Origin of the sequence: Aeromonas sp. L_1B5_3, from assembly GCF_963866575.1 — a bacterium.
Lineage (GTDB): Bacteria > Pseudomonadota > Gammaproteobacteria > Enterobacterales > Aeromonadaceae > Aeromonas > Aeromonas jandaei.
Genome location: NZ_CAWMDN010000146.1, coordinates 55545 through 113215, shown reverse-complemented (window position 1 = coordinate 113215; position 57671 = coordinate 55545). Strand labels below are relative to the sequence as shown.

Here is a 57671-nt window from a genome sequence, read left to right as displayed (position 1 = left end):
GCTCGGCTCTGCGCAGCAACTGCAAATCCTGATTACCCTTGTCTTTGGCTCTGGTGTAGTCGTAACTCAGACGATGATGCACGGGCCCGGTATCGATACCGATTTCCGTTTCCACCCCTTTGATATCCGCCGTGGTATTTTTGGGATTGCATGTGTAGCTCATGCTGGTCAGGCAATAAATCAGATTATCGATGCGGTTGCGATACAGATTTACAGACCAGTCCCAGGCCGAATAGCGACCTGACAGACCCAGCTCCAGGTTTTTGCTCTCTTCCGGCTTGAGTGTCGGATTCTCAGACCCTGGATAATAGAGCTGGTTGAAGGTGGGCGCTTTGAAGCCAGTACCGTAGCTCAGCCGGACATTATGGTTTTCATCGATATCCAGCCCGCTGGCCGCAGACCAGGTGTTGTGACGGCCATATTGCTGGTTGTCATCGGTACGACCTGACAACTCCCACAGCAGCGCCTGCCAACGGTAGCTCCCCACGGCAAACAGACCGGTATTGTCGCGATCAGGTGCGCTGAAGGTTTTGCCATAGCTGCGGGAGTCTGATTTCATCTCCTCACGCTGCCAATCTGCGCCACCGGTCAGATTCATCCCTTCGATGCCGCTCCAACTGTTAATCCAGGAGAAGCGGGTTAAACCTGTATGAATAGGCTCACCGCTAGCCTCTCCTTTAGCCTCCTGCCAAGTCTTCAGCTTGTTCTCACCGTAACTGGCTTCAAGTCGACTGCTCAGATCCTTACCCTGGAACTTGAGACCACCATCATATTGGAAAGCCTGTACCCGACTCTGGTCCGTGCTGCCATCTGTGTCGGTGAGATTGTCATAGCCCTGAGCATTGAAGTCCGCACTCCAAGCATCATTAAAAGCGTGGTTCAAACCAATTTGGCCATTACGGCTGGCAAAACCATCCCGATCCGGCTGTTTGGTATTGGCTACGACATCAAAACCATCGGTACGCTCGTAGCCGATCAGCATGTTCATATCGGTTTTTTGACCCAATGACTGAACCGTTCTGAGCTCGCCTTGGCCATAACCATTGCTGCCAGCACCGCCCTTCAGGTGTGTCTCGCTGCCATTCTTGGCGGATGTTATGGTGATGAGGTTGATAACGCCGCCAATGGCATCGGAACCATACACAGCCGCACGTGGGCCACGGATATACTCGATGCGCTCGATATTGCCGAGCGGGATTTGGCTGAGATCAGGCGTACCCGCCACCATGGCTGCAATCGGACGACCATTCATCAAAACCAGCGAGTGGTTGGAGTTGGTTCCACGGATAAACAGGCTGCTGATGTGACCCCGGCCTCCCAGTGTCGCTATCTGCACACCAGGCAGGGTTTTCAGCAGTTCGGGCAAACTCTGAACCTGACGAGATTCGATCTCGGCGCGATCGATCACCACAACGGGCGCCAGCACCGAGCTGACCGGTTGTTCCACGCGGTTGGCCGTAATGACCAGAGTTGGATTGATGGGGATGGTGGTTTGGGCAAACGCCGCCGTCGGCAACAGGGCAGCCGCCAGAAACTTCTTCGACATGAGAGATCCTTAAGTTCGCGTAAGTATCTACTTCGTGGCCGGTTTCTCTCGGCCCGAAATACGAACTCTGGCAGGTCTTCGGGCTCGGGGGCTGATGGCCTACGGCGACGGCTTCCCGCCTGACGGCAGTGCCCTGATGTCGCTTCGTTCCCCCTTACCGCTGCGCGCCAGCTCCGGATTCTCACCGGATTCCCTATTAAGCATGATGCGCCAAAGCGGGAGGATTATAGGCAGAGCAAAGTTGGATGTATAGCCATCCAGATTTCTATTTATTGCCAGCCAGCACCGCCAGCCGCTGTTGGGCCCCCTCCATCACCGCCTGTACCCCGGGATGAGAGAGATGGCGCCCTGCCGAGACCAGATAGTAAGAGAGGGTGACGTCGGTGAGGGTCGCAATCCGCTCCACTCCGTAGAGGCGGCCAATCTCGTCGGCCATCGCCAGCGGCGCCGGGAAGATCCCCATCCCCGCCTTGCCGAACGACTTCATCAGGGTGGAGTCATCAAACTGCCCCACCAGATGGGGATGAATGCCCTGCTGACGATACCACTCCAGCAGCCGATCGTGGGTGGCAGACTTCTCTCCGGGGATCAGCAACGGCAGCCCCTCCAGCGAGGCGGGAAAGCCGTCCCGCGCCCGCGCCGCCAGCTCCGGGCTGGCAAACAGCGCCAGCGGGCTACGCCCCAGCTCGTGGTTATAGCCACGCACGCCGCTGTCGGGAGGGAGCGGGCGATCAATCAGCACCATATCCAGCTTGTGACGGGCCAGCTCGCTGAACAACTGCTCGGCCCGCTCCTCGTGACACACCAGCCGCAGCGGGGTCGCCAGCGCCATGGCGGGAGCCAGCAGCTCGAACGCCAGGGTGCGAGGTACCGAATCGGCGATCCCCACCTGCATGGTCAGCTCCTGACTGGCGTGGCGCAGGGTGTGCTCCAGTTCGGCGCCGAGCGAGAAAATCGCCCCCGCCTGCTCCTGCGCCTGCCGACCCGCAGCGGTCAGCACCAGACGCCGCCCCACCCGGTTGAACAGCGCCACCCCGAGGGACTGCTCCAGCTCGGCGACCTGACCGCTGATGGTCTGCGGCGTGAGATGCAGCTGTTCGGCGGCTTGCGTCACGCTGCCGCAGCGCGCCACATGCCAGAAGTAGTAGAGCTGTTTGTAGTTGAGCATGCTATTCCCTATCAGTTTTTACCGAACAACCATCAGCGAGAATCTGATTTTATCGAAACATTGCGGGCTCTAGCATGCAACCATTATCTGAACTGCCCTGCGAGCCATCATGCTGGACGTCGTTGTTCTCTTCTTTCTGTTTGGTCTGCTGGCCGGTCTGGTACGCTCCGAGCTCAAGCTGCCGCCCGCCCTCTACGACACCCTCTCCCTCTTTCTTCTTCTGGCCATCGGCCTCAAGGGCGGCGTTGGTCTGGCCCAGCAATCCCTGCAGCCTCTGCTGCCGCAACTGGCGCTGGTGATCCTGCTGGGCGTGGTGCAGACCCTGCTCGGCTTTGCCGTGCTGCGCCTCAAGATGAACCGGGTGGATGCCGCCGCCACTGCCACCCACTACGGCTCGGTCAGCGTCGCCACCTTTGCGGTCGGGGTGAACTGGCTCACCGAACGGGGCATCAGCTTTGAATCCCAGCTCTCCATCTTCCTCGCGGTGATGGAGATCCCGGCCATTCTGGTGGGCATAGTGCTCGCCCGCGGCATCAGTCGCGAGACCCGCTGGCGCATGCTGGCGCACGAGACCTTCCTCGGCAAAGGGGTCACCCTGCTGCTGGGCGGCATGGCCATCGGCTATCTGGCCGGGCCGGACGGGATTGCCCCGCTCAAACCGCTGTTTGTCGACCTGTTCAAGGGTGCGCTGGCGCTGTTCCTGCTGGAAATGGGCCTCATCGTCGCTCGCCAGTGTCAGGATCTGCGCCGCCATGGCCTGTTCCTGCTCGGCTTCGCCCTGTTGATGCCGCTCGCCTCGGCGGGACTGGGATTGGCTGCTGGCCAGCTGATGGGGCTCTCCCTCGGCGGCCTGACCCTGCTGGCCACCCTGGCGGCCAGCGCCTCCTATATTGCCGTGCCGGCCACCATGCGCATCGCCGTGCCTCAGGCCAACCCGGGGCTCTCTCTCAGCGCCGTGCTGGGGGTCACCTTCCCGTTCAACATCATGCTGGGGATCCCGCTCTACCACAGCTGGGCCCGCCACTTCACGGAGTAGCCACATGCAGACCGAGACCCGCACCCTGCTGACCGTCATCACGGAAGCCAATCTGGAGCCTACCCTGCTGCGCACCCTCACCCGCGAGGGGCTGCGCGGCTACACCATCACAGATGCCCGCGGCAGGGGGGATCATGGCGAGCGCAACGCCAGCTGGAGCGAGAGCGGCAACATCCGGCTGGAGGCCATCTGCAGCCGGGAGCAGGCGGAGCGGCTGCTGGCCCACCTGCAGAGCCGCTACTACCCCGATTACGCCATGATCGCCTTTCTGCAACCGGTCGAAATCGTGCGACCCGAGAAATTCTGAGCCGGCTTGCCGGCTCTTTTGTTCACCAAAAGCAAACGTTTAACAACAAGGATTCAGAGAAAATGAACACCCCTCCCCTGATCGGCCTGGTAATGGGCTCCGACTCCGACTGGCCCGTGCTGCAGGCTGCCGCCCGCATCCTCAAGGAGCACGGCGTGCCCTACGAGGCGCAGGTGGTCTCGGCCCATCGCACCCCGGATCTGCTGTTCGAGTATGCCGCCACCGCCCGCGAGCGCGGCCTGCGCGCCATCATCGCCGGAGCCGGTGGCGCCGCCCACCTGCCGGGTATGGTCGCCGCCAAGACCACGTTGCCGGTACTGGGGGTGCCCATCCCCTCCCGCCATCTCAAGGGGATGGACTCCCTGCTCTCCATCGTGCAGATGCCCAAAGGGCTACCGGTCGCCACCTTCGCCATCGGCGAGGCGGGGGCTGCCAACGCAGCCCTGTTTGCGGTCTCTCTGCTCTCCGTTGCACAAGACGGCGACGCCCCCCGCTACCGGCAGCAGCTCGACGACTTCCGCACCCACGAGCGAGATCGGGTGCTGACGCTGCAACTGGAGGAGCCGACATGATCCTGCCACCCGCCACCCTCGGCATGCTGGGGGGCGGCCAGCTTGGCCGCTACTTCGTGATGGCCGCCCACCGCCTCGGCTACAAGGTGGTGGTGCTGGATCCCGACCCGGCCAGCATCGCCGGTGCCGCCGCCGATCACTATATTGTCGCCCCCTATGACGACCAGACCGCCCTGCTCGAGCTGGCCAGCCGCTGCGAGGCAATCAGCTGCGAGTTCGAGAACGTGCCCGCCGCCACCCTCGCCCTGCTCGAAAAACAAAAGCCGGTACGCCCGGCCGCCTGCGCGGTGCGCATCTGTCAGGATCGCCGCGAGGAGAAAGCCCTTCTGCGTGGAGCCAACATCCCGATCGCCCCCTGTCTGGCACTCCTGCCGGAAGAGCCCATCCCCGCACAGGCCAGCGAACTCCTCCCCGCAATTCTCAAGACGGCCCGCGAGGGGTACGACGGCAAGGGGCAGTGGCAGGTGAGCAATCTGGATGAGCTGGCGACGGCGCTGGCAGCCAGTGCTGTGCCCTGCGTGCTGGAGAAACGGCTGGCGCTGGAGGGGGAGTTTGCCCTGACCCTGGCCCGCAGCCCGAGCGGCGCCATCAGCTCCCTGCCACTGGTGCAGAACTGGCACAGCGGCGGCATTCTCGACCAGACTTGCTCCCCGGCCAATGTGCCGGCGCTGGAGAGCGAAGCCAAAGGGATCGCCGAGCAGCTGATTGCCGCCCTCGATTATGTCGGGGTGCTGACGGTGGAGTTCTTTCTGGTAGAAGGCAGATTGCTGGTCAACGAGCTGGCGCCCCGTCCCCACAACTCGGGCCACCCTAGCCTCGACAATGCTGCATGCAGCCAGTTCGAGTTGCAGGTGCGGGCCCTGTGCGATCTGCCGCTGCCAGAGCAGATCGCCGTGCGTCCCGCCCTGTTAATCAACCTGCTGGGGGATCTCTGGCAAAACGGCCCCCCCGACTGGGCCACCCTGCTGGCACTGCCCGGCCTGCAGCTGCACCTCTACGGCAAGGGCGAACCCCGCCCCGGCCGCAAGATGGGCCATATCACGGTGACCGGTGACGACTGGCCAATGGTGGAGAAGACCTGCAGTCAGGCCCGCCAGCTGCTGGGGCTGGCGCCACGCTGATCGAGCATCGGAAATGCAAAGACCCGGGCATGGCCCGGGTCTTTGCTGTTGCTTGCTGCGGCTGGGAGCCTTGTCAGGCCCGTTCGGTGGTCAGCGCCACGGGAGCCGGCAGGCGAATGGTGAGGGAGAGCACCAGCGCCACCACCAGCAACACCAGGATCAGGTGGAAGGTCGCCATAAAGCCGCCAAACAGGGAAGCCACGATGGAGCCGATGATGCTGCCCAGACCAAAGCCCAGATAGATGACGCCGTAGTTCTTGGTCAGGTTGTTGAGACCGAAGAAGTCGCTCACCAGCGAGGGGTAGACGGTGATGGTGCCGCCGAAGCTGAAGGCCACACAGGCGACCGCCACGAAGAACAGATTGGCATTGAGCGGCACGAACAGCAGCAGCGCCATGCCCGCTAGGGTAATCAGCTGAGCGATGGTGATAACCCGGATGCGGGACATCTTGTCGGAGAGGATACCCAGCACCAGACGGCCACCCAGGTTGGCCATGGCGATGATGGCGACGGCGTTGGCGGCGACCACTGCTGGCAGACCCACCATCTTCTCGCCAATATCCTTGGCCACGCCGATGACGTAGAGGCCGCTCATGCAGGCAGTGAGGAACATCAGCGCCAGCATCCAGTACTGCGGCTTGCGCATCGCCTCGGCCAGGGTGAAGTCACGGCTCTCGCTCTGCTGCACGGAGGCGGCCTGCTTGGGCGCATCCTTCATCAGCATGCCGCCCACCAGCACCATGGACATGGCGATCAACCCCCACAGCTGGAAGGTGGTCTCAAGGCCGGAGCTGGAGAGCAGCAGCAGGTTGATGTATTTGAAACCGAGACTGCCGAGACCATAGGCACCGATGGAGCAGGCGGAGATCAGCCCCTTGCGCTCCGGGAACCACTTCACGCAGTTGGAGAGGGTCATCAGGTAACCGGTACCGTCGGCAAAACCGACCAGAATGCCCGCGCAGAGGTAGAGCATCGCCAGATTGCTGGCGTGGGCGGTGAGGAAGAAGCCGATGCCGAGCAGCACACCGGCGCCCAAGGTCACGTTGCGCACCCCGAATCGCTCCTGCAGCTTGCCCGCCATGGAGGAGGCGACCGCCAGCGAGAGGCTGAGCAGGCCGAAGGCGAAAGCGACCTGACTCACCGGCTCGTCCAGCTTGTCGGAGAGCTGGGCGTTGAACAGGCTCCAGGTGTAGACAGAACCCAGTGCAAACTGGGTGATGATGGTACCGATCAGTGTCAGGTACCGGGTGCGATTCATCTCTTTGGTCATGATGCGTCTCGGTCGATGGCCTTAAGGAAATTGAGGCCACTATAGGCAAGACGCAGCTCGCGCCGATCGATTAAGGCATGAAATGCAGATCGGCGGGAATGAATGACAATCAGAGCCGCATCAGCTGACGGAACGCCTTGATGTTGCTGCGACTGACCGGCACCTCGAACGGCAGATCATGGAGCCGGATGAGATAGGTGCTGTTAAACCAGGGGACGATTTCGCGGATTTTGTTGATGTTGACGCAGTAGGAGCGGTGGCAGCGGAAGAAGCCCTCGGCAGGCAGCCGGCTGACAAACTCGCTGATGGTCATGGTCATCACGTAGCGATCATCGCGGGTGTAGACATAGGTGAGCTTCTCGTCGGCTTCCGCGTAGTAGATCTGCTCGCAGGGGGTGACGATGATGCGCTCCCCCTTCACCAGATTGACGGTGCGATTCTGCGCTGCCCCCGGCTCGCTCCCCTGCCCCGCCTGCGACTTGCCCGCCTGCTCCAGCTTTTGCAGCAGGCTGATGAGGCGCGGCTCGTTGTAGGGCTTGAGGATGTAATCGAATGCCTCCAGCTCGAACGCCTCCACCGCAAACTCCTTGTAGGCGGTGACGAAGACGATGTGGGGCGGGTGACTCGACTTGTGCAGGTTCTTGGCCAGCAGCAGACCGTCGATGGAGGGGATCTGGATATCCAGAAACACCACGTCCACCTCGTGATCCTGCAGATATTTGAACGCCTCCAGCCCATCCTCGAAGCTCGCCACTATCTCGATCTGGCTGTGCTGATTCACCAGATAGATGAGCTCCTCGCGAGCCAGATACTCGTCTTCCACTATGATCGCTTTCAACATGACATTGCCCCCTGAAGAAGCACAGGAGAGGCAAGCTCCTCACGAATCAAACATTCGTCTTCCATAATGATCGCTTTCAGCATGACAACACCTCTCGCGGCACACACTTATCCTCAACCATGATGGCACTCAGCATGGCATCGACTCCTGATCCGGCAGATAGAAACTCACTTCGGTACCCGGTTCCAGCCGTTTGAGGTGCAGGCCGTCGCCATAGAGCAGCTTGACCCGCTGATGCACGTTCATCAGGCCGATGCTGCGGCTCTCCACCCGACCGGCGGCCACCCCGTCGATCACCTCCTGACTGATGCCGTAGCCGGTGTCCAGCACCGCTACCCGGATGCCGCCCGCCAGCTGCTTCACCTCGATGGTGACCCGACCCGGCGCACTGCGGGGCTGGATGCCGTGCAGGATGGCGTTTTCCACCAATGGCTGCAACAGCAGGCTCGGCACCTCGATATGCACGTCATCCACATCGAACACCACCTCCAGCTTGTCGCCAAAGCGGGCCTGCTCGATGGCCACGTAGTCGCGCACCTGCTGCAACTCCTCCTTGATGTCGATGAGGGTGTCACCCTTGTTGAGGTTGTAGCGCAGGTAATCCGCCAGATTGGCAATAAGCTGGCGCGCCTGCTGGGGCCGGATGCGGATCAGCGACGAGATGGCGTTGAGGGCATTGAACAGGAAGTGCGGGTTGATCTTGCTCTGCAGCGCGGTGAACTCCGCCTTGCGGGTCATCTCTTTCAACTGCTCGATGCGCGACACCTCCATCTGGGTGGAGATGAGCTGGGAGAGGCCAACCGCCATCTCCCGCAGCGAACTGGTGATGCTGTGGGTGCGGCGGTAGTAGATCTTGAGGGTGCCGCTGACGGCGCCGTTCTCCCGCAGCGGAATAATGATGACCGAGTGGAAGTCGGCCAGATGGTACTGGCGCAGATCGTTGTTGATGATGATCTGGTCGAGCAGCACCGCCTGCTGGGTCATGCCGCTGATGGCGTGGTGCTCCTCCAGCTCGTAGTAATCCTTGCCCACCCCGACATAAGCCAGCACGTCACGGGTGTCGGTAATGGCCACCGCGTCGGCACTGATCTCGCTGCGAATGATGGCGCAGACCTGGCTCAGGGAGTGGCGGTCGATGTTCTGGAAGAAGGGCAGCGTCTTATTGGCGATATCGAGCGCCAGCTTGGCCTGCTTGGCGGCAATCAGCTCCTTCTCGTCATCCAGATCCTGTACCAGCTTGATGATGAGACCGATGCAGAGCGCCCCGGCAATCATCGGGTAAGCGATATGGCTGACGATCTCGACGCCCACCTCGTGCGGCTCGGTCAGCAGCCAGATCAGCAGCATGGTGAGCCCTTCACAGAGCATTCCCGCCAGAATGCCGTAGAGCCAGAGCCGCGACTTGCGGCAGCGCAGGTGCAGCCAGGTGGCGAGCAGGCCGGCGATGATGCTGGCGATGAGGCACGGGATCGAGGTGTGGCCATCCATGTCGATGAGATAGCGGTGCAGACCGGAGATAACCCCGGCCGGAATGCCGACCCAGGGGCCAAACAGAATGCCGCCAGAGATAATGGCGATGATCCGCACGTTGACCAGCGCCCCCTCCACCGGAATGCCGGTGTAGGTACTGAACACCGCAAACAGACAGAAGATGGTGGCAACCAGCACCCGCTCCGCCGGGGTGTGATCCTGTTTCTGGAACAGCCGCTGGAACGGCCGGGTGCGGGTCAGGAAGAAGAGGGTCATCAGCATCAGCGCCGCCCGTTCGAACACCGCCAACAACATCATCTGATTTTCGAGCAAAACAGGGATTCCGTATCTATGACTAAAAGGAGGACAAGACGCGGGATCATATCCCGTGTCAGCTCATTCCGAATAGTGGGTTCCAGATTAAGCTTTGCTGCTGGTGGGTCGATAAATGAGTGACCCCGGCAGCGGGGTAACCTCGATATCCAGGAGATAATCATATGTCTCAGAAAGGAGTTTTGGTGGCACTACTGGCTAGTTGTTGCGCGATGGCGGCTCAGGCCGACACGCAGACCTATCAGCTCAATTGGCACGCCACCGCCAGCAAGAGCACCGGGATGGAAATCTCGCTCACCCACCCGGGCCAACAACCGGTCAATTCCCCTTTCACATCCAGCCCGGTCCAGACCGAGGCCATCAACCTCAGCAATCCGGATTTCAACACCACCTACCAATTGAAGGCTCGCACCCTGTATGCCAGTTTGCCCGAACAGGCCGGCACCGACTTCAAGCTGGCCCTCAACGGCCAGCCACTGCCGCAACACCATGCTCTGCCTCTGACCCAGGCCACCCGCTACTTCCTCAGCTATCTGGCCCCTGCAGCCAAACCGGACCAGACCGGCGAAGCGGCTTATGAACTTCTAATCTACTGGCACGGTTGACCATCAATGAAGGCATGCCCGACATGCCTTCATTTTTATTCCGGTTCGGTCTGCAATTGCATGATAGCCTGTCTGACGATCCCGTAGACATGCTGCAACTGCGGCAATGCCCTCGGCAATCTCTGCGGCGTGAGCCTGGCAGATTCTGTCTCGCTGCACACGGCAACCAGTTTCATCGCTCCCATGAGCCTGGCCCCGCCCTTCAAACGGTGCACACAGTCGAGAAAACGGGCCAGTTCACCGCCCTCTGCGGCTTGCTGCAGGCTCAGCAGATCATCGTCGCTGGCCCGCACAAACTCATGCAGCAACGGCAGCATCAGCGCCGGCTGATTGCCGGTCAATGATCCGAGACACTGCTTGATCTCCTGCACGCAGCGCTCGATTTCCCTCTGTTCCTCATGCTGCATGTGGCGACACAGACAACGCTCCAGCTCCTCCAGCCCGACCGGTTTGAACAGGCAGTCATCCATGCCGGCGGCCAGACCCTCGCTCACCTGCTCCTGGCGGGCATCCGCCGTCAACCCCAGGATGAGGCAACGATGCGTACCTCGGCTCAGCTCCAGAGCACGATACTGGCGGGTCAGTTCAAAGCCGCTCATGCCAGGCATGTTGAAGTCGGTGATCATCACATCAAAGGGTGTGTTGGCAAACAGTTCCAGCGCCTCGCTCCCCGACTCGGCAGCCGTGGCATCATGCCCAAGGTATGCCAGTTGCTGGCTGACCAGCAGCCGGTTGGTGGGGTGATCGTCCACTATCATGACCCGCAGCCGCCGGTTATGCCCTGTCATCGTGCCCAAAGCCACAGGCGTGACTGATTCGACGGGGCTCGCCAACGGCAATTTCATCTCTATGCTGATGCATGTGCCGTGTCCGGGCTCGCTCTCCAGCAGCAGCGATCCCCCCATCGACTCGCACAGAGAGCGGGAGATCATCAGTCCCAGTCCGGTACCGGAGCGCTGGATGTACTCGGGCTGTCTGGCTTGACCAAAAGGCTGAAACAGTCTGGCTTGCTCCGCAGGCGCAATCCCTATACCCGTATCCCGGATCACCAGTTGCAAGGTGCACCAGCCATCGCTGGGTTTTGATTTTAATTCGACCCGCACCGATCCCTGCTCCGTGTACTTGATGGCATTACTGATGAGATTGGAGAGGATCTGCTTGTAGCAGATACCATCGATCTGTATCCAGCGTGGCTCGACGGCGGCGAGTTCCAGTTGCAGGTTCTTTTGTCTGGCCAGCGCAGTGAATACAGTGACCACCGAGGCCGTAAGCCCTGTGATTTCATGGGGTTCCGGCCTCAGTTCAAGCCGACCGGACTCGATCTTGGAAATGTCCAGAATATCGCCAATCAGGCTCAGCAAGTCCTTGGCCGAACCATGGGCGATGGAGAGTGAGGTCTTATCCTCCTCATGCAGCCGATCACGGCGCAGGGTCAGTTCCAGCAAACCAATGATGGCATTCATGGGCGTGCGGATCTCATGGCTCATGGTCGCCAGAAAGGTCGACTTGGCACGATTGGCCTCTTGGGCATCTTGGCTGGCCAGAGCCAGTTCTTCAAGCAGGCGCAGCCGCTCGCTCACGTCGATCCAGCCACCGATTACTCCTTGCACATTCCCCTCAAGATCAAAGTAAGGCTGAACCCAGTGATAAACATCGACAGTGCCAGTTGTCATTGACAACCTATGATCACTCTGTCTTACACAACGAACAGTACGTGCGGTGCTCAAATCCTCTAACAACGGGGCAAGGAAAGGCCAGCGCTGAACATCGTCCGCCATAGTGGTACCCAGCAGATAGCTCTTCTCCTCATTAAAGAAGCCGGCATATGTGCTGTTACAGAGTACCAACCGGTCTTCCTTATCACGGGCATAGATGGGGTGGGGTGTGCCGTCCACCAGATCTTCGATAAATTTAAGCTGGGAGCTCAAGGCCACCTCGGCAGCCCGACGCTGGCGCACCTGTTTGTGCAGTGAAAGCCCCCATAGACCGATCCAGATGGTCAGCAGCATTATTAAGGCGATAATACCGCCAAATTCTCGTACCAGTTCCTGCCAGGTAATTGCCTCCTGCTGGGTACTGACGCGCCAGCGATTGGAGAGCCCCTCCAGTTCATCCGGTGGAATCATGGCTATTACTTGATCTAGGATGTCCCTTAAAATTTGACGGTCTGGGGACACCGCAAAAGCCGCGCTTATAGGAATTGATTCAAACAGCTCACCCGTAATGAGTAGACTGTCCTGAAACTTGCTATTTATGTAGTACTTGGCAACGCGTAGCGGTAAGACAGTTACATCACAGAACCTAGTCGCAACGCAGCGCAATGCATCTTCGATCCGCTCGAACTTTCTGGTGGTCAGCTTGCCATACTCTTCTTCAATCGCCTGTTCGGAGATGAAATCTTTAATCATGGCGACTGTACCAGTTTTCAGTAGAGTCTCAGGCACTGTTGCCTCATGGTGTACCTCAACGACATAAGCCAAAGGATCCAACACAAAAGCTCGGCTGAATAAATAATGGTTTCGACGTGTCTCCGTTGGGCTTAATACGGCGACATCCACCTGGCGCTCCTCAAGCAGCTGTAGCATCTGTGCAGTTGTCTTAACGGGAACAATCTCTATTTCAACCCCAAGTTTCGCCCGCAATACCTGCAGCAAGTCAGCAACAACACCATGCAAGGTGCCATTGATATCCCGAAAACTCAGAGGTGGAATTGTATTGTTAACACCAACCCTAATTTTTCTCTGCTTACCTAGCCAATGCCATTGCTCACTGGTAAGTTCAACTTTGCTCGCACTGATAGAAAGTCCGCCACCATTCCAACGCTTTGCTATTTCTGCACGTTTTCCATCAAGTATTTCCTCTAGGGCTACATTGATTATTTTTTTTAGCCGTTGATTTTTCTTGTCTAAGGAAAATGAAAAGCCATGTGTATCTCGATATAATGGTTTTAGTAGCTGAATGCTATCTTGATAAAATTTATTAACAATAAAATTCCCTGAAATCATATCTAACATCACAGCATCTACTTGCCCATAAGCAACTGCAGACAGTGCACTGTACCGAGATGGATACATTTTTATCTTTAAATCAGGTAGATATCGCTTAACATCAATTGTTGGAAGATAATAATCAGGAACAGCAATCGTCTTTATATCACGCTCCTCTACATGTATATTTTTATATATGGCAGGATCATCCGGCATATATTTATCTGTCAATAATAGCTGTTGTTGTTCTTCATAGGCATTAGACGTACTTAAAAAATCTATTTCTCCCCGTTTGAGGGCCTCAATAGCTTCAGCTCGAGACGGTATATTTTTCACAACGATCTCAATACGCAATAAATGACTAAGCATGCCAACAATATCAGCGGTGACTCCTTCATATGCGTTTGCTCGCAGTGTTATATCCATAGGGGGATTGTCCGGCATTGGAACGCCGAGCACCAAGCGCCCTCTATTTCTCAGCCAAAGCCAGTCCTCCGCATTTAGCGGTAAAAACTGCTTGTCAATATACTCACTGTCATTACGCGCATATACATGTAGGAAAGGTGTCTCAAGATGATGAGCAGAAGCGCAAATAGTGAATAGGAGGGCTAATAGAGCGGTGTATGATGCTTTCATGTTTACAGTAACTCTTGACGCTTAGCAAGGCTAATCAAATCAACCATATTGGTCACATTAAGTTTCTGCATCAATCGAGTTTTATACGTACTGACGGTTTTTTCACTGAGCAACATGCTCTCTGCAATCTGCTTGTTGGTATGTCCGTGACATATTTGCATTAATACACTCATCTCTCTGTTAGATAGGGCTGATAGGAGATCTTTCTTATCTACATCATGAGCATTTTTGGCGCCGTAAATAACCTCGTGAGGGAAGTGAAGTTGACCTTTTCTAATTTTAATTAGTGCTATTTTTAGCAAAGAAAGATCTTCCATCTTTGATATAAAACCGTTCGCTCCAGCTTGGAGGCAGCGCACCATGATATGATGTGTAGCTTGTGCTGATAAAATTATTATGTTGATTTTTGAATCGATTTCTTTGATTCTTTTGATTACCTCAATACCATCCAGCCTAGGAATTCCAATATCCAGAATGACGATGTCTGGATGATGTTTACGTGCCATTGAAACTGCATCAACACCATTGTCAACTTCGGCAATAATATGATGTTCATCCTGCTGAAGCAGGATGCTTACAGCCATTCTTATGGCGGGGTGATCATCTACTATCAATATTTTTGCCATATACGTTCCTATCATAACACCACTTGATATTGCTTATGTTAACTATAAAAACATCACGCGTACCATATGGCGTTTTAATATTAACAACATGTTACATAGTTTAGGTGGAAACTCATGTCCTCGCACCTAATCGATAGTTATCTAATATTTTTATATTCACTCATCAATGACTTACATAGCAATACACTCTTTTGAGTCTCTATTTTTCATTTACTAATTCCCGCATGGCAACCACTCTCATCCACCACCATCAGAGGAACGCGCCATCTAGATAAGAAAACACTAAAGTTCTTGAAAATCAAAATCATAAGGAAAATGAAAAAAACTGATAAACGAATAAAAATGCTTCGTTTTAAGTTGCCAACTAAAGCTACCTTTTAAGACTTTTCCTACACAACATTCAATCGATCCAAACTGGTCTGACCGCTATCTTTGCTGGCGAAAAGATGAGCTGGCTGATGAAGCATTGCGCTTCGGCAACCGGCACGGTTGCTTGGACAAACCTGTCCGGCAAGGTGGAAAGGGAATGCACCCTGGGTGCGTGAAATCAAACGGGTGGCAAATGCCCCCATCAGGAAATGTGTAGGAAATATCAAGATGAAAAAGACTCTGATTGCGCTGACTGTTGCTGGACTGGGCTTCGCTGCCGCCGCTCAGGCCGCTGTAGAGGCAAAATCCGTTGCCACCTGGAAGGCAACCGCCAAAAAGGACACCGAGTCGGCGCTGGTTGTCACGCCGCTCGACAGCCTATCTTTCCAATACGCGGAAGGGATCAAGGGTTTCAACACCGTGAACGGTCTGTTCGACGTTGCCATCAAGGGTGATGCCAGCGCCACCGACTTCACGCTGAAGGCCAAGAAGCTGAGTGGCACCCTGAACCACCTGAGCGGCGGCTCCACCGTCGACGTCGGTGTACTGTGGCAAGGTGCTCCCGTCAGCACCACCGCCTATACCACACTGATCGATACCGCAGCCGGCATCACGGGCGGCAACCTCTCTCCGCTGGCCAGCAGCTTCAAGGATGACACCCAGCGCAGCACCGCCCAGGGCTCGTTCACCTTCAACATCGAGAGCGCGACCGTCAACGGCACAGAAGCGGCTTTCGAGACCCTGCCGGATGGCCTGTGGAGTGGGGAAGTCAACGTCGAGTTCGTTGCCAACTGGTCCTAATTGCCGCGACGAATAGTATTCGGGGCCCTGCGGGGCCCTTTGCAATCACAGGAGTTCCCATGAACCTGAAAATGCTGATGGCATGGATGCTGTTTATTCCCGGGGTCAGCCAGGCCATCAACGTTGGTTCCGTCACCACCTTCATCGATGCGGGCAGCCAGGATGTTGCCAAGGAGATCGAGAATGGCAGTGATCAAGCCAGACTGGTCACCATCTCCGTCAACCGCATCTCTTCACCCGAAGAGGGTGGCCAAGAGATCCCGATGGAGGTGGCCGGCGAGCTGATGCTCTCGCCCAGCCGACTGATGCTGCCAGCCCATGCCAAGAACAACGTGCGTTTCTTTTACAAGGGACCGCAGGACAGCAAGGAGCGCTACTACCGCATCCGCTGGCTGGACACCGCCCTGTCGATGGACGACCAGAGCAACAATCGCCGCCAGGCGGTTGCCACCACCTCTGCCCAGATAGGCACCATTCTGGTGGTCGCGCCACGCCAGCAGCTCTTCGCCTACAACCTGCAAAACGGAATGTTGAGCAATCAGGGGAATGCCTCTTACCGCACCGTGGCCTACGGCCCCTGTCTGGACCGCAAGGCACAGGCGCAGTGCAAAGAGACCTACTACGACCTGCCCGGCAAGCAGCGCCGCTTCAAGAAAGTCGATATGCAGGATCCGCAAAGTCATCTTGGCCTCTGGCTGGGTCAGGAATTCGTCGTCGTCAAATAACCCGTTTGTGCTGGTACTGCCTTCACCACCCGGTCGAGTGGCGGTGTTGTTTTGCCGAAATCTGAAACCATGGTGCGTGATATGTTGAAGAAAACCTGCTTGTTGCCGCTCTCATTGCTGATGGTGGTCTCCGCCTCGGCCAACAGCGCGGCGCCACTCAAGATCGCCAACGTCATCATTCCGGCCAGTTTTGCCCAGGCTCTGGCAGAAGGGCTGGCTGTTCCCGTACGTCTGCAGTACACGGATGAAAAATACCGGCTCGACACCCTGACCGATAACCCGATCGGCAATGCCACCCTGCTGCTGCAGGACGGCAAGCTGCATCTGCTGCACATCGATTTTGGTGCTGGCCAGCAGCAAGGTCTGCTCAACGACCAGCTGACCACCATGCTCGCCAGCAAAGAGAAGCGCACGTTTTCTGCCGAGGGCAGCTTGCAGATAGCTGCCAACACCAGCATGCAGCTTGACCTGGTGGCCATGTTGCTGACGATTCGAGTTTCACGCGATGCATTCGGCCGGGCCAGGCAACCGGACAACCGGGTGACCTTGACTCCGACCGTTGACGCCCTGACCGGGGTGCATCGCTACAATCTGGGCTACTCCTTCAACAGCAATCGGCAAAACGGTCACAGCGACTCCAACTTCCTGCAACTGGACAGTACCGTCGGGATGGGCGCCCATCACATGGCGCTGGACGCCTCCCTCTACAACCTTGGGGAGCCAGAACAGAGCGGTGACATCTATCGTGCCATGTACGAACGGGATCTTGACGATCGCCGCATCGCGGCCGGCATGGTCTCGACCTGGGATCTGCAGACGCTGGGGGTGGTGACCGGCCTGAGTACTGGCCGCATTTATGGGGCATCGTATGGCAACCAGGCCCAGTCACGTAAACAGAAAGCCGACACATCCACCACCCCGGTACAAGTCTTCATGCCTGCCAATGGCGAGGTCAGGGTGTACCGTGAGGATCGCCTGATCAGTCTGCAGAACCTGGCTATCGGCAACCAGAATATCGACACCTCGGCGTTTCCCAGTGGCGTCTACAACGTCACGGTCGAAGTCTATGTCGATGGACGGCTGACCAGCACAACGACCCAGCGTGTCACCAAGTTGGGCGGTAGCCTGGGCTTTACTCAGGAGTGGGGATGGCAATGGTGGGGAGGCATGATGGAAGGCGCCCAGAACAACGGCGATTCACCGCTGCTGGGAGTATCGCTGGCACGTTCGCTGGATACTCTGGAACTTGCCACCACAACCTATGCCTTTAAGGATGCAGCGGTAGGTGAAGCCCGTGCAAACTGGCAGGCAACCGATCGTATCAGCGCCCAGTTGCAAAGCATGCTGGCCTCCGACCAATCGTGGCGATTCGCATCCAGCCTCGCCCTGCAGGCCCATGACAATGCCTCCCTGTGGCTCAGCCAGGAGAAACTCGAGACTGGCAGCGCCCTGACGGTGAGCAGCGCCGAACTCTACTCCGCCGGTATCACGCTCAATCTGGGTGGCTGGGTCAGCGGTCTCGGCCAGCTCACCTTCAACACCCTGCACGACCGCCAGATGAACAGCGATCGCAGTTATGCCGATTACTACCAGCACCTTTATGCTGGCAAATACGGCAACCTGTCACTGCGCGCCAGCCTGCAAAGCGACAGCGGTACGCTCAACGGATTCAACAACAAGAGCATCACGCTGGATTACTCGATCCCGTTCGACAACCTGTTCAGCTTTGGCATGAGCAGCAACGAGCAGGGCCAGACCACGGCCAACCTCAACTACCAGAAACGCATGGACAGCGTCATCAATCTAGCCTCGTTCAATGCCTCGCGCATAATGCACGGCAGTGATGAACACAATATGGCGCTCTCCGGCACACTCGGGTTCGAGAACAGGGTCATCGGCGGCACCATGACGCTAGGCCGCGGCCATGGTGGCGACATGAATGGCAACCTGATTGCGCGCGGTGCCCTGGTCACCACCGAGGATGCACTGGTCGCCTCTAGCCGCAACTCCTCGGGGTCCGGCTTGATCATCAATACCGGGATCGATCGCCAAGGACAGATGCTCGCCAAGGTCAACGGACAGGATTACCCCCTGCAGGGCGAGCAGACCTTCCTCGCCCTCCCCCCTTACGGGGAATACGAGATAGAGCTGCTCAACAGCAAGCGGGGCAAGGACAGCTACGACATCAATACCGGCAAGCAGCGCTACACCCTGTTTCCCGGCAACGTGGCCAGCCTGGATGCGAGCGGCACGATCAAGGAGATGGTGACTGTCTTCGGCATACTCAGGGCAGAAGACGGTTCCTTACTGGCCAATGCCCGCATCGACAACCATATCGGCACCACGGTGACCAACGAAGCTGGCGAGTTCTCGCTGGATGTAGATAAAGCCAACCCCATGCTGACCTTCCGCCAGGGGAATGACTTCTGTGAAGCCGAACTCGATCTTGAAACACACACCGGCGCCGCCTGGGTAGGCATCATTACCTGCCAGGGGCTGCCCACCTATGCCATGGTGAGAGAGTACTGATGATGAATCCCACATATAAATGGCTGTTGGCGATGGTAATTGCCACCAACTGGACCTCGCAGGCCAGTGCCGCAGTATCCAAAACTGTCTGGCCAAATGCTCCGCTACGAAACTTTCTGTTTATTGAAAACCAAGAAGACAACAACCTATTTGTGGCACCTACCGACGGATTAGATCCACGTTTGACCGGTGCAAATGCTTGGACCTCCCTTAAAGGGAATGGGCAAGTGAGCCTGGCGTATGTTGATAATGGATACAACACCGATATTAACAATTGGAACGTCGACATGTGGGAAAACGGCCCGATCCGTCGTCCTTATGTCAACCAGCGCTGCATCATGACATATACCCGCTGTGATCCCGACACGGCAGAAGCGGTCAACAAACCCGCCGTGGTTGATGACCTTGGCTTTTTCGGTCTCATTGGCGCATCCGCGGGATGGGGGCACGGCAAGCTCAGCGCGAGTTTTTTTGACTATCTGCGCACCATGCCAGTTGGAGCCATTTTGAACAGAGAAATGAACTTGTGCATGACCACGCTCAAATACGACGCGGCGGCTGGAGAGCGCTGTATCAATCAGAACAGTGGCTACTGGTACGTGAGAAACATGCAGCACAAGAAGGCTGGTCATCTGCGCTTCGTACAAACCAATGCGATTAGCGAAGTCATTGTTGACAGCAATGGCATACCTTATGTCTTGCCTGGCTCTCAAGGCTGTGAAAACTATCGTCTAGGCAATCAAGACGGCATTTTATGTCGGTTCCTTGACTACAAATTCAATGACGACGGCAGCCAAAATTATATCGAACCGTATATGTATACCAATGTCAGAAATAGCTCATTGAATAGCGCCATTGGCGTCACCGATTTGCAAATGAGTGCGGATCTCAAGAATTGGGCATACAAGGGTTATCGCCATAATATCAGCAACCTCAGGGGGCAATCCTCTGTATATCTGTTCCTATCAAGCAATTTCTTCAAACAAGTGGTGAGGTTGGGCCTGCAGGAACAACTTACTCGTAGCCTGATCAACTTCAATATGAAAAATGGATATGCACCTGAGAGTGGATACTATGAGTTCAGTGGCACAACCGAGATACATATCAAGCCACGGGACTTCAGCGTATCGATTCTGTCATCCGATGGTATAACCACACCTTACAGGGAAGGCAGCGTTGGAAAAGATATTCTGACTTTTCCCTACAATATTTCTGATAGTGGCCCAATTAGTGCCGATCTGCTCGAAATATCTATTTCGCAAGACCAAGGCGCTCCTTATCAAGGGCATTGCACTTTTTACCCTGCCGGGAAGGTATCATCCGAGCAGGCCGTGCCAATCCCGACAAGGCTGGTGTTTGATTCAGGGACTCATGGTGCCGCTTCCCAGCATGCCATTGAATGTGGCGGACACTCGGTAGATATCCGAGCCTTGGGCATAAAAGACAACCAACCACCACAAGAGTGGAACGATCCCGTCAACGGTAAAGGCATTACCCGATTCTACAAGCTGGCGCTGGAATTTGATCTGACTGATCCCATGGTGCAACGAACCATTGGCAACGACCTGTGGGAAGGGGAAGTACAGCAAAGCGGTACCATTACCATCAAAGGGACCTGGCGCTGATCATGAAGAACGACACGCATCGCATTTTCTGGCTCTTGCTGGCCAGCACGCTGAGCTCACAGGCCATGGCCATCGACATCGGCGCCATGACGATTGCCATGGCACCGAACGAAGAGTTCATCGCCCGGACCGTCACCAACAACAGTGGCTCGCCCAAGGTCTACGAAGTGCAGATGGAAAAAATCAGCAATCCCACTGCCACGGGGACAAGCGTCCCGACGGTGCCTGGCGAGCTGCTGTTCGCCCCCAAGCGCTTCACGCTGCACGCCAAGCGCATGCAGAACGTCAAGCTCTACTACAAAGGGCCGGCGGATGGTCAGGAGCGTTACTATCGCATCACTTTCACCGAGTCACCGGCGGCCCAGCTTGATGAAAGTGGCCAGGCCAGGCGCCGTGGTGCGTTGGAGATGAAACTCGCGCTGCAATCGACCCTGGTGGTACGCCCGCGCCAGGTGCGTTTTCAATACCAGCTGGCCCCGGCAAGGAGCAGCATTACCAATACCGGCAACACCTACTTCGAATTCATGGTGAAACGGGGGTGTCAGCAGGCGGACAGCGAGGCAGACAGCAAATACCTGTTGCCCGGCGAGACCTACCAGAACCCGAGGATCGGCCAAGCAGGCAACCAGAAGCTGATCGTCTACCAATCCCGGTTCATTCCGGTCGGCAAGGATTGCTGGCCTGACTAGCCGCTCACGACCAAGCTCCCGGGATTGAACAATGCCCTGACCATCGGACAACAGTGTCGCCAGCCGCGCAGCGATCAGGCACTGGCGGCACATGATGTGAGAACAAAACTTCTATATTAATTTTCCCCCGTCCAACACAAACTCCGCTCAACAAAACTGTCCGGCCACCCAGCCGGAGGACCAGGCCCACTGGAAGTTGTAGCCACCGAGCCAGCCGGTCACATCCACCACCTCGCCGATGAAGTAGAGGCCGGGCACCTTGCGCGCCTCCATGGTCTTGGAGGAGAGCTCGTTGGTATCGACGCCGCCCAGGGTCACTTCGGCGGTGCGATACCCCTCGGTGCCGTTGGGCAGGATCTGCCAGTCACCCAGCAGGTTGGCGATCGCCTCAAGTTCCCGCTCGTTGTACTGGCGCATCGGCTTGCTGGCCAGCTGACCCAGCTCCACCAGCTTGTCGACGAAGCGCTTGGGCAGCTCGCGCCCCAGCACGGTTTTCAGCTCCTGCGCCGGATGCACCAGCGCCCATTCGCGCAAGGCAGCCGGAATATCCAGCTCCGGCAGCAGGTTGATGTGGATCTTCTCACCCGCGTGCCAGTAGGAGGAGATCTGCAGGATGACGGGGCCGGAGAGGCCGCGGTGGGTGAACAGCATCGCCTCCTTGAAGCGGGTGCCATCCTCGGCGGTCACCGCCACCGGCAGGCTGATGCCCGCCAGATCGGCAAACGCCTCTTTCTCGGCCTGATGGAGAGTAAAGGGCACCAGCCCTGCGCGGGTCGGCAGCACCTTGAGGCCGAACTGCTCCGCCAGCTTGAAGCCATACGGGGTCGCGCCCAGCTTGGGCATGGAGAGACCGCCGGTCGCCACCACCAGCGAGTGACAGCCGATCTCACCCTTGCTGGTCGTCAACACAAAGCCCTCGTCCTGTTTGCTGACGGTGAGGATCTCGGTCTGGAACTGCAGGGTCACCCCGGCCCAGTCGCACTCGGTTAGCAGCACATCGACGATATCCTTGGCACTCTCGAGACAGAACAGCTGCCCCAGGGTGCGCTCGTGATAGTTAACCCCGTGGCGATCCACCAGATCGATAAAGTCCTGCTGGGTGTAGCGGGCCAGCGCCGACTTGCTGAAGTGGGGATTTTCCGACAGGTAGGCGTGAGCGCCAGCCTGATGGTTGGTGAAGTTGCAGCGGCCACCGCCACTGATGAGGATCTTGCGGCCCGGCTTCTTGGCGTTATCGAGCACCAGCACCGAGCGGCCCCGGTAGCCCGCCTGCGCCGCACACATCAATCCGGCCGCACCGGCCCCGATCACCACCACATCGACCTGCTTCATCATCACTCACTTATCAAAATAGAAACGGCACCTGGCCAGAACCGAGATTGCCTCTGGCGGAACACAACCATAGTGGCTGCCCACCAGAATAAACAACGGCCCTTAAAAGGGCCGTTATTGTACTGGCTGAACACTAAGTGTCCACGACTATCAGGCGTTGCTGTCCATGATGCTGGCCGGAGCGCCTTTGGCCAGTTCGGCCAGCTCCTTGTCGATGAAGTAGAGGCCTTTGCCATCTTCACCCACCAGACCGAGACGGTCGACGATGCTCTTGAACAGCTTCTCCTCTTCATGCTGCTCGGCCACATACCACTGCAGAAAGTTGAAAGTGGAGTAGTCCTGAGTAGTGAAGGCTACGTGGGCCAGACCATTGATGCACTTGGTGATGTGGTACTCGTGCTCCAGGGTGGTACGGAACACGTCGCCCAGCGACTTGAACTCATGGGGAGGGGCATCGATGGCGCCCAGCTTGGGCATGGCGCCGGTCTCGCTCACGTAGGTGAACAGACGCTCCATATGCTGGCGCTCCTCGACGGCGTGCTGGCGCAGGAAGGTGGCAGCCCCCTCGAAACCCTTGTCTTCACACCAGGCGCTCATCTGCAGATAGAGATTGGAGGAGTAGAACTCCAGGTTAATCTGCTCGTTCAACTTCTCGATCATGGCTTTGGCCAACATCTTGTTTCTCCTCAGTGATTTGGTATCGATTGTCGCCACACTCCGGCCATGAATCAACCCGCCAGAGAGAGGGGGATCCCGTTCCTGCCAACTCAGGGTGTCAGCTCGCCAAGGGAGGCGACGTCCACCGGCGCACCGTAATCGACGCCCGGCAACTCGAAGCCGTTGAGCTGCATGAAATCCTGCCGCAACCCGGCAAAATCCCCCAGCCCGTGGAAATTGTCCGGCGTCACCTTGGGCCAGAGCGCCGAAACGGCGGCCTGAATGGCCGGGTCAAGCTCGTGGTCATCTATCCGGATCAGTCGGTTGCCATCAGCCACCACCCCATTAGGCCCATACATCTTGGCGGCGAACAGTCGCTGCATCTGCTCGATACAACCTTCGTGTACACCGCGCTCCTTCATCACCCCCATCAGCAGGCCGAGATAAACCGGCAGCACCGGAATATAGGCGCTCGCCTTGGTCACCAGCGCCTTGCAAACCGACACCCAGGCGTGGCCACCGATCTCGGCCAGCTGCAGGTTGATGGTCTCGGCGGTGGCGTGCAGATGTTCCTTGGCATAACCGATGGTGCCATCCCGATAGAGGGGATAGGTGGATTCCGGGCCAATGTAGGAGTAGGCCACGGTTTGCGCGCCGGGCGCGAGACAATCCGCCTGCTGCAACGCCTGCATCCAGAGCTGCCAATCCTCGCCCCCCATCACGGTGACGGTATCGCGGATCTCCTCCGGCGTGGCGGGCGCCAGCGACTGCTGCACCAGCGTATCGCGCTCCAGATCCAGCCCCCAGCCGCTGAACGGCTGGCCGGTAGTCTTGAGCACCGAGCGCACCTGCGTGCCGTCGGGCAGCACCCGAATGCCGCTCGCGAGCGAATAGATCACCAGATCCACCTGCCCCAGCTGCTGGCGGATGGTGTCGATGGCCTGCTGGCGCATGCCGTCGGAGAAGGCATCACCGATCAGGTTGATGGCGATGCGACCCTCCTGCTCCGCCTCCTTGCGAAACCAGATGTTGTTGTACCAACCGGCACTGCCCAGCCCCTTGTCGGAGGGGCCACGCTCGAACGAGATGCCAATGGTGTCGGCACCGGCACCGAAGGCGAGCGCAATGCGCGACGCCAGCCCGAACCCGGAGGAGGCCCCCAGCACCAGCACCCGCTTGGGCCCGCTGAACGGGCCAGCGGCCTTGATGCGTTCGATCTGCTGTTGCACGGCGGCGCGGCAGCCGATGGGGTGACAGTTGCGGGCAACACAGCCCTGGATCTGCGGATGAATGATCATGAGAAGGCCTCCAAAGAAACTGGCTACAGCATAAACAAGTCGCGGGAGATTAACTTGATGCCGGATCTCTATCAGCAAGAAAACGGCAAGAAAAGCAGCAGGAAATGAGGCAGAAAAACAAAAGGGAGCACGTGGCTCCCCAAAGCGGTATTCAGATGCTTTTTGTTGTTTTGTGTTCATTGCGAAGCACGGGCACATCCTATGCCTCTCACCGGCTGCGGGCAATAGAGTGGGTGTGACCTGGCTCAAACTCCTGTTTAATTTACGAGCAAAAAGTGATTATTAATTGAGTCAATTGCAACCACCTGCTGGAAATTAAACTCGTTCAAATCCCTAAACTGTGCCCAAGGCACCATTTTAGTTTCAGCAGAGATTGGTATAGTGAGTGAAGGATCGGTAAGGAGACATCCCATGAGTGGTACAACCTATTACAAGCACATTCTGGCCGCGATCGACTTGTCGGAAGATAACCGCAAGGTGATCGACAAGGCGGTGGACAGAGCCCGTTCCAACGGCGCCAAGCTGTCGGTTATCCATGTCGATGTGGACCTCAAGGATCTCTACACCGAAATGATCGATATCGACATCGACAACGTGCAGGATCAGGTGATCGCTGAAGCGAAAGAGAAGCTGGAGGCCTTCCTCGCCTCGGTGGACTACCCCATCGAGAAGAAGCTGGTTATCTGCGGCGATCTGAGCGAGCGAGTCAATCAGGCGGTCAAGGAGTACGAGATCGATCTGCTGGTGTGCGGCCATCGCCAGAGCTTCTGGAGCCTGCTCACCTCGAGCGCCCGTCAGCTGATGAATACTGTGCCCTGCGATCTGCTGGTCGTTCCCTTGCAGAAGTGATCAAACAGGCGTAGTGTGATTTGCCATGAATATGACCTCATTCAATCACAACTACTGGTGGTGCTGCTCTTAAACAGGCGGCACCGCGTTTCTATTGTAAATTTCCCAAAGAAAACACCGTGACCGCCGAGAGGCGGTCAACTGTTTTTATCCCTTTGTCGCCTCCCGGCTCACCCAACTGGAGAGAGTGACATGCACAACCCCGTTATCCTGACTGGCGATCGTCCCACCGGCAAACTGCACATCGGCCACTATGTCGGTTCCCTGCGCCAGCGCGTCGAAGCCCAGCACCACTACCGTCAATTCGTGATGATCGCCGATCTGCAGGCGCTGACCGACAACGGCCACAATCCGGCCAAGGTGACCGACAATGTGCTGGAGGTAATGGCCGACTATCTGGCGGTCGGCCTCGACCCGGCCAAGACCACCTTCTGTCTGCAAAGCGCCCTGCCCGCCCTCGCCGAGCTCACCTGCTACTACCTCAATCTGGTCAGCGTCGCCCGGCTGGAGCGCAACCCCACCGTCAAGGCGGAGATCCAGCAAAAAGGGTTCGAACGCACGCTGCCAGCCGGTTTTCTGGTCTATCCGGTGAGTCAGGCCGCCGACATCACCGCCTTTCGCGCCAGCCATGTGCCGGTCGGGGAAGATCAGCTGCCGATGCTGGAGCAGACCAACGAGATCGTCCGCCGCTTCAACTCACTGGTGGGCAAAGAGGTGCTGACCGAATGCCAACCGATCCTGAGCGACACCGGCCGCCTGCCCGGCATCGACGGCAAGGCCAAGATGTCCAAGTCGCTCGGCAACACCATAGAGCTCGGCATGTCGGCGGAAGAGGTCAAACAGGCGGTGTTCGCCATGTATACCGACCCCAACCACCTCAAGGTGAGCGATCCGGGTCAGGTGGAGGGGAATACGGTGTTCGCCTATCTCGATGCCTTCCATCCGGACAAAGAGCTGGTAGCCGAGATGAAGGCGCACTACCGGCGCGGCGGGTTGGGCGATATGCGCTGCAAACAGGTACTGAACGACTGCCTGCAGACCCTGCTTGCCCCGATGCGGGAGCGCCGGGCCGCGGCCATCACCGACAAGAAGATGCTGCTGGAACTGCTCTATCAGGGCACCGAGCAGGCCCGCATCATCACCGATGAGGTCTTGGCGGAGGTGAAAAGCGCCATGGGGCTCAACTACTTCGCCAGCATCCGCTGAGTGGGCGTACCGAGCGCATCGGCGCCGTAGAGGTCGTACACCAGCTGGTGCAGCAGGCTCTTGAACCAGCTGATCGCCTCGTCATGGGCGGTCAGCGGGTGGCCCGCCATCAGATAGACGATGGGGATCTCCGGATCCAGCTGATGCATCCGCAGCGGGTAGTAGCGGCAGAAGTGGCGCCCGATCATCTCGGGCACCACCACCAGATAGCGGCCGGTCGCCATCAGCGGCGGCACCGCCATAAAGCTCGGTAACCTGACCCCCAGCTCCCGCTCCACCCCGAAGCGGGCCAGCCAGAGCTCCACCATCGCCTGGCTGTGGCCCCAGCTGGAGGTGTGGATATGGGGGCGGCTCACCAGCTCGACCGGAGTCAACAGATCGGGCAGCTCGCTGCCAAGGGGCGACAGGCAGACCAGCGGATTGCTGAACCACTCCTCGCGCCAGAGACGGGGCGAGAGGTGGTTGGCACCGGCAAAACCGATCACCAGATCCAGCTCCCCCTTCTCCAGCTCCCGCTCGTAGTCGCTGTCGGCCAGTTCGCACACCTCCAGCCGGCAGTGGGGCGCTGCGCGGAACAAGCGATCCACCAGCAACGGCACCAGCCCGTGCTCTACCGAACCCGGGGTGGCGATGCGGAAAATCCGCCGCGCGCTGGCGGGTTCGAATCCCTTGGCCTGCCGCACCCCCTGCTCCAGCATCGCCAGCGCCTGCCGCACCGGCCCGGCCAACGCCTTGGCCCGCTCGGTCGGCATCATCTCCCGTCGGCTCATCACGAAGAGAGGGTCATCCAGCGCGATCCGCAACCGACCCAGCGCATGGCTGACGGTGGATTGGGATAAATGCAGCCGTTCGGCGGCGCGGGTGACGTTGCGCTCCTGCATCAGCATGTCGAATACCGCCAGCAGGTTGAGGTCGAGGCGGGAGAGAGAGCTATCCATCGATATTAGCCATAGTTGAATGCCGACAATTCATTTTTACCATAGTAACAGATTACCTAGAATGCGCAGGCTTAATACATCGGAGATTAAAATGCGTAGCTATCTGTTATTGCTGGCCATCGGCCTGCTGTGGGGTTCCCAGTTCATTTTCATGCACCAGGCCGTTGCCGAGCTGCCTCCCATTCTGGTGGCTGCGGGTCGTGCCCTGTGCGGCAGCCTGACCCTGGGTCTGCTCTGCCTGTTCATGCGTCTCAAGAGTGAAAACACCCCGTGGCGTACCTACATGCTGATCGCCCTGCTGGATGCCACCATCCCCTTCATCATGGTCGCCTGGGGCCAGCAGTATGTGGATAGCGCCATCGCTGCCGTGGTCATGGGTTGTATCCCGTTTGTGACAATTCTGGCTGCACCGCTGTTTATTTCTGGTGAAAGAATCACCAAAACCGGTCTGCTCTCCGTGATCATCGGCTTTGCCGGTGTGCTCACCCTGTTCTGGCCAAAACTCTCCCAGGGCATGAACGCCGGTCTGCTCGGTGCCATGGCCATCCTGCTGGGCGCCAGCTGCTTCGCCATCGGTCTGCTGATGATCAAGCGCTTCGCCAAGGATCACCCAGTGGTCGTTGCCCGCAATATCCTGATCTCCTCGGCCACCCAGTTGCTGCTGGTTGCCCCGTTCATGGTTGACGTGAGCAGCCTGACTCTGCCGAGCAGCCAGGCCCTGAGCGCCATTACCGTGCTGGGTACCCTCTGTACCGGTCTGGTCTACTTCCTCTACATGGCGCTGATCCAGAAGGCCGGCCCGACATTCGCCTCCTTCAGCAACTATCTGGTGCCGCTGTTCGGCGTGATGCTGGGCGCCCTGTTCCTCGGCGAACAGATCCACCCCACCACCGGCGTGGCACTGGCTCTGATCCTCGGCTCGGTCGCCATGAACCAGTGGGCCCAGCAGCGTCGTGTACAACGTGAGGCAACCCTATGTCAGGCATCTTGACCACCCTGTGCGGCGGTCTGGTCCTGATTGCCGGCTGGCAGTATCGCCAGCGACTGGCGGGCATGCTGGGGCTGTTGATGGTACTGCTGCCCTGGTTTTTCGATAGCAAGCTGCAAGCCATGCTGAGCTATGCCCTGAATGCCTGAATCGCTTTTCTGAGTGTGTGAAGAGAGTTCATCTCTCCTGTTTTTTGGGACTGTTTTAAAAAACCTCCGATTTGTCCCCCGCTACCGGCGCTCTGCGCCGGTTTTTTTATGCCCGTTTGCCGCCACTCACATCCGGTAGCGGTAGTCGATCCGCTCGTTCTTGCGCGGGCCGGTGATTTGCCAGCTCAGCAGAAAACCGTCATCGATCTCGGTCAGCTCGGCGCGATAGTGATCCGCCCCGCACAGATGGGGCTCGGCGGTCAGCCAGCGGCCATCTCCTTGCGGCAGCAGCTCGAACAGTTCGACCGGCGCTTCATAACGCAGGTGAGAAAGGCGGATCCCCCGCTCACTACGCTGCCACCAGAAACGGTTGTGCATGGTGAGCACCCGACCATGGGGAGTGGTGTAGCTCCCTTGCTCGCTGAAGAGCCAGCCACCCTGATGATCGGTCACCGCCACAACCCCTTCGCCGCGACCATTCCAGTCGGTCGCCGACCCCTCGCCATTGCTGGCGGTGAAGCCAAATGCTCCGACCTGTGGCAATCGTGCCCATAAACGCTGGATTGCCGCTTCCATCTCGGCCATCATAGCCCCCTCAAAAATTGACAACTGATGACAAATCAACCACATGAACTACTTGATAGGGGTCACCCTGCTCTGGTCATTCTCCTTCAGCCTGATCGGGGTCTACCTCGCCGGTCAGGTGGATGCCTACTTTTCGGTGCTGACCCGCATCGCTCTCGCCAGTCTGGTGTTTCTGCCCTTCCTGCGCCGCCGCTGGCTGCGACCCGCTCTGGTGGCCAAACTCATGGCGCTGGGCGCCATCCAGCTCGGCATTATGTATCTCTTCTACTACCACTCCTTTCTGCTGCTGACGGTACCGGAAGTGCTGGTCTTTACCATCTTCACCCCCATCTACGTCACCCTGCTCCACGACCTGCTTGAGCGGCGCTTCAACCTCGCCTATCTGTGGGGAGCCCTGCTGGCCGTCGCCGGTGCAGCCGTGATCCGCTTTGACGGGCTGACCGAGAGTTATGCGCTGGGCTTTCTGGTGGTACAGGGGGCCAACCTCTGCTTTGCCATGGGTCAGGTGGGCTACAAGGTACTGCTGGCAAGGGAGGCGGAGCAACCGCCACAGCTGGCGATTTTCGGCTGCTTCTATCTGGGAGCACTGGTGATCGCCCTGCCCGCCTGGTGGTTGCTGGGCAAACCCCAGTACCCGACCAGCGGGCTGCAGTGGGGCATTCTGCTCTGGCTGGGGGTGGGCGCTTCCGGGCTGGGATACTTCCTGTGGAACAAGGGGGCGACGCTGGTCAGCAGTGGGGTGCTCGCCATCATGAACAATGCGCTCATTCCGGCCGGTCTGCTGGTCAATCTGCTGATCTGGGGCAAGGATACCGATTTGACCAGATTGGCCATCGGCGGCGTGCTGATGCTGGCATCCCTCAAGGTGTGCCAGCATCGCAAGGTCACTTCATCCTGAGTGGCAACTAGCCGACGACGGCGTTGCGCTCCCGTCTGGCCTGACCGTGGCAGGTGGCCAGACGGGCCAGCAGATGGTCAAGCTGCTCGCCGGGCTGGCTCTGTACCAGCCCGATACTGACGGTCACCGGCCGCTGTGGCAGCAGGCTGGCGTCGGCAATCTCGAGGCGCAGCCGTTCGGCAATCTCCAGCCCCTTCATCCGCTCGGTGCGGGATAGCATCAGAATAAAGCCATCCTCATCCCAGCGGGCGAAGGGATCTTCGCGGCGCAGCTCGTGACGCACGATGCGCGCCAGCTTGGCCAGCATGGCGTCACAAGCGGCCTCGCCAAAGAGCTGGCGGATTTTGGCCATGTGATCGACGGAAAACTGCAGCAGACTGAAGCTCCCCCCCTCGGCCAACAGCCTCTCCTCCAGCAGTTGCTCGAAGCGGCTGCGACTCTCCAGCCCGGTCAGTGGATCGGTACCGTGCCGCTCTTCCACCAGCACCACGGCGGGATCGAGATGGCGCACCACGCCAAGCAGATGGCCCCGCTCATCACGGCGGATCCGCTCTTCCAGCCGGATGTAGTGGCCGTGGTGGTGAAGAATACGATATTCGAGGCGCAGACCGCTGCTGCGGCCGCTCTGGCAAGCGCTCAGGGCATCAGCCAGCCGGGCAACGTCATCGGGATGCACCCGCTCCAGCCAGCCGAGATCATCCGGCCAGCTATCGCCAAGCCCCAGCAGGCGCAGGCAGGAGGGGTCGCGGCGCAGTCCCTGTTGCGGGGACCAGGTCCAGATCCCCGCCTCCAGCAGCGCCATGGCATCGAACAGCAGACCCGGATCAAGCCGGGCGGTGACATCCACCAAAGGTGTCTTGAGCATTTCCATGGGGCACCTCGAAACCGAATCTGAAGAGCTGATTCATAAGTAACATTGGCCATGGCGGCGAGCAACAGGGTCAGCTCGCTTTTCCGTGATAACCCTCCATCAGGGTCTGCCAGTTATCCGGTACGAAGTGGAAGCTGGTGTGCAGTTGGGACTCCTTGTTGAAGGAGCGCAACAGCCGCTCCAGATTGCCCTTCTGCCACTCGCCGGGGGAGCGGATCGCCCCCTTGTCGAAGTCGATCACCCACACCTTCTCATCCTGATCGAGCAGCAGGTTGTGGCTGTTGAGATCGGCGTGGTAAATCCCGGCATCGTGCAGCTGACGCACCGTCTGGCCAATCTTGTGCCACACCTCGCTGGCCACCGGCCCCTGCTTGAGCAGGGCGACCATGTCCTTGGCACCGCGAATACGCTCGATCAGGATGTCGGCGCGATAAAATGGGCCCTGTTTGGCCATCCGCGCACCGAACGGACGCGGCACCGGCAACCCCAGTTCGCACAACTTGGCCAGCAGGGTGTATTCCGCCATGGCGCGGCTCGATTCGACCCCTTCGAACCAGAAGCGATCCCGCACCACCTTGCCCACCATGCCGCCGCGATAGTAGTGGCGCAGCACCAGATGGCGGGACTCATCCTTGACGAACCAGGTCACACCGCGACCGATGGAGGTTCCCACCACCTGACGGTTGTTCTGCCACCAGGCCGGTTCGAATAACTGGGAAGTGGGGTCGCGAAAGGCCCCTTCGGCAAACCAGCAAACCTGGTTGTGTTCGGTCTGTATCAGCATCATGAAGATCCCGCTCGGTGGGTCGTTGATCGCCCCTATGTATGGGCGATGAGGCTGCGACTGTGGCATGCCCGCAACATGTGCCAGCCATGGCGGCTATTAGGGTGGCAAAGCCCGGCTGACGATTGCGCGCAATTTTACAATCCACAGGGGAGTTTGCATAATGCCATCCACCCTTTTTGCCAGCCGTGCGCCACATCATGCCGCTATTTCAAACGCCTCCCTCCTCCATCTGCATTCTGCGGCTCTCCGCCATCGGCGACTGCTGCCACGCGCTGGCACTGGTACGGGTCATCCAGCGGGAGTGGCCGCAAACCCGCATCACCTGGATCACCGGAAAAATCGAGGCAACCCTGTTTGCCGATCTGCCCGGTGTCGAGGTGATCCCCTTCGACAAGAGCAAGGGGTGGCGCGGCTATCGCGACCTGTGGCAGACCCTCAGGGGACGCCAGTTTGATGCCCTGCTGCATCTGCAGGCGGCCATGCGCGCTAGCATCGCCACCCTCGGCATCAAGGCCAGGGTCAAACTCGGGTTTGATCGGGAGCGGGCTAACGACGGCCAGTGGCTGTTCACCAACCACAAGGTGCCCTCGCCCGCCTCTCCCCACGTGCTGGACGGTTTCCTCGCCTTTGCCAAAGAGCTCGGCATCAAGGATCTGACCCCGGATTGGCAGCTGCCCATCAGCGCCGAACACCAAGCCTGGGCGAAAGAGAAGATTGCTGGCAAACCGACCCTGCTGATCTGCGCCGCCGCCAGCAAGGCGTTCAAAAACTGGACGGCTGCGGGCTATGCCGCACTGGCGGATCACGCTGCCAGCAAGGGTTTTCAGGTCTATCTCTGTGGCGGGCCAGCCAAACTGGAGCGGGATCTGGCTGCCGAGATCCGGCAACTCAGCCAAAGCAAACCAGTCGATCTGGTTGGCCAGACCAACCTCAAGCAGCTGCTGGCGCTGATTGGTGAGGCGAGTCTGGTGCTGGCCCCCGACACAGGCCCCACCCATATGGCCACCATAGTAGGCACACCAGTCATCGGCCTCTATGCCCACCACAATCCGGCCCGCACCGGCCCCTATCTCTGCCGGGATTATGTCGTCAGCGTCTATCAGACCCTGATTGAGCAGGAGACCGGCAAGCCGCTGGCCGAGCTTGGCTGGCGCACCCGTCTCAAGGATCCCGACGCCATGAGCAAAATCACCAGCGAGCAGGTCATCGCCGCCTTCGATCGCCTCTGCGCCGATCGCCACCTGCCTGACTGAAAGCAGCTCGGAAATCCCGAGCAGTGAGGCAGGGATAACCTGATGGCCCCATGCCGGAGCGACAGGCAGAATAAAGACCGATGTGGGTTACGCTCCCGCAACAAGCTACGAACACTTTGATCGGCCGGAATATGATTCCGGCCGTTTTTTTATTCGCCACCTTCTGTTAAAATTCGCCGCCTTTACATCCCCCTGATCCAAGAATTTATCCGCATCATGCGTTTGGCTGTCTCCCTTTCGGGCACAAGACGGCGGCCTCTGCTACAACCAAAATGCGGGTTCCGATTAAAGGTAATAACATGGCGCAACAAGGCACTCTCTATATCATCTCCTCCCCGAGCGGCGCAGGTAAGTCCAGTCTGCTCAACGCCTTGCTGACCAACCACAATCAAGCTGGCAAGATGCAGCTGTCGGTCTCCCACACCACACGCGCCACCCGTCCCGGCGAAGAGCACGGCGTCCACTACCACTTCGTCAAGGTGGAAGAGTTCAAGGAGCTGATCGAGCGCGGCGATTTTCTGGAGTGGGCCGAGGTATTCGGCAACTACTACGGTACCTCCCGCGCCGCCATCGAAGCCTGTCTGGCGCAGGGTATCGACGTATTCCTCGACATCGACTGGCAGGGCGCCCGCCAGATCCGCGAACTGATGCCGACCAAGTCCATCTTCATCCTGCCTCCCAGCCGTGAAGAGCTGGAACGCCGCCTGATTGGCCGCGGTCAGGACAGCGCAGAAGTGATCGCCGGCCGGATGGCAAAAGCCATTGCCGAAATGGTGCACTACGACGAATATGACTACGTGATTATCAATGAAGAGTTCGAGCAGGCACTGTTCCAGCTCAGAGCCATTATTGAGTGCCAACGGCTGGAGATGCGTCATCAACAGCAGGCACAACAAAACTTGCTGCAACAGTTACTGGCAGAATAAGCCAAAAACGAGTAAACTTTTGCGTCATTTTTAAACACCGCTTTTCTAAACACAGAAAGCCCACATAACTGGAGTCCTGCATGGCACGCGTTACTGTAGAAGATGCTGTAAAACAGGTTGGTAACCGTTTTGACCTGGTGCTGGTCGCCGCACGCCGCGCCCGTCAAATCGCGGTTCAAGGCAAAGATCCGCTGGTTGAAGAAGAGAACGACAAGCCGACCGTGATCGCCCTGCGTGAGATCGAGCTGGGTCTGGTAAACAACCAGGTAATGGACACCCAGGATCGCTACGAGCAGCAAGAACAGGAAGCCGCCGAGCTGGCTGCCGTTGCTGCCATCGCCGAAGGCCGCGGTTAAGTCACTCTTTCCCCATAGTCGGCACCCGCCCGGGTGCCGACTGTTCATCCCCATTTACAACCGCTCGAAAACCTCGCAAACTCAGGTCTACACGCTCAACTCCACGAATTGCCGTTTCACCGCTGCGGGGACTGTCTTGTATTTATTTGAAAATCTTAAAGAAATAGCCAGTTCCTACCTGCCGCCCGAGCAGGTCGAGAAGCTCAGGCAAGCCTATGTGGTGGCCCGTGATGCCCACCAGGGACAGATGCGTTCCAGTGGCGAGCCCTATATCACTCACCCCGTCGCCGTAGCCCGAATTCTGGGCGATATGCGCCTCGATCATGAAACCCTGATGGCCGCCGTGCTGCACGACGTCATTGAGGATACCCCTATCACCAAGGCCGATCTGGCCGAACAGTTTGGCGATGCGGTCGCCGAGCTGGTAGCCGGGGTCTCCAAGCTCGACAAGCTGAAGTTTCGCGATCGCAAAGAGGCTCAGGCCGAGAACTTCCGCAAGATGGTGATGGCGATGACCCAGGATATCCGGGTCATTCTGATCAAGCTGGCCGACCGCACCCACAATATGCGCACCCTGGGCTCGCTGCGACCGGACAAGCGCCGCCGCATCGCCCGGGAAACCCTCGAAATCTTCGCCCCCATCGCCAACCGCCTCGGTATTCACACCATGAAGAACGAGCTGGAAGAGCTGGGCTTCGAGGCGCTCTATCCGATGCGCTCCCGCGTGTTGCGCGAATCGGTGCGCCGCGCCCGTGGCAATCGCCGCGAGATCATCGACTCCATCCAGAGCGAAATCAGCGGTCGTCTGAAAGAGGCTGGGATCGAACATCAGGTCAGTGGCCGCGAGAAGAACCTCTTCTCCATCTACAACAAGATGGAGAAAAAAGAGCTGCAATTTCATGAGGTAATGGATATCTACGCCTTTCGGGTCAAAGTGAAGGACATAGATACCTGTTACCGGGTGCTGGGGCAGATGCACAGCCTCTACAAGCCGCGCCCCGGCCGCTTCAAGGATTACATCGCCATCCCCAAGACCAACGGCTACCAGTCGCTGCACACCTCGCTGGTGGGGCCGCACGGGGTGCCGGTCGAGGTGCAGATCCGCACCGAATTTATGGATCAGATGGCCGATAAAGGGGTTGCCGCCCACTGGGCCTACAAGCAGGATGGCGACAGTTCGGGCACTACCGCCCAGATCCGCGCCCAGCGCTGGATGCAGAGCCTGCTGGAATTGCAGCAGAGCGCTGGCAGCTCCTTTGAATTTATCGAAGGGGTCAAAACCGACCTCTTCCCCGACGAAATCTACGTCTTTACCCCCGAAGGGCGCATCATGGAGCTGCCCGCTGGCGCCACGCCGGTGGATTTTGCCTACACGGTGCACACCGATATCGGCCACGCCTGCGTCGGTTCGCGGGTCGACCGCCACCCCTATCCGCTCAGCAGTCCGCTGCACTCGGGCCAGACGGTGGAGATCATCACTGCGCCGGGCGCTCGCCCCAACGCGGCATGGCTCAACTTTGTGGTGACCACCAAGGCCCGTTCCAAGATCCGCCAGTTCCTCAAGAACCTGCGTACCGAAGAGTCGGTGGTGCTAGGTCGCCGCCTGCTCAACCATGCTCTGGGCGCCAAGAATATCGAAGACATTCCCGAGCCGCGCATCAAACAGGTGCTGGCCGATACCAAGCACGAGAACCTGCAGGGGCTGCTGGCCGATGTGGGCCTCGGCAACGCCATGAGTGTCATGGTGGCGCGTCGCATGCTGGGGGATGAGTTGCCGCCGGAAGAACAGCCCAAAACCAGCAGCAAGAAGATGCCGATCAAGGGTGCCGACGGCATGCTGGTCACCTTCGCCAACTGCTGCCGCCCGATCCCGGGGGATGCCATCATCGCCCACATCAGCCCGGGCAAGGGTCTGGTGATCCACCAGGAAGCCTGTCGCAACATCAAGGGCTACAGCAAGGAGCCGGACAAGTACTTGCCGGTGCAGTGGGAAGTGGACAAGGAGCAGGAACAGGAGTTCCGCACCGGCATCAGCATCGAGATAATCAATCATCAGGGTGCGCTGGCCGAGCTGGCCAACGTGATTGCTGCCACCGGTGCCAACATTCACGCCATCAGCACCGAAGAGAAAGATGGCCGGGTCTATCAGGTGAGCCTGCTCATCACCACCAAGAGTCGCATCCATCTGGCCAACATCATGCGCAAGATCCGCGTCATGCCCAACGTGCTCAAGGTGAGCCGGCAAAAGAACTGATCACACAGGCGGCGCAAGCCGCCTGCTGCTTTTTAAGAGACAACCATGACCCCCGAACGCTTCAAGCGCATCACCGATATGCTGGCCCAGCGTCAGCTCGATTTGACCGTCTGTATGGAAGAGGTGCACAAACCTCACAACCTGGCTGCCATCGTGCGTACCGCCGATGCCATCGGCATCCACCGGGTACACGCCGTCTGGCCCAAAACCTGGATCCACAAGCGCAAGGGCACCGCCCGCGGCAGCCAGAACTGGGTGGATGTAAAACTGCACCCGGATATCGGCAGCGCGGTAGCCGAGCTGAAAGCCTCCGGCATGCAGATTCTGGCAACCCACCTCTCCGACAGCTCGGTCGATTTTCGCGCCATCGACTACACCAAACCGACCGCCATTCTGGTGGGACAGGAGAAACACGGCATCGGCGAAGAGGCGCTGGCGCTGGCCGATCACCATATCGTCATCCCCATGGTGGGCATGGTGCAATCCCTCAACGTCTCGGTGGCCGCAGCCGCCATCCTCTACGAGGCACAGCGCCAGCGCGAGCTGGCCGGTTGCTATCAACGCGGCTGCCCGCTCACTCCGGAGGAGCAGAACAGCATCCTGTTCGAGGGTGGATATCCCATCTATGCCCAGCTCTGCAAAGAGAAAGAGATGCCCTACCCCCAGCTCGGCCCTGCCGGTGAAATTCTGGCGGACGAAGAGTGGTGGCAGCGGATGCAGCTGACCCGCAAAGGCTGGGCCCAGCAGATCGAGCAGGACGACCTACAGGAGGAGTGATGGAGAACCCTTTTGGCAGCTGGCTGGAGTCCCGCATCATCCGGGATCACCTGACCAACCCGAACATAGAGGCCGGCGACTACAGCTACTACTCCGGCTACTACCACGGCAAGCCGTTCGAGGATCACTGTGTCCGTTATTTACTCGGGGATGGCTCGACCAGAGCAAGCTGGGACAGCGGCGAGTGGGGTACAGAAGTAGACCGCCTGATCATCGGCAAGTTCTGCTCCATCGCCTCGGGTGCCACCTTCATGCTGGCAGGCAATCAGGGCCACCGGCTGGATTGGGTCTCCACCTTTCCGTTCAACCCCGATACCTTTGGCGAAGGGGCTCGTAGTGGCTTTCTGCGCAAAGGAGATACCCGGATCGGCAACGATGTCTGGATCGGCTCGGAAGCGATGATCATGCCCGGCATCACCATAGGTGATGGCGCCGTCATCGCCACCCGCGCCGTGGTGACCAAGGATGTGGCCCCTTACACCATAGTCGGCGGCAATCCGGCCCAACCGATCCGCCGTCGTTTCAACGATGAGCAGATCGCCATGCTGCAAGAGATGCAGTGGTGGGACTGGCCTCTGCCCACACTGCAAAGCGCCATGTCGCTGCTCTGCTCCGGTGACATCGCAATGCTTTATCAATACTGGCAAACGGAGTGTGCCTGATGAAATCCCTCTCGATCCCCCTGTTGGCCCTGACCCTGTTTTCTGCCGGAGCCCTTGCCGTGACCAAACCCTATGCGCTGACCAGCGAAGCCGATGTACCCACCCTCTACCAACAAACCCTGCCCGACTTCTGGCGCCAGCATGCGATAGAAGGAGAGTTCAAGGGCAAGGATGGCGTCGCCATCCGCTATGCCGCGCTGCGGCAGGAGAAGGTTGATCGCGCCATCCTGATCGTCAACGGCCGGGTAGAAAGCTACCTCAAGTATCAGGAGCTGGCGTGGGATCTCTGGCGCCAGGGCTACAGCCTCTACCTTATCGACCATCGTGGTCAGGGGATGTCCGGCCGCATGCTGAGCGACCATGACAAGGGATATGTCGACCAGTTCGACGATTATGTCGTCGATATGAAGCAGTTTCACGACCAGATAATCATGGCGGACAAGCCCGCCAAGCTGTTCCTGCTGGCTCACTCCATGGGGGGGGCCATCTCGGCCCGCTATCTGGAGCGCTGGCCCGATGATATCCGCGCCGCCGTGCTCTCCTCCCCCATGCTGGGCATCAATCTGGGCGGCCTGCCCAAATGGCTGGCCAAGGGACTGGCCACCACCATAGGCACAGTCGGCGGCTGGTTTGGCGAACCACCCTATGGGCCGGGTCAGGGCCCCTATCAGGATCATGGCTTTGCCGATAACGAGCTGACTCACAGCCAGTCCCGCTATCAGGCTTTCCGCCAGATTTATGAGCAGCACCCGCAGATCAAGCTGGGGGGGGCCACCGCCCACTGGATTTATCAGGGGATCACCGGTGCCGATGCCGCCATCGCCGATGCGGGCGCCATCAAGACGCCGCTGCTGCTACTGCAGGCTGGCAACGACAGCGTAGTGGACAATGCGGCGCAGGATGCGTTTTGCACCAAAGCCAACTGCGAAGGGGGCAAGCCGCTGCGAATTGAAGGGGCCTGGCACGAGCTCTTCATCGAATCCGACGACAAGCGCCAGCCCGCACTGACCGCCATGCTCGATTTCTTCGCCCGCTACTAGGCTGGCTATTTTTTGTAACCCTAAATAAATGGGGTGACCATGCTGGCTGGGGTAAACTGCCCCCGCTTTCAATTGATGCCGAGGTAAAGATGTTCAAGGTAGTTGTATCCGATCTCGATGGAACTCTGCTCAACAAGCAGCACCAGATCTCCTCCCGCACCCGGGAGACCGTCCGCCGTCTGGTTGAGCAGGGCGTGAAATTCGTGGTCGCCACCGGCCGTCACCACGTCGATGTACGCAGCTTCCGCGATGCGCTCGGTCTGGATATCTACCTCATCACCTCCAACGGCGCTGTGGTGCATGACAAGCAGGGCAAACTGGTGTTCAACCAGCCGCTGCCGACCGACATCGCAGCCGAGCTGGTTGCGCTCGAACGTGACCCATCCATCCATCTCAACGTCTATCAGGGCGATGACTGGGTGGTCGAGGAGGAGCTGCCCTGGTTGCTGCAATTCCACGACGAATCCGGCTTCACCTATCGTCTGGTCGATGACCTGAAACAGGAGTCGATGGAGCAGATCAACAAGGTCTTCTACATCGGCGAGCACGAGAAGCTGCTGAAGATCGAGGCACACCTCAACCAGCGCTACGGCGACCAGCTCAACGTCACTTTCTCCCTGCCGGATTGCCTCGAAGTGATGCACGCCGGCGTCCACAAGGGCAATGCGGTGCGCGCCGTACTGGAGCAACACGGGCTGGAGATGTCCCAGGCCATCGCCTTCGGTGACGGTATGAACGACTTCGAAATGCTGAGCATGGTAGGTCGCGGCATCGTCATGGGTAACGCCCACGACCGCCTGAAAATGGCGCTGCCGGAGCATGAGCAAACACTCACCTCCGATGAAGATGGCGTTGCCGTCTATCTGGAGCGCTGTTTCGAACTGGAACCGGTCGCCAGCTAAATAAAAACGGGAACCATCGGGTTCCCGTTTTTATTACTTCCGCCGAAAGCGCTGGTTGTCACCGCCGTGGCACTGCCAGAGGATCAGGGGAGTGCCATTGGCGCTTCCCCTCTGAGCAACATCCAGACAGAGCTTGCTGCTGCGGCTGATGAGCCGATCTCGCTCCCAGCGCCACTGCTGGTTGTCGCCACCATGGCAATCCCAAGCAATCACCCTGGCACCGGCATCGCGGCCGCCCCCGGCAACATCCAGACACTTGTCGCCAACCCTTATGGCATTGCCATCAAGACGAAAACGCTGGTTATCCCCGCCGTGACAATCCCATAGCTGCAAGCGGTTACCATTACGTACACCACCGGCAATATCGAGACATTTGCCATTGGCTGCCACGATTTGTCCACCATGCTCTTCCCGGACACGAGCTTCTTTCTTTTCCTGCTTGTGGCCGTAATACGCAGCGGCACCGATGGCGCCAATCACCACAGTACCCAACAGCAGATCAGAAGAGTCGAGATTCTGGCACCCTCCCAGAGAGAGCGACAGACACGCAGCAATCAGAGGTGACGGGCGAATCATTCAATCCCCCCGACCAGAAAGCTCTGGTTGGCCCCACCGTAACAGTCAGCCAGACGCAGAGGCGTATTCGCAAAGTGACGTCGGCCAGCGACATCCAGACAACGGGAGACCTTGCTGTTAAAGAGTTTGTCCTCCTGCCACACCCACTGCGCATGGCCATCACAGGGCGCCAACATCAGCTCATTGCTGTTCTTGGCCTGTAAGCAGGTCTGCTGCAACTTCAACTCGCCAAGATCCCACTCCAATGGTTGTGCATCTTTATCAGTGCAAACCTGTGTCACCGCCTGCTGGCGGGCAATGCCGACACAAAAACCATTATTGGTCAGCAAAAGTGAGGGGGCTGACTCGCTCTGCGGATGGGCAACCACGATCGTGCTCAGCATCTCATCGGTCGATGGCGGTTTAAGGGTACACCCGCCCAGTACCATGGCCGCCATAAGTGCGGGGTAGCGGGAGAAAATCGAAATTCTGTTATGCATAAAAACAAGCCTGAAAGAGGTCTGTGACATCCGGTCACCAAGGACTCCAGCTGGCAGGATAACTGAAGAGAGGACAAGACTGTCCGGATAGAGTGTAAACAGACGTTACAGCTACGTGGAAAAACGAGGATGGGAGAGGCAGAAAGCAAAAAACCTCGCCGAAGCGAGGTTTTTCAGAATGTGGTCGGTGATAAAGGATTCGAACCTTTGACCCTCTGGTCCCAAACCAGATGCGCTACCGGGCTGCGCTAATCACCGAGAATATTTTGTCTTACAAAAAACAAAGACGACCTGATGGTCATCCTCGTTATACAGCAAGTATGGTGCGAAGAGAGGGACTCGAACCCTCACACCCGGGGGGCACTAACACCTGAAGCTAGCGCGTCTACCAATTCCGCCACCTTCGCGTACCTGACAAGCTGTAAAATGGGGTGGCTGATGGGGCTCGAACCCACGACAACCGGAATCACAATCCGGGACTCTACCAACTGAGCTACAGCCACCACAGCTGTTTTCGTTCTACAACAACGCCCGTTTAACCGGCGCACTTTGTATGGTGCGCCCGACAGGATTCGAACCTGTGACCTCTGCCTCCGGAGGGCAGCGCTCTATCCAGCTGAGCTACGGGCGCTACGCTGTCGAACGGGGCGCAATATTAATGATGGGGGGCATGCTTGTCTACACTTTTTTTGTCCCTTTGCGCCAAGCGTTGTTTTTTCAAACAAATGGCGCGTTTTTGGCTCATTTTTCCCCCAACAACACACCCGCTGGTTCGCCTGGATGATCGCTTCCGGCGCTATTTTCCGTATTAACCATGTTGCCGCCTTGACTTGATCTCTTCCCCACCTAGAATGAATGAACGTTCATTCACGAGTTCATTCTGATGAGTCACGACAAGAAAGAGATCATCTTCAATGCAGCCCACGAGGTGCTGGGTGAACGGGGTTTTCATGGCCTGTCAATCGCCGAAGTCGCCAAGAAAGCCGGCGTCGCTGCCGGCACCATCTATCGCTACTTCAATGACAAGGATGATCTGATTCGACAGTTGCATCAGCACACGATATTGCAGTGCGTACCGCTGGTCATAAGAGAAGTGAATTTCAATGAAGTTTCATTTCAACAATTTCGACAATTATGGCTCAATATTCATGCCATTTTTGTGAACGAACCCAACGCTCTGAAATGCAAATTACAGTATGAGAGCTCACCCCTCGGGGCAGAGCTGGCCACCAATCCTGTTCTGCTGTCGGCATGGGAGCCACTGGACAGATTTTTTGAGCGAGGTGTTGAGCAAGAATTGTTTATTGATTTACCGATACGAGCACTCCAGGTATTGAGCCTGGACAGTGTGGTACACCTGGCCCTGCAGTGCGGGGTTCACAAGATCACGCTGACCGAACAGCAGTTGGAAACTGTTATTCGTGCCAGCTGGAATGCAATTTTATCTCCCAATACTACCACCTCAGGAGCCTGTTCATGAAAAAGTGGATGGCCATTATGTTGCTGATAGCGATCGCCTTGTTTGGCAGCGTCATCGGCTTCAATTTGTTTAAACAGAAGATGATTGCCAAATACATGGCCAACCGGCCGGAGCCTGAATTCCCGGTAACGGCCATAGTAACCAAGGCGCAGGACTGGATCCCGACCATCGAGGCGATCGGCTTTATCGTGCCGAATCAGGGGGTTACCCTCTCGACCGAACTGTCCGGCACCATTGATACCATCACTTTCGAATCAGGCAAGCCGGTCAAGGCCGACCAGCTGCTGCTGAGCCTCGACTCCAGCGTGGAGAAGGCCAATCTGCGCGCCTCCCAGGCCAAGCTGCCGGCGGCAAAAGCCAAGTTTGACCGCTTCCAGAACCTCTACAAGACCAGCTCCATCTCCAAAGAGCAGCTGGATGAAGCTGAAGCAGCCTATCGCTCGCTGGAAGCGGATATCGAGAGTCTGAAGGCGACCATTGCCCGTCGTGAAGTCCGCGCCCCTTTCAGCGGCGTGGTCGGTCTGCGCAATGTCTTCCTTGGTCAGTACCTGCAACCGGGTACCGATATCGTGCGTCTGGAAGACACCAGCGTGATGCGTCTGCGTTTCACCGTGCCCCAGACCGATATCTCCAAAATCAAACTGGGTCAGATCATCAAAATCAATGTAGATGCCTATCCCCAGACCCAGTTTGATGGCCATATCACCGCCATCGAGCCTGCCGTCAACTACCAGAGCGGCCTGATCCAGGTGCAGGCAGATATCCCGAATAACGATGGCCAGCTCCGCTCCGGCATGTTTGCCCGCGCCAGCATCATCCTGCCAACCGTACAGAACCAGATCGTGGTGCCGCAGTCTGCCATCTCCTTCACTCTCTATGGTCAGAACGTCTACGTGCTCAAAGAGAGCGAAGAGACCGACAAAGAGGGCAAGAAGGTGATGGTCAAACGCGCCAAGCAGGTAGTCGTCAAGGCGGGTGAGCGACGTGGCAATGACGTGCACGTACTCTCCGGCATTCAGGCTGGCGACGAGATCGTGCTGTCAGGCCAGGTTCGTCTGAGTAATGACACCAAGGTGCATGTGGTCGAGAACGATGCTCTGGCCGTTCCGGCACAAACCCCGATGCTGTAAGCGCGGAGATCTGCGATGCGATTTACTGACATATTCATAAAACGACCCGTGCTGGCAATCTCGCTCAGCTTCCTGATCGCCCTGCTGGGCTTTCAGGCAGTCTTCAAGATGCAGGTACGGGAATACCCCGAGGTGACCAACACGGTGATCACGGTCAACACCAGCTATTACGGTGCCAGTGCCGACCTGATCCAGGGTTTCATCACCCAGCCGCTCGAACAGGCGGTCGCGCAAGCCGACAACATCGACTTCATGACCTCCTCCAGTCAGCTGGGCAGCTCCACCGTCACCGCGTACATGAAGCTCAACACCGACCCGAATGCCGCGCTGTCCGACATCCTGGCCAAGGTCAACTCGGTGCGCTCCCAGTTGCCCAAAGAGGCGGAAGACCCCTCGGTCACCTCCTCAACCGGTTCAACCACAGCGGTGCTCTACCTCGGTTTCACCAGCCCGGAGCTCAACTCCAGCCAGATCACCGACTATCTGGAGCGGGTTATCAAACCGCAGCTCTTTACCGTCGGCGGGGTCTCCAAGGTTGACCTCTACGGTGGTGTGAAGTTTGCGCTGCGGGTATGGCTGGACCCGGCCAAGATGGCGGCGTTCAATCTGACCGCCAGCGACGTGATGACAGTGCTCAACAGCAACAACTATCAGTCTGCCACGGGTCAGGCGACCGGTTACTTCACCCTCTTCAACGGCAATGCCGAAACGCAGGTCGGTGATATCGAAGAGCTGAAGCGTCTGGTGGTAGCCAGCCGTGACAGCAAGGTGATCCGTCTCTCCGACATCGCCAAGGTCACGATGGAGAAGAGCCACGACGTCTATCGCGCCAGCGCCAACGGCCGTGAAGCCGTGGTTATGGCGGTCAACGCCGCACCGACCGCCAACCCCATCAACATCGCCCACGATGTACTGGAGCTGCTGCCGAGTCTGAAGCGCAACATGCCGAGCACCATGCAGGTGAACGTGCTGTATGACTCCACCATCGCCATCAACGAATCGATCAGCGAGGTTATCAAGACCATTCTGGAAGCGGCCGCCATCGTACTGGTGGTGATTACCCTGTTCCTGGGCTCGTTCCGCGCGGTCATCATCCCGATCATCACCATCCCGCTCAGTCTTATCGGCGTGGTGATGATGATGGATATGTTCGGTTTCTCGATAAACCTGATGACCCTGCTGGCGATGGTTCTGGCCATCGGTCTGGTGGTGGATGACGCCATCGTGGTGCTGGAGAACGTGGACCGGCACATCAAGGAGGGTGAAGAGCCCTTCCGGGCAGCCATTATCGGTACTCGCGAAATCGCCGTGCCGGTTATCGCCATGACCGTCACGCTGGCGGCGGTATACGCGCCGATAGCCCTGATGGGGGGGATCACCGGCTCGCTGTTCAAGGAGTTTGCCCTGACCCTGGCGGGCGCCGTGTTCGTTTCGGGCATCATCGCCCTGACCCTGTCGCCGATGATGTGCTCCAAGATGCTCCGGGCCAACGAAACGCCAAGCAAGTTCGAGAGCACTGTCCACCACCTGCTGGAGCGGATGACCGAGCGCTATGACCGCATGCTGCATGCCGTGATGCAAAAACGCATCGTGGTAGTAGTCTTTGCCATCATCGTCTTCGCCAGCCTGCCGCTGCTGTTCAAGTTCATCCCGAGTGAGCTGGCACCATCGGAAGATAAAGGGGTAATGGCGGTACTGGGGACAGCCCCCTCCAACGCCAACCTGGACTACATCGAAAACACCATGGCCGATGTGAACAAGATCCTGGATGAGCAGCCGGAAATCGCCTACTCCCAGGTCTTCTCCGGTGTGTTCAACTCCAACCAGGCGTTCGGTATCGCCTCCATGGTGCCCTGGAGCCAGCGTGAAGCGAGCCAGAAAGAGGTTCTGGATCGCGTTGCCAAACTGGTGAAAGACATCCCGGGCATGGCCATCACTACCTTCCAGTTCCCTGAACTGCCGGGTGCTTCCAGCGGTCTGCCGATCCAGTTCGTCATCACTACCCCGAACAGCTTCGAAAGCCTGTTCCTGGTAGCTGGCGAGATGCTGAGCGCAGCCGAGAGCAATGGTCAGTTCGTCTATTCGGATCTCGATCTGAACTACGACTCTGCCACCATGAAGATCAAGATCGACAAGGACAAGGCGGGTGCCTACGGCATCACCATGCAGGATATAGGTATCACCATGGGTACCATGATGGCGGACGGTTACGTCAACCGTATCGACCTGGATGGCCGCTCTTATGAAGTGATCCCGCAGGTCGAGCGCAAATACCGCCTCAACCCGGAATCCATGAAGGGTTACTACGTCCGCGCCGCTGACGGCAAGTCGATCCCGCTTGGCAGCCTGATCAGCATCGAAGTGGTCGGTGAGCCGCGCGCCCTGCCCCACTTCAACCAGCTGAACTCCGCCACCATAGGTGCGGTTCCGGCCCCCGGGGTTGCCATGGGTGATGCCATCAACTGGTTCAAGACGACTGCCGACGAGAAGCTGCCGCAAGGCTATCGCTACGACTTCATGGGTGAAGCTCGCCAGTTCGTTACCGAAGGTAATGCGCTCTACGCCACCTTCGCGCTGGCACTGGCCATCATCTTCCTGGTGCTGGCCATCCAGTTCGAATCGGTACGCGACCCGCTGGTTATCATGGTCTCGGTTCCGCTGGCCATCAGTGGTGCCCTAATCGCGCTCGCATGGGGTCTGGCGACCATGAACATCTACTCCCAGGTGGGCCTCATCACCCTAGTGGGTCTGATTACCAAGCACGGTATTCTGATCTGCGAGGTGGCCAAGGAGGAACAGCTGTTGCACGGCATGAACCGGATGGAAGCCGTGATGCAGGCCGCCAAAGTGCGTCTGCGTCCAATCCTGATGACCACAGCCGCCATGATTGCCGGTCTGATCCCGCTGCTCTATGCAGCTGGCGCAGGGGCCGCCCAGCGCTTCAGTATCGGTATCGTCATCGTGGCCGGTCTGGCCATCGGCACCCTGTTCACCCTGTTCGTACTGCCGGTGATCTACACCTTCCTGGCGTCCGAGCACAAACCGCTGCCGGTCTTTGATGAGACCATTCCACCCAAGGCAAACAGCGGAAACTAAGCGTTCATCTCAAGCAAAAGGCCCCGTAACGGGGCCTTTTTTATGCTTTGCAGGAAAGACGACATAAGTCCATGAAGCAGTTAAACTAAAAAATATCACATCCAGACCGCAAGGACGCCATGTCAGGACATTTCTTCAAGACCGCCAGGGCCGTCGGCAGTAACGGACTCTCATACCGTCTGCTCTCCTATATTCTGGTCTGCAGTACCGTACTGGCGATGATCATCACTGCACTGCAACTTGCCTGGGATTACCGCAAGGACGTTGCCGTTATCGAAGACAGCATCGGCCAGATCGAGGCCTCTTTTCTGCAACCTATCGCTGCCAGCTTGTGGAACCTGGATGAAGAGCAGGTGAAGGTACAGATCGAGGGCATCATGAACCTGCCCAACATGCAGTTCGTGATGGTCAAGGAGATGCTCGGCAACTCCGAGGTCCCGCTACTGACCCAGGGGGTGGAGCGGGAAAGCTACGACATCTCCCGCGAATTCAACCTCACCTATCAAGGCGAAGTGGTGGGCAAGCTGTTCGTAGCAGCCTCGCTGGAGCAGATCTACCAGCGCCTGATCGAGAAATCGGTGCTGATCATGGTCAGCCAGACTATCAAGACGCTGGTGGTCTCGTTTTGCATCCTGATCATCATTTACTATCTGGTGGTTCGTCACATCAACCGCATCGCCAGCTATGCCCAGAAGTTCAATCTGGATCGGCTCGACATGGAGCTTGAGCTGGAGGGGCGCCCCCTGCCCCGCAAAAAGCCTGATGAACTGGATACCCTGGTCGCCACTCTCAACCAGATGCGCACCCGGCTACGCGATGAGCTGCTGGCTCGCCATCAGGCCGTGGAACAGTTGCAACAGGAGCGCGACTTCTCTGCCACTCTGATCAATTCGGCCAACATGGTGATCTGCTGCATGGAGCCGGATCTCACCATCGCCAGCATCAACCCGGCAGCCATCCTGCTAACCGGCTACCACCAGCAGGAGCTGCTGCAACACAACTGGCTCGATCTCTTTGTCAGCAACGCCCAACGTCAGGAGCTGAGCAACATCCTCTCGGCAGAGGGTTCACTCGCCGACAAGGTGGTCATCATGCATGACCAGCAGGCCCATGAACTGGTGCTGCAGTGGACCTTTGTCCCCTTCTACGAAGGGCCCAACCTCAAATACCAGATCGGGTTTGGCTACGACATCACGAAGGTCGAGCGGGAGATTATCCAGCTCAACGAGCAGCTGGAGGGCAAGGTTGCCGAGCGGACGCGCAGCCTGAGCGAAGCCAACACCCAGCTGGGCAAGGCTTACGACGATCTGAAGCAGGCTCAGCAGACCTTGGTCGAGTCGGAAAAAATGGCCTCCCTCGGTTCACTGGTGGCCGGAGTGGCCCACGAGATCAACACCCCGATCGGTATCAGTGTGACCGCCTCCTCCTATCTGCAGGAGCGGGTTGCCGACTTCAAGTCGCACATTGAATCAAAACAGCTTTCACGCTCCTATCTCAACGAGTTCACCGTCAACCTCGACGAGTCGATGCAACTGCTGCAAGGCAACCTGCGCCGCGCCTCCGAACTGATTGCCAGCTTCAAGCAGGTTGCTGTCGATCAGTCATCGGAAGCTCGCTACAACTTCAGCCTCGCCGACAATCTCCATCAGGTGGTCGTCTCCCTCGGCCACAAGCTGAAAAAGGCCCAGTGCGAGGTCGATATCCAGTGCGACCCCAAGCTGTCGATCTTCTCCTTCCCCGGCAGCTTTACCCAGATCTACTCAAACCTGATCCTCAACTCCATCAACCATGGTTTCGACAACTGGGACAAACCCAAGAAGATCACCATCAAGGTGGAGCAGCAGGGAGAAGAGTTGCTGATCGACTACAGCGACAACGGTCGCGGCATTCCGCCGGAGATATTGCCGCGCATCTTCGATCCGTTTGTCACCTCCAAGCGGGGCCAGGGCGGTAGCGGCCTTGGTACTCACATCATCTACAACCTGGTGGTGCAACTGCTGCGCGGCCGCATCCACTGTGCCAGCGAACCGGGTAACGGCGCCGAGTTCCATATTCGCCTGCCGATTCAACATAACTGAGCGCTGGCTCTTGTGAGCCAGCCGCTTTATCCCCATCATGCTGTGATTGCATTCTTAATGAGCGGAGAACCTCGCAATGGCACAGCATTTTGACTATATCGCCATCGGCGGCGGCAGCGGCGGTATCGCCTCTGCCAACCGGGCTGCCATGTACGGTAAGAAAGTTGCCCTGATTGAAGCTAAAGAGTTGGGTGGAACCTGCGTCAACGTAGGCTGCGTCCCGAAGAAAGCCATGTGGTATGCCGGCCAGATCGCCGATGCCCTGAAATATGGCGCCGATTACGGCTTCGATACCACTCTCAACCACTTCGACTGGGCCAAGCTGGTCGAGTCCCGCCAGGCCTATATCGGCCGTATCCACACCTCCTATCAGAATGTACTGGGCAAGAACCAGATCACCGTCATCAAGGGATTCGCCCGCTTCGTCAATAGCAACACGATCGAGGTCAATGGCGAGCAGTACACCGCAGATCACATCCTGATCGCTACCGGTGGCCGTCCGGAAATTCCGGCCATCCCGGGTGCCGAGCTGGGTATCGACTCCGACGGCTTCTTCGAGCTGCAGAGCCAACCCAAGCGGGTTGCCGTAGTGGGTGCCGGCTATATCGCGGTGGAGATCGCCGGGGTGATGCAGGCGCTGGGCTCCGAGACTCATCTGGTGGTGCGCAAACACGCCCCGCTGCGCAATTTCGATCCCATGATCCACGAGACACTGGTGGAGATCATGGCGCAGGAAGGACCCAAGCTGCATACCCACGCCATTCCCAAGGCCGTGCTCAAGAACGCTGACAACAGCCTAACCCTGCAGCTGGAAGATGGTCGCCACCTCACCGTCGACTGCCTGATCTGGGCCATCGGTCGCGTCCCGGCCACCGACAACCTCAATCTGGCCGCCGCAGGTATCGAACTGGACGAGAAGGGCTTTATCCCGACCGACAAGTTCCAGAATACTGCCGTTGCCAACATCTATGCCGTCGGTGACAACACAGGTCGCATCCAGCTCACGCCGGTAGCCGTCGCAGCGGGTCGTCGCCTCTCCGAACGGCTGTTCAACAACAAGCCGAACGAGCACCTCAACTACGATCTGGTGCCGACCGTGGTCTTCAGCCACCCGCCCATCGGCACCATTGGTCTGACCGAGCCGGAAGCCATCGCCGAATATGGCGAGGGGCAGGTGAAGGTCTACCGCAGCCAGTTCACCGCCATGTACTCGGCGCTGACCCAGCATCGCCAACCTACCCGGATGAAACTGGTCTGCGTCGGCCCTGAAGAGAAGGTGGTCGGTCTGCACGGTATCGGCTTTGCCATGGACGAGATCCTGCAAGGCTTTGGCGTCGCCATGAAGATGGGGGCCACCAAGGCGGACTTCGACAACTGCGTCGCCATTCATCCGACCAGCGCAGAAGAATTTGTGACCATGCGATAAGCACGTTGCAGGCTGACCTGCCACTATCAGGTCATCTTCATCCACCAGCGTTCAAACCCGGCTCAGGCCGGGTTTTTTGATCCCGCCTCGCCACCAGAATCCTCGCAAAAGCGTCGTTCTTTACGCCGATTTTACGCCTGCTACATGGCGCTTTATGGCGCCTTTACGCCGGTTCTTCTTACCATTTCAGCGTCAATGACACCAACAGAGTCGATATGGTTTTACATCGGCTCTCGCAGCTAATTATCTCAATGGAGTCGATATGAATTGGCTATATCTGCTGCTGGTCCTCGCCTTGATGGTCTATCTGCTGCGCGCACTCACGCGCAGTCACGAGTGAGGAATCCGCTATGTGGCAAGAAATGATCTATCCCGTCGCATTTGTGCTGCTGGTACTGCTGCCAGCACCGCTGCTTGGCAATTATCTCTACCAGGTATTTGAAGGCCAGTGCCGCTGGCTGGCCCCCGTGGAGCATGCCACCCTGTTATGTTGCGGCACGGACGGACGGGAACAGGACTGGAAGTCCTACGCCCTCAGCCTGCTGGCCTTCAATGGCGCCGGCTTCGGCCTGCTGTTCCTGATCCTGATGGCGCAGGGTCTGCTGCCCCTCAACCCGCAGCAGTTGCCGGGCCTGAACTGGCAACTCGCCTTCAACACTGCGGTCAGCTTTATGACCAACACCAACTGGCAAGCCTATTCCGGTGAGGCCAGCCTCTCCTACTTCAGCCAGATGGTAGGCCTGACCACCCAAAACTTCGTCTCTGCCGCCACAGGTGCTGCCGTAGCGGTTGCGATGTTCCGCGGTATCGCCCGCCAGCAGACAACCCACCTTGGCAACTTCTGGCTGGATCTGGTGCGTTTTTGCCTCTACGTGCTGCTGCCGATGTCGCTGATCCTGGCGCTGCTGCTGGTATGGCAGGGGGTTCCGCAGAGCTTGTCAGCCTATCTGCCGTTCCACACTCTGGAAGGTCAGGAGCAGCTGCTGCCGCTCGGCCCGGCAGCTTCGCAAATTGCCATCAAGCAGCTCGGCTCCAACGGCGGCGGCTTCTTCGGCATCAACTCCGCCCACCCGTTCGAGAACCCGACCGCCCTCTCCAACTGGCTGGAGATGGTCGCCCTGCTGACCCTGGCTGCCGCCATGGTCTTTACCCTGGGTCGCTATGTGAAGGACATGGCCCACAGCCGCGCCATCGTCATTGCCATGACCATCATGCTGGCACTGGGACTCTTCGTTTCCATCACTCAGGAGATGAAACTGGATCCGGCCCTGACTCATCTTGCCAGCGAAGCGGGCAACTGGGAGGGCAAGGAGAGCCGCTTCGGCCCGGTGCTCTCCAGTATCTGGGAAGTGGCGACCACCGCAGCCTCCAACGGCTCGGTCAACTCAATGCACGACAGCTTCGCTCCTCTCTCCGGCATGGTCGCCATGATAAACATGCTGCTGGGTGAAGTGGTGTTCGGCGGCGTGGGTGCCGGCATCTACGGCATGATGCTGTTCGTGCTGCTCACCGTCTTCCTGTGCGGTCTGATGGTGGGTCGTACCCCGACCTATCTGGGCAAGCGCCTCGGTATCACCGAGATGAAGTGGGTCGTCGCCAGCATGCTGGTGATGCCGGTGGGGGTTTTGGTGATCGGCGGTGTCACTCTGCTGATGCCGGATGCGGCCACTATCATAGGTCACGATGGCCCCCACGGCCTGTCACGCCTCATCTATGCCTACGCCTCGGCTGCCGGTAACAACGGCTCCGCCTTCGCCGGCTTTGCTGCCGGTGACAACTGGCAGTGCGTTGCCATCGGTCTGGCCATGCTGCTCGGTCGCTTCGGCTACATCATCCCCATCATGGCCATAGCCGGCCAGCTCGCCCGCGCTCCGCGTCAGGAGATAAGCGAGGGGGATTTCCCGATCCGCGGCCCGCTCTTCATTACCCTGCTGATCATCACCGTATTGCTGATTGGCGGCCTCTCCTTCCTGCCGGTGCTGGCACTGGGCCCCGTGGCAGAACATCTGATGCTGGGAGCTTTCTAAATGAGCAAGTCCACTTCAATGAGTCCCGACACCATGCTGGTGAAGGGCAAAAAACAGCAATCGCAGATCCTGCAGGCCATGGTTGAAGCCATCTACCGCTTCAATCCCAAGGCGCTGTTTGGCAGCCCCATTCTGTTCACCCTCTGGCTGGCAGCAGTCATGGCGACGGTGGAGTCACTGCTGGGGCAGCCGTTCTCCGGGGTCGCCCCCTCGCTGGCCTGGCAGCTGACTGCCTGGCTCTGGCTCACCCTCTGGTTTGCCAACTTCGCCGAAACGCTGGCCGAAGGTCGCGGCAAGGCACGGGCCGACAGCCTCAAGGCTGGCATGAGCCAACTCAAGGCCCGTCGGGTAGCTAATGCAAAAGATGGTCAGGGCGAATGGGTACCCGCCACCAGCCTGATGAAGGGTGATCTGGTGCTGGTACGCAGCGGCGAGATGATCCCGGCCGACGGCGAGGTGATCGCCGGAATCGCCTCGGTCAACGAGGCCGCCATCACCGGTGAATCTGCCCCCGTCATCCGCGAATCGGGTACCGATCGCAGCGGTGTAACCGGCAATACCACCGTCGTTTCAGACGAGATCTGGGTACGCGTCAGCAACAATCCGGGCGAAAGCACGCTGGACCGCATGATTGCACTGGTGGAAGGGGCCAAGCGCCAGAAAACGCCCAACGAGATGGCGCTGGATGCCCTGCTGGTCGGGCTGACCCTGATCTTCCTGCTGGTGGTCGCCACCCTGCCCTGGTTCCTCGACTACAACGGCACCCAGGTACCGCGCCTCTACCTGATTGCGCTCTTTATCACCCTGATCCCGACCACCATCGGCGGCCTGCTCTCCGCCATCGGCATTGCCGGTATGGATCGACTGGTGAAACTGAACGTGATTGCCAAATCGGGCCGGGCCGTCGAAGCGGCCGGTGACGTGCGCACCCTGCTGCTGGACAAGACCGGTACCATCACCTTCGGCAACCGGATGGCTGACGAACTGATCCCGGCTCCCGGCGTTGACCCGGCCCTGCTGGCACAAGCGGCCATGCTGGCCTCGCTGGGTGACAACACTCCCGAGGGTAAATCTATCCTGACTCTGGCGGGCAAGAGCCACACCAAACCGAGCCAACTGGACGATGACAAGGTGATCCCCTTCAGCGCCGAGACCCGTCTGAGTGGGCTGGATCGCAACGGTCACCAATATCGCAAGGGGGCTGTCGATGCGGTACTGAACTACCTCTCCCTCGACCGCAAAGCGGTGCCGGAGCTGGTGCTCAAGTCAGTCGACAACATCGCCCGCCAGGGTGGTACTCCGCTGCTGGTCTGTACCCATGAGCAGCTGCTGGGGGTGGTCTACCTCAAGGACATCATCAAGCCCGGCATCAAGGCCCGCTTCCAGATCCTGCGCCACATGGGGATCCGCACCGTGATGATCACCGGTGACAACCCGAAAACGGCCGCCGCCATCGCCGCCGAAGCCGGGGTGGATGACTTCATCGCCGAAGCAACGCCGGAGAAGAAGCTCGCCTATATCCGGCAGGAGCAGGCCGATGGCCGTCTGGTCGCCATGTGCGGTGACGGTGCCAACGACGCACCGGCGCTGGCACAGGCTGATGTGGGTCTGGCCATGAACGAGGGTACCCAGGCCGCCAAGGAGGCGGGCAATCTGGTGGATCTCGACTCCAACCCCACCAAGCTGCTGGATGTGGTGCTGGTCGGCAAACAGCTGCTGGTGACCCGTGGCGCCCTGACCACCTTCTCCATCGCCAACGACGTGGCCAAGTACTTTGCCATCCTGCCGGCCCTGTTCATCGCCGCCTACCCGCAACTGGGGGTACTGAACCTGATGCAGCTGGGCAGCCCGCAGAGCGCCATCCTGTCAGCCATCATCTTCAACGCCCTGATCATCGTAGCGCTGGTGCCGCTGGCCCTGCGCGGTGTCGACCTGAAGGGGTCGGCCGCCAGCCTGCTGCGCCGCAACCTGCTGATCTACGGTGTCGGCGGCCTGCTGGTGCCTTTTATCGGCATCAAGCTGATCGACCTGGTCATTACCGGCCTGGGTCTGGTGTAACGACATAACCGGGATGCGGGTCAGCCCGCATCCACACAACGAATTCGGAGCATATCCATCATGATCGCAATCAGAACCCTGTTGACCCTGACCCTGCTGCTGGGCGTGGGTTATCCGCTGGCCGTCACCGGACTGGCCCAGCTGATCTTCCCCTGGCAAGCCAACGGCAGCCAGCTGACCGACAGCAAGCAGCAACTTATCGGTAGCGCCCTGCTGGCACAGAAATTCGAGCGGGCTGACTACTTCCACCCCCGCCCCTCCGCCAGTGATTTCAACACCATTGGCGGTAGTGCCAGCAATCTGGGGATGAGCTCACCGCTGCGGGCAGAGTTCGCCGAACAGGCCGCCAAGGCACAGCCTGAAACCAGCTCTCCTGCCATGCTGACCCGTTCCGCCTCTGGCCTCGATCCCCATCTACCACTCGATGCGGTGCTGGCGCAGGTGGATCGCGTAGCCAGAGAACGTGGACTGGATCCCGCCCAACTGACGGAGCAGGTCAAGTCGGCCACACAAGCTGGTATCCTTGGCCCGCAGGCGGTCAACATTCTCCAGCTGAACCTGCAACTGGATCATCAGAAGGGCGCCTGAGGGCGCTCCTTGCCGATCTGGCGTTGACCTCCATTTTCGACGCGGGCAGTTGGCTCGATAGGGATAAGCATGCGTGATGAGGTAAGGGCTGACGCCCTGCTGGCAAGTCTGGAGCAAGAGCACAAGGGCAAGCTGAAAGTCTTTCTCGGGGCAGCCCCCGGCGTGGGCAAGACCTACGCCATGTTGCAGGCGGTGCGGGAACAGGCCAAGGAGGGGGTCGACATCCTGATCGGCGTGGTGGAGACCCACGGCCGGCAGGAGACGCTGGCCCTGCTCGACAAACTCGCCATCCAGCCGCGCAAGATCCACATGCACCGTCAGCAGCGGCTGGAGGAGATGGACCTCGACGGCCTGCTGGCACGCAAGCCGGCCATCGCAGTAGTGGACGAGCTGGCCCATAGCAACGCCCCTGGCAGCCGCCACGAGAAGCGCTGGCAGGATGTCGAGGAGCTGCTCAACGCCGGTATCGACGTCTATAGCACACTCAACGTCCAGCATCTGGAGAGCCTCAACGATCTGGTGTGGCAGCTGACCGGGGTCAGGGTCAAAGAGACCCTGCCCGATCAGGTTCTGCTCGATGCAGACAGCATTATCCTTATCGACCTCCCCCCCAAGGAGCTGCTCGGCCGCCTGCGCGAGGGGAAGGTTTATGTACCCCATCAGGCCAAGGCCGCCCTGCAATCCTTCTTCTCCCTCAACAACCTCACTGCATTGCGGGAGCTGGCGATGCAAACCGCAGCCAGCCATGTGGAGGGCGATCTGCAACTGCAATGGCAGGCGGCGGGCAAGACCACATTGCCGCTGCGGGGCAAGCTGATGGTCTGCCTCGGCAACCAGCACGGGGCTGCGCTGGTGCGCTATGGCCACCGCTTTGCCCAGCGTCGCCAGCTACCCTGGCTGGTAGTGCACGTGGATAGCAATGGCCGCAGCTCGGCCGACGTGGAGCAAGCGCTGGCGCTCGCCTCCCAGTTGGGCGCCAAGGTGCTGACCCTCTCCAGTCCTGCTGTCGCCAATACCCTGCTGGAGACTGCCGAGCAGCAGCAGGTCTCCCAGCTGCTGCTTGGCAAACCCCACAAGGCGCCGTGGCGTCGCTCGCTGGTGCAGCACCTGCTCAAGCAGGCACAGGGGCTGGAGATCACCCTGGTCGATACCGAGAAGCAAAAACACAGAGTGGGGATGCGCTCCCCGACACCCAAGGATATTCACCACAGCCTGCTGGCGGTAGCCATCATGGGCATCACCTCGGCCATTGCATGGGGGCTATCCTACTGGCTGCCCCCCGCAGCGTTGCCGCTCATCTTCGTTCTGGGGGTGCTGGCGACTGCCCTTACCACCAGTCTGGTGCCCGCCACGCTGGCAGCAGTGCTGGGCTTTATCGCCCACAATCTGCTGTTCACCGCCCCCTACTTCTCCCTGAGCGTCGCCAACCACAGCGACCTGCTCACCCTGTTCGTGCTGCTTATCGTCGGCATGACGGCGGGGCGCCTAGCCTCCCGCCAGCGGCAACAGCTGATCGGCCTGCGCGAGACCCAGCAGCTGGGCAATGCCCTGCTCTCCCTCAGTCAGGGGCTGGCGACCGCCAACAGCCCGGAGGAGGTGCTCAGACAAGGGGCACAAGCGATCTCGCTGGCGCTTGGCCAGCCGACCGTAGTGATCGACAAGGATTTTCACGACCGACTCGGCAACGAGAAGCACAGACCCGGCCAGACCGACAAGGCGGCCATCGACTGGTGTCTGGCCCAGAAGCAGAGCGCCGGTGCCCACACCGCCACCCTCAATGCCGCCGAGGCGCAGTATCACCACCTCAGCGATGACCTGGTGATCGGTATAACGCTGGCCAATCCGCTCTCCTCCTCCGCCGAGCATCAACTTCAGGCGCTGCTCACCGACATTCGCGCCGCGCTGGCGCGGATCGACCTCAACGAGCGGCTGGCCGACAGCCAGCTGCAGGCGGAAACAGACCGGATGCGGGCCGCCCTGCTCTCCTCGGTCTCCCACGACTTGAAGACGCCGCTGGCCACCATCATGGGGGCCGGCAGCACCCTGCTGGAATATGGTGACCGGATCCCGCCGGATGATCGCAACGAACTGCTCCACTCGGTACAGGACGAGGCACGCCGCCTGCACAGCTATGTGCAAAACCTGCTGGATATGACCCGTATCGGCTCCCCCGACTTCCAGTTGAAGCGGGACTGGGTCGACCTGACCGATCTGGTGGAGAGCGCCCGCAAGCGGCTCGACTCCTCCTGGCGCCAGCACAAGCTGCTGGTACACATCGATCAGCATGTGCCCCAGCTCTATGTCCATGGCGCCCTGATCGAGCAGGTGCTGGTCAACATCCTCGACAACGCCTCCCGCTACTCGCCGGCAGGCACCCCCATCGAGTTCAAGGTGATGGTGGCCGAACCCGACCTTATCATCGATATCATCGATATCGGGGTCGGTATCGCCGAGTCGGATCGGGAGAAGATCTTCAATCTCTTCTACACCCAGCCGGTGGGCGATTGCGGCAGCCGTGGCACCGGGCTTGGCCTCGCCATTTCCCGCGCTATGATAGAGGCCCACGGCGGCAAGATTTGGGCCTTCTCCGGCCCCAATGGCAACGGCACCTGCATGCGTATCTCCCTGCCGCTCGCGCTCAATTCACCGGAGGTTTGATGGCGCACATTCTGGTCATAGATGATGAAGCGGCGATCCGCCGCTTTCTGCGGATCAGCCTGATTGCCGAGGGGCATCAGGTGAGCGAAGC

The 57671-nt window shown here is 58.7% G+C and carries 49 protein-coding genes, 4 tRNA genes and 1 riboswitch (2 of these 54 cut by a window edge); of the genes, 33 read left to right on the top strand and 20 right to left on the bottom strand.

What is annotated here, in order from left to right:
- Positions 1-1546, bottom strand: the 5' portion of a protein-coding gene (locus AACR93_RS19560; RefSeq protein ID WP_043851718.1) for a TonB-dependent receptor domain-containing protein. 278 nt of this gene lie to the left of the window's left edge; only the first 1546 of its 1824 coding nucleotides appear in the window; the start codon lies at positions 1544-1546; its stop codon lies beyond the left edge, outside the window.
- A gap of 52 nt (positions 1547-1598) precedes the next feature.
- Positions 1599-1776, bottom strand: a riboswitch (cobalamin riboswitch).
- Between the two features lie 35 nt (positions 1777-1811).
- On the bottom strand, positions 1812-2714 hold the full coding sequence (locus AACR93_RS19555) for a LysR family transcriptional regulator (protein WP_043851717.1): 903 nt from the start codon (positions 2712-2714) through the stop codon (positions 1812-1814).
- A gap of 109 nt (positions 2715-2823) precedes the next feature.
- Between AACR93_RS19555 and AACR93_RS19550 the strand changes: the two genes are divergently transcribed.
- From AACR93_RS19550 to AACR93_RS19535, 4 genes are all read left to right on the top strand, one after another.
- The gene (locus AACR93_RS19550; protein WP_043851716.1) at positions 2824-3750 is read left to right on the top strand and encodes a sodium-dependent bicarbonate transport family permease; all 927 of its coding nucleotides are present in this window, start codon (positions 2824-2826) and stop codon (positions 3748-3750) included.
- Between the two features lie 4 nt (positions 3751-3754).
- Positions 3755-4057: a P-II family nitrogen regulator gene (locus tag AACR93_RS19545; protein ID WP_005321666.1), complete on the top strand. Its 303-nt coding sequence runs from the start codon at positions 3755-3757 to the stop codon at positions 4055-4057.
- A gap of 62 nt (positions 4058-4119) precedes the next feature.
- Positions 4120-4629, top strand: a complete 510-nt coding sequence (purE, locus tag AACR93_RS19540) for a 5-(carboxyamino)imidazole ribonucleotide mutase (RefSeq protein ID WP_043851715.1) — start codon at positions 4120-4122, stop codon at positions 4627-4629.
- Complete coding sequence (locus tag AACR93_RS19535) at positions 4626-5750, top strand: 5-(carboxyamino)imidazole ribonucleotide synthase (RefSeq protein ID WP_043851714.1); 1125 nt, start codon at positions 4626-4628, stop codon at positions 5748-5750. The genes purE and AACR93_RS19535 overlap by 4 nt, the downstream gene beginning before the upstream one ends.
- A 73-nt stretch (positions 5751-5823) precedes the next feature.
- Here AACR93_RS19535 and AACR93_RS19530 read toward each other — a convergent pair whose 3' ends face one another.
- The 3 genes from AACR93_RS19530 to AACR93_RS19520 all read right to left on the bottom strand — a co-directional run bounded on the left by AACR93_RS19530 (position 5824) and on the right by AACR93_RS19520 (position 9664).
- Positions 5824-7020, bottom strand: a complete 1197-nt coding sequence (locus AACR93_RS19530) for an L-lactate MFS transporter (protein ID WP_019446255.1) — start codon at positions 7018-7020, stop codon at positions 5824-5826.
- Between the two features lie 109 nt (positions 7021-7129).
- Positions 7130-7861 (bottom strand): LytR/AlgR family response regulator transcription factor, encoded by a 732-nt coding sequence (locus tag AACR93_RS19525; RefSeq protein WP_033115292.1) that lies wholly within the window; start codon positions 7859-7861, stop codon positions 7130-7132.
- Positions 7862-7990: 129 nt separating this feature from the next.
- Positions 7991-9664, bottom strand: coding sequence for a sensor histidine kinase (locus AACR93_RS19520; RefSeq protein ID WP_043851713.1), 1674 nt, complete (start codon positions 9662-9664; stop codon positions 7991-7993).
- A gap of 164 nt (positions 9665-9828) precedes the next feature.
- On the opposite strand from AACR93_RS19520, the gene AACR93_RS19515 reads away from it, so the two are divergent.
- A complete protein-coding gene (locus AACR93_RS19515) occupies positions 9829-10269 on the top strand; it encodes a hypothetical protein (protein WP_043851712.1) in 441 nt (146 codons plus the stop codon).
- Positions 10270-10304: 35 nt separating this feature from the next.
- On the opposite strand, the gene AACR93_RS19510 is transcribed toward AACR93_RS19515, so the two are convergent.
- Positions 10305-13892, bottom strand: a complete 3588-nt coding sequence (locus AACR93_RS19510) for a transporter substrate-binding domain-containing protein (protein ID WP_043851711.1) — start codon at positions 13890-13892, stop codon at positions 10305-10307.
- Positions 13893-13894: 2 nt separating this feature from the next.
- On the bottom strand, positions 13895-14518 hold the full coding sequence (locus tag AACR93_RS19505) for a response regulator transcription factor (RefSeq protein WP_043851710.1): 624 nt from the start codon (positions 14516-14518) through the stop codon (positions 13895-13897).
- 597 nt (positions 14519-15115) lie between these two features.
- On the opposite strand from AACR93_RS19505, the gene ecpA reads away from it, so the two are divergent.
- The 5 genes from ecpA to AACR93_RS19480 all read left to right on the top strand — a co-directional run bounded on the left by ecpA (position 15116) and on the right by AACR93_RS19480 (position 21256).
- The gene (ecpA, locus tag AACR93_RS19500; RefSeq protein ID WP_043851709.1) at positions 15116-15688 is read left to right on the top strand and encodes a common pilus major fimbrillin subunit EcpA; all 573 of its coding nucleotides are present in this window, start codon (positions 15116-15118) and stop codon (positions 15686-15688) included.
- A gap of 59 nt (positions 15689-15747) precedes the next feature.
- On the top strand, positions 15748-16413 hold the full coding sequence (locus AACR93_RS19495; RefSeq protein ID WP_043851708.1) for an EcpB family pilus assembly chaperone: 666 nt from the start codon (positions 15748-15750) through the stop codon (positions 16411-16413).
- 81 nt (positions 16414-16494) lie between these two features.
- Positions 16495-18942 (top strand): fimbrial biogenesis outer membrane usher protein, encoded by a 2448-nt coding sequence (locus AACR93_RS19490; protein WP_043851707.1) that lies wholly within the window; start codon positions 16495-16497, stop codon positions 18940-18942.
- A complete protein-coding gene (locus AACR93_RS19485; RefSeq protein ID WP_197077976.1) occupies positions 18942-20567 on the top strand; it encodes a hypothetical protein in 1626 nt (541 codons plus the stop codon). The genes AACR93_RS19490 and AACR93_RS19485 overlap by 1 nt, the downstream gene beginning before the upstream one ends.
- A gap of 2 nt (positions 20568-20569) precedes the next feature.
- Positions 20570-21256, top strand: a complete 687-nt coding sequence (locus AACR93_RS19480) for a fimbrial biogenesis chaperone (protein ID WP_043851706.1) — start codon at positions 20570-20572, stop codon at positions 21254-21256.
- A gap of 147 nt (positions 21257-21403) precedes the next feature.
- Here the strand turns inward: AACR93_RS19480 and AACR93_RS19475 are convergent, their stop codons facing one another.
- The 3 genes from AACR93_RS19475 to fabV all read right to left on the bottom strand — a co-directional run bounded on the left by AACR93_RS19475 (position 21404) and on the right by fabV (position 24543).
- On the bottom strand, positions 21404-22588 hold the full coding sequence (locus AACR93_RS19475) for an NAD(P)/FAD-dependent oxidoreductase (protein WP_043851705.1): 1185 nt from the start codon (positions 22586-22588) through the stop codon (positions 21404-21406).
- 150 nt (positions 22589-22738) lie between these two features.
- Positions 22739-23263, bottom strand: coding sequence for a non-heme ferritin (gene ftnA / locus AACR93_RS19470; protein ID WP_041210835.1), 525 nt, complete (start codon positions 23261-23263; stop codon positions 22739-22741).
- Positions 23264-23355: 92 nt separating this feature from the next.
- Positions 23356-24543, bottom strand: a complete 1188-nt coding sequence (fabV, locus tag AACR93_RS19465) for an enoyl-ACP reductase FabV (RefSeq protein WP_043851704.1) — start codon at positions 24541-24543, stop codon at positions 23356-23358.
- A 411-nt stretch (positions 24544-24954) separates the two neighbouring features.
- Here fabV and AACR93_RS19460 point away from each other — a divergent pair, with 411 nt between their 5' ends.
- Together AACR93_RS19460 and trpS are read left to right on the top strand one after the other, a co-directional pair.
- Positions 24955-25392 carry a universal stress protein gene (locus AACR93_RS19460; protein WP_005339229.1) on the top strand — a complete coding sequence of 146 codons (438 nt, stop codon included), beginning with the start codon at positions 24955-24957 and terminating at the stop codon, positions 25390-25392.
- 192 nt (positions 25393-25584) lie between these two features.
- Complete coding sequence (gene trpS, locus AACR93_RS19455; RefSeq protein WP_043851703.1) at positions 25585-26598, top strand: tryptophan--tRNA ligase; 1014 nt, start codon at positions 25585-25587, stop codon at positions 26596-26598.
- Here the strand turns inward: trpS and AACR93_RS19450 are convergent.
- A complete protein-coding gene (locus AACR93_RS19450) occupies positions 26577-27536 on the bottom strand; it encodes a LysR family transcriptional regulator (protein WP_043851702.1) in 960 nt (319 codons plus the stop codon). The two genes, trpS and AACR93_RS19450, sit on opposite strands and share 22 nt — an antisense overlap.
- A gap of 91 nt (positions 27537-27627) precedes the next feature.
- Here AACR93_RS19450 and AACR93_RS19445 point away from each other — a divergent pair, with 91 nt between their 5' ends.
- Together AACR93_RS19445 and AACR93_RS19440 are read left to right on the top strand one after the other, a co-directional pair.
- A complete protein-coding gene (locus AACR93_RS19445; RefSeq protein WP_043851701.1) occupies positions 27628-28527 on the top strand; it encodes a DMT family transporter in 900 nt (299 codons plus the stop codon).
- Positions 28512-28673 carry a hypothetical protein gene (locus AACR93_RS19440; protein ID WP_100652191.1) on the top strand — a complete coding sequence of 54 codons (162 nt, stop codon included), beginning with the start codon at positions 28512-28514 and terminating at the stop codon, positions 28671-28673. Before AACR93_RS19445 ends, AACR93_RS19440 begins: the two co-directional genes overlap by 16 nt.
- Before the next feature lie 126 nt (positions 28674-28799).
- Here AACR93_RS19440 and AACR93_RS19435 read toward each other — a convergent pair whose 3' ends face one another.
- Positions 28800-29261 carry a DUF6314 family protein gene (locus tag AACR93_RS19435; protein WP_082044158.1) on the bottom strand — a complete coding sequence of 154 codons (462 nt, stop codon included), beginning with the start codon at positions 29259-29261 and terminating at the stop codon, positions 28800-28802.
- Positions 29262-29301: 40 nt separating this feature from the next.
- Here AACR93_RS19435 and AACR93_RS19430 point away from each other — a divergent pair, with 40 nt between their 5' ends.
- The gene (locus AACR93_RS19430) at positions 29302-30156 is read left to right on the top strand and encodes a carboxylate/amino acid/amine transporter (protein ID WP_043851700.1); all 855 of its coding nucleotides are present in this window, start codon (positions 29302-29304) and stop codon (positions 30154-30156) included.
- Positions 30157-30163: 7 nt separating this feature from the next.
- Here AACR93_RS19430 and AACR93_RS19425 read toward each other — a convergent pair whose 3' ends face one another.
- Both AACR93_RS19425 and AACR93_RS19420 read right to left on the bottom strand, forming a co-directional pair.
- On the bottom strand, positions 30164-31027 hold the full coding sequence (locus AACR93_RS19425) for a GGDEF domain-containing protein (RefSeq protein ID WP_043851699.1): 864 nt from the start codon (positions 31025-31027) through the stop codon (positions 30164-30166).
- A 70-nt stretch (positions 31028-31097) separates the two neighbouring features.
- Positions 31098-31811, bottom strand: coding sequence for a 3-deoxy-D-manno-octulosonic acid kinase (locus AACR93_RS19420; protein WP_043851722.1), 714 nt, complete (start codon positions 31809-31811; stop codon positions 31098-31100).
- Positions 31812-32011: 200 nt separating this feature from the next.
- On the opposite strand from AACR93_RS19420, the gene AACR93_RS19415 reads away from it, so the two are divergent.
- From AACR93_RS19415 to AACR93_RS19380, 8 genes are all read left to right on the top strand, one after another.
- Positions 32012-33067, top strand: a complete 1056-nt coding sequence (locus tag AACR93_RS19415) for a glycosyltransferase family 9 protein (protein WP_043851721.1) — start codon at positions 32012-32014, stop codon at positions 33065-33067.
- A 299-nt stretch (positions 33068-33366) separates the two neighbouring features.
- A complete protein-coding gene (gmk, locus tag AACR93_RS19410; RefSeq protein WP_033115281.1) occupies positions 33367-33993 on the top strand; it encodes a guanylate kinase in 627 nt (208 codons plus the stop codon).
- Positions 33994-34073: 80 nt separating this feature from the next.
- Positions 34074-34349 (top strand): DNA-directed RNA polymerase subunit omega, encoded by a 276-nt coding sequence (rpoZ, locus tag AACR93_RS19405; RefSeq protein WP_026456240.1) that lies wholly within the window; start codon positions 34074-34076, stop codon positions 34347-34349.
- Positions 34350-34485: 136 nt separating this feature from the next.
- Positions 34486-36603, top strand: a complete 2118-nt coding sequence (spoT, locus tag AACR93_RS19400) for a bifunctional GTP diphosphokinase/guanosine-3',5'-bis pyrophosphate 3'-pyrophosphohydrolase (protein ID WP_043851698.1) — start codon at positions 34486-34488, stop codon at positions 36601-36603.
- 45 nt (positions 36604-36648) lie between these two features.
- Positions 36649-37380 (top strand): tRNA (guanosine(18)-2'-O)-methyltransferase TrmH, encoded by a 732-nt coding sequence (gene trmH, locus AACR93_RS19395; protein ID WP_043851697.1) that lies wholly within the window; start codon positions 36649-36651, stop codon positions 37378-37380.
- Positions 37380-38042, top strand: a complete 663-nt coding sequence (locus tag AACR93_RS19390; protein ID WP_043851696.1) for a CatB-related O-acetyltransferase — start codon at positions 37380-37382, stop codon at positions 38040-38042. Before trmH ends, AACR93_RS19390 begins: the two co-directional genes overlap by 1 nt.
- Positions 38042-39082, top strand: coding sequence for an alpha/beta fold hydrolase (locus AACR93_RS19385; protein ID WP_043851695.1), 1041 nt, complete (start codon positions 38042-38044; stop codon positions 39080-39082). The genes AACR93_RS19390 and AACR93_RS19385 overlap by 1 nt, the downstream gene beginning before the upstream one ends.
- An 89-nt stretch (positions 39083-39171) precedes the next feature.
- Positions 39172-39984 (top strand): Cof-type HAD-IIB family hydrolase, encoded by an 813-nt coding sequence (locus AACR93_RS19380; protein WP_042031113.1) that lies wholly within the window; start codon positions 39172-39174, stop codon positions 39982-39984.
- A 33-nt stretch (positions 39985-40017) separates the two neighbouring features.
- On the opposite strand, the gene AACR93_RS19375 is transcribed toward AACR93_RS19380, so the two are convergent.
- The 6 genes from AACR93_RS19375 to AACR93_RS19350 all read right to left on the bottom strand — a co-directional run bounded on the left by AACR93_RS19375 (position 40018) and on the right by AACR93_RS19350 (position 41670).
- A complete protein-coding gene (locus AACR93_RS19375) occupies positions 40018-40560 on the bottom strand; it encodes an RICIN domain-containing protein (RefSeq protein WP_231556986.1) in 543 nt (180 codons plus the stop codon).
- Positions 40557-40997, bottom strand: coding sequence for an RICIN domain-containing protein (locus tag AACR93_RS19370; protein WP_043851694.1), 441 nt, complete (start codon positions 40995-40997; stop codon positions 40557-40559). Before AACR93_RS19370 ends, AACR93_RS19375 begins: the two co-directional genes overlap by 4 nt.
- Before the next feature lie 223 nt (positions 40998-41220).
- Positions 41221-41297, bottom strand: a tRNA-Pro gene (locus AACR93_RS19365).
- Positions 41298-41360: 63 nt separating this feature from the next.
- Positions 41361-41446: transfer RNA gene (locus AACR93_RS19360), tRNA-Leu, on the bottom strand.
- Between the two features lie 20 nt (positions 41447-41466).
- Positions 41467-41542, bottom strand: a tRNA-His gene (locus AACR93_RS19355).
- A gap of 51 nt (positions 41543-41593) precedes the next feature.
- Positions 41594-41670: transfer RNA gene (locus tag AACR93_RS19350), tRNA-Arg, on the bottom strand.
- Between the two features lie 252 nt (positions 41671-41922).
- Between AACR93_RS19350 and AACR93_RS19345 the strand changes: the two genes are divergently transcribed.
- The 10 genes from AACR93_RS19345 to AACR93_RS19300 form a co-directional block, all read left to right on the top strand.
- Positions 41923-42519: a TetR/AcrR family transcriptional regulator gene (locus tag AACR93_RS19345; protein ID WP_043851693.1), complete on the top strand. Its 597-nt coding sequence runs from the start codon at positions 41923-41925 to the stop codon at positions 42517-42519.
- Positions 42516-43649 (top strand): efflux RND transporter periplasmic adaptor subunit, encoded by a 1134-nt coding sequence (locus AACR93_RS19340; RefSeq protein WP_043851692.1) that lies wholly within the window; start codon positions 42516-42518, stop codon positions 43647-43649. The genes AACR93_RS19345 and AACR93_RS19340 overlap by 4 nt, the downstream gene beginning before the upstream one ends.
- A gap of 15 nt (positions 43650-43664) precedes the next feature.
- Entirely contained in the window at positions 43665-46745 is a 3081-nt protein-coding gene (locus AACR93_RS19335) for a multidrug efflux RND transporter permease subunit (RefSeq protein WP_043851691.1), read from the top strand.
- 119 nt (positions 46746-46864) lie between these two features.
- Positions 46865-48823, top strand: coding sequence for an ATP-binding protein (locus AACR93_RS19330; RefSeq protein ID WP_043851690.1), 1959 nt, complete (start codon positions 46865-46867; stop codon positions 48821-48823).
- Positions 48824-48899: 76 nt separating this feature from the next.
- Positions 48900-50249, top strand: coding sequence for a glutathione-disulfide reductase (gorA, locus tag AACR93_RS19325; RefSeq protein ID WP_043851689.1), 1350 nt, complete (start codon positions 48900-48902; stop codon positions 50247-50249).
- 350 nt (positions 50250-50599) lie between these two features.
- Positions 50600-52276 (top strand): potassium-transporting ATPase subunit KdpA, encoded by a 1677-nt coding sequence (gene kdpA, locus AACR93_RS19320; protein ID WP_043851688.1) that lies wholly within the window; start codon positions 50600-50602, stop codon positions 52274-52276.
- Positions 52277-54334 carry a potassium-transporting ATPase subunit KdpB gene (kdpB, locus tag AACR93_RS19315; protein WP_041210494.1) on the top strand — a complete coding sequence of 686 codons (2058 nt, stop codon included), beginning with the start codon at positions 52277-52279 and terminating at the stop codon, positions 54332-54334.
- 60 nt (positions 54335-54394) lie between these two features.
- Positions 54395-54922: a potassium-transporting ATPase subunit C gene (locus tag AACR93_RS19310; protein WP_043851687.1), complete on the top strand. Its 528-nt coding sequence runs from the start codon at positions 54395-54397 to the stop codon at positions 54920-54922.
- A 69-nt stretch (positions 54923-54991) separates the two neighbouring features.
- Complete coding sequence (locus tag AACR93_RS19305; RefSeq protein ID WP_041210492.1) at positions 54992-57580, top strand: sensor histidine kinase; 2589 nt, start codon at positions 54992-54994, stop codon at positions 57578-57580.
- Positions 57580-57671: the start of a response regulator gene (locus AACR93_RS19300; protein ID WP_043851686.1), read on the top strand. Its footprint extends 592 nt past the window's final position; 92 of the gene's 684 nt are visible here — the first part of the coding sequence; it begins with the start codon at positions 57580-57582; its stop codon lies beyond the right edge, outside the window. Before AACR93_RS19305 ends, AACR93_RS19300 begins: the two co-directional genes overlap by 1 nt.

What these genes read in the sequence shown, in the direction of transcription:
- AACR93_RS19530 (WP_019446255.1), bottom strand. Translation starts at nt 7,020, where the DNA reads ATGACCAAAGAGATGAATCGCACCCGGTACCTGACACTGATCGGTACC.
- AACR93_RS19415 (WP_043851721.1), top strand. Translation starts at nt 32,012, where the DNA reads ATGCCGCTATTTCAAACGCCTCCCTCCTCCATCTGCATTCTGCGGCTC.
- AACR93_RS19460 (WP_005339229.1), top strand. Translation starts at nt 24,955, where the DNA reads ATGAGTGGTACAACCTATTACAAGCACATTCTGGCCGCGATCGACTTG.
- AACR93_RS19555 (WP_043851717.1), bottom strand. Translation starts at nt 2,714, where the DNA reads ATGCTCAACTACAAACAGCTCTACTACTTCTGGCATGTGGCGCGCTGC.
- AACR93_RS19535 (WP_043851714.1), top strand. Translation starts at nt 4,626, where the DNA reads ATGATCCTGCCACCCGCCACCCTCGGCATGCTGGGGGGCGGCCAGCTT.
- AACR93_RS19485 (WP_197077976.1), top strand. Translation starts at nt 18,942, where the DNA reads ATGATGAATCCCACATATAAATGGCTGTTGGCGATGGTAATTGCCACC.
- kdpB (WP_041210494.1), top strand. Translation starts at nt 52,277, where the DNA reads ATGAGCAAGTCCACTTCAATGAGTCCCGACACCATGCTGGTGAAGGGC.
- AACR93_RS19390 (WP_043851696.1), top strand. Translation starts at nt 37,380, where the DNA reads ATGGAGAACCCTTTTGGCAGCTGGCTGGAGTCCCGCATCATCCGGGAT.
- AACR93_RS19330 (WP_043851690.1), top strand. Translation starts at nt 46,865, where the DNA reads ATGTCAGGACATTTCTTCAAGACCGCCAGGGCCGTCGGCAGTAACGGA.
- trpS (WP_043851703.1), top strand. Translation starts at nt 25,585, where the DNA reads ATGCACAACCCCGTTATCCTGACTGGCGATCGTCCCACCGGCAAACTG.
- AACR93_RS19525 (WP_033115292.1), bottom strand. Translation starts at nt 7,861, where the DNA reads ATGTTGAAAGCGATCATAGTGGAAGACGAGTATCTGGCTCGCGAGGAG.
- AACR93_RS19445 (WP_043851701.1), top strand. Translation starts at nt 27,628, where the DNA reads ATGCGTAGCTATCTGTTATTGCTGGCCATCGGCCTGCTGTGGGGTTCC.
- AACR93_RS19430 (WP_043851700.1), top strand. Translation starts at nt 29,302, where the DNA reads ATGAACTACTTGATAGGGGTCACCCTGCTCTGGTCATTCTCCTTCAGC.
- AACR93_RS19505 (WP_043851710.1), bottom strand. Translation starts at nt 14,518, where the DNA reads ATGGCAAAAATATTGATAGTAGATGATCACCCCGCCATAAGAATGGCT.
- ecpA (WP_043851709.1), top strand. Translation starts at nt 15,116, where the DNA reads ATGAAAAAGACTCTGATTGCGCTGACTGTTGCTGGACTGGGCTTCGCT.
- AACR93_RS19370 (WP_043851694.1), bottom strand. Translation starts at nt 40,997, where the DNA reads ATGGCGGCCATGGTACTGGGCGGGTGTACCCTTAAACCGCCATCGACC.
- AACR93_RS19510 (WP_043851711.1), bottom strand. Translation starts at nt 13,892, where the DNA reads ATGAAAGCATCATACACCGCTCTATTAGCCCTCCTATTCACTATTTGC.
- AACR93_RS19425 (WP_043851699.1), bottom strand. Translation starts at nt 31,027, where the DNA reads ATGGAAATGCTCAAGACACCTTTGGTGGATGTCACCGCCCGGCTTGAT.
- AACR93_RS19475 (WP_043851705.1), bottom strand. Translation starts at nt 22,588, where the DNA reads ATGAAGCAGGTCGATGTGGTGGTGATCGGGGCCGGTGCGGCCGGATTG.
- ftnA (WP_041210835.1), bottom strand. Translation starts at nt 23,263, where the DNA reads ATGTTGGCCAAAGCCATGATCGAGAAGTTGAACGAGCAGATTAACCTG.
- AACR93_RS19440 (WP_100652191.1), top strand. Translation starts at nt 28,512, where the DNA reads ATGTCAGGCATCTTGACCACCCTGTGCGGCGGTCTGGTCCTGATTGCC.
- trmH (WP_043851697.1), top strand. Translation starts at nt 36,649, where the DNA reads ATGACCCCCGAACGCTTCAAGCGCATCACCGATATGCTGGCCCAGCGT.
- AACR93_RS19335 (WP_043851691.1), top strand. Translation starts at nt 43,665, where the DNA reads ATGCGATTTACTGACATATTCATAAAACGACCCGTGCTGGCAATCTCG.
- AACR93_RS19435 (WP_082044158.1), bottom strand. Translation starts at nt 29,261, where the DNA reads ATGATGGCCGAGATGGAAGCGGCAATCCAGCGTTTATGGGCACGATTG.
- AACR93_RS19340 (WP_043851692.1), top strand. Translation starts at nt 42,516, where the DNA reads ATGAAAAAGTGGATGGCCATTATGTTGCTGATAGCGATCGCCTTGTTT.
- AACR93_RS19345 (WP_043851693.1), top strand. Translation starts at nt 41,923, where the DNA reads ATGAGTCACGACAAGAAAGAGATCATCTTCAATGCAGCCCACGAGGTG.
- AACR93_RS19420 (WP_043851722.1), bottom strand. Translation starts at nt 31,811, where the DNA reads ATGCTGATACAGACCGAACACAACCAGGTTTGCTGGTTTGCCGAAGGG.
- AACR93_RS19545 (WP_005321666.1), top strand. Translation starts at nt 3,755, where the DNA reads ATGCAGACCGAGACCCGCACCCTGCTGACCGTCATCACGGAAGCCAAT.
- AACR93_RS19480 (WP_043851706.1), top strand. Translation starts at nt 20,570, where the DNA reads ATGAAGAACGACACGCATCGCATTTTCTGGCTCTTGCTGGCCAGCACG.
- gmk (WP_033115281.1), top strand. Translation starts at nt 33,367, where the DNA reads ATGGCGCAACAAGGCACTCTCTATATCATCTCCTCCCCGAGCGGCGCA.
- AACR93_RS19305 (WP_041210492.1), top strand. Translation starts at nt 54,992, where the DNA reads ATGCGTGATGAGGTAAGGGCTGACGCCCTGCTGGCAAGTCTGGAGCAA.
- purE (WP_043851715.1), top strand. Translation starts at nt 4,120, where the DNA reads ATGAACACCCCTCCCCTGATCGGCCTGGTAATGGGCTCCGACTCCGAC.
- AACR93_RS19380 (WP_042031113.1), top strand. Translation starts at nt 39,172, where the DNA reads ATGTTCAAGGTAGTTGTATCCGATCTCGATGGAACTCTGCTCAACAAG.
- AACR93_RS19450 (WP_043851702.1), bottom strand. Translation starts at nt 27,536, where the DNA reads ATGGATAGCTCTCTCTCCCGCCTCGACCTCAACCTGCTGGCGGTATTC.
- fabV (WP_043851704.1), bottom strand. Translation starts at nt 24,543, where the DNA reads ATGATCATTCATCCGCAGATCCAGGGCTGTGTTGCCCGCAACTGTCAC.
- AACR93_RS19515 (WP_043851712.1), top strand. Translation starts at nt 9,829, where the DNA reads ATGTCTCAGAAAGGAGTTTTGGTGGCACTACTGGCTAGTTGTTGCGCG.
- AACR93_RS19310 (WP_043851687.1), top strand. Translation starts at nt 54,395, where the DNA reads ATGATCGCAATCAGAACCCTGTTGACCCTGACCCTGCTGCTGGGCGTG.
- kdpA (WP_043851688.1), top strand. Translation starts at nt 50,600, where the DNA reads ATGTGGCAAGAAATGATCTATCCCGTCGCATTTGTGCTGCTGGTACTG.
- gorA (WP_043851689.1), top strand. Translation starts at nt 48,900, where the DNA reads ATGGCACAGCATTTTGACTATATCGCCATCGGCGGCGGCAGCGGCGGT.
- AACR93_RS19490 (WP_043851707.1), top strand. Translation starts at nt 16,495, where the DNA reads ATGTTGAAGAAAACCTGCTTGTTGCCGCTCTCATTGCTGATGGTGGTC.
- AACR93_RS19375 (WP_231556986.1), bottom strand. Translation starts at nt 40,560, where the DNA reads ATGATTCGCCCGTCACCTCTGATTGCTGCGTGTCTGTCGCTCTCTCTG.
- AACR93_RS19495 (WP_043851708.1), top strand. Translation starts at nt 15,748, where the DNA reads ATGAACCTGAAAATGCTGATGGCATGGATGCTGTTTATTCCCGGGGTC.
- AACR93_RS19385 (WP_043851695.1), top strand. Translation starts at nt 38,042, where the DNA reads ATGAAATCCCTCTCGATCCCCCTGTTGGCCCTGACCCTGTTTTCTGCC.
- rpoZ (WP_026456240.1), top strand. Translation starts at nt 34,074, where the DNA reads ATGGCACGCGTTACTGTAGAAGATGCTGTAAAACAGGTTGGTAACCGT.
- AACR93_RS19550 (WP_043851716.1), top strand. Translation starts at nt 2,824, where the DNA reads ATGCTGGACGTCGTTGTTCTCTTCTTTCTGTTTGGTCTGCTGGCCGGT.